The sequence below is a fragment of the Mycetocola sp. 2940 genome (assembly GCF_040548835.1).
In the GTDB taxonomy this organism is placed as follows: Bacteria; Actinomycetota; Actinomycetes; order Actinomycetales; family Microbacteriaceae; genus Mycetocola_A.
Genome location: NZ_JBEPSK010000007.1, coordinates 114531 through 172201, shown reverse-complemented (window position 1 = coordinate 172201; position 57671 = coordinate 114531). Strand labels below are relative to the sequence as shown.

Here is a 57671-nt window from a genome sequence, read left to right as displayed (position 1 = left end):
GCCCGATGACGAACCAGAGGACGCGCTTGTGCTCGAACAGGTAGGGGACGAGCTGGCTGAACCTCGCTCGCGGGCCGTCTTCCGGCCGGGCCTTCGCGAAGGGCGATCGGCGCGGGCGGGTGGGGGTGGAGGAAGACATCCGGGTCCTAGCGGTGGGTGGGGTTACTTTCGGCCGTACTTCTTGTGCACGGCCTGGCGGCTGACACCGAGGGCGAGGGCGATCAGCTGCCACGACGCGTTCTGATTGCGCGCCCGGCGCACGGCGACCGCTTCGATGCGATCGAGCTCTGAGTGAAGTTTAGCGATCGCCCGCAACGCCGTGTACGGATCGTCGGATCCGGCCTCCGCGGCGAGGGTTCCGAGAGTTCCGGTGCTCATGCCGTCAACCTTAGTTGACGGCGCGAAGTGCGTCAACCTGTGTTGACACCGGCGCGCGCGTGCCGCCCCGGTCGGGCCCGCACGATTAGGCTGGGTGTCTGACCGTCTCGAAGGAGCGCAAGTATGGGTTCGATCATCGGCGACATCCTCACCAGTGCCCTCGGTATCGCCCTCAGCCCGATTGCGCTCTTCGCGGCCATCACCCTGGTGGTTTCACCCCGCGGGAACGCCGCCAGCCTGGGCTTCCTCGGCGGCTGGCTGCTCGGTGTCATCGTCCCGGTTGTCGTGATCAGCACACTGACGGGTCTCCTGCCCGAAAGCAGTCCGGATTCCTCCCGCCCCGTCGCCGGCACGATCCTCCTCCTGCTCGGCGTGTTGTTCCTCTACCTCGCGGTGGGTGAGTGGCGCATCCGCCCGCTCCCGGGCAGGGCGCCGGTGCTGCCGAGATGGGTCGCCGCCCTCGACTCCATGACCGTGACGCACGGCCTCGCGCTCGGCTTCGGCCTCGGTGCCGCCTCACCCAAGAACCTCACCCTCGGCGTCGCGGCCGGGCTGACGATCGGGGGAGCGAACTTTCTGCTGCGGGAGGTCATTGTCGTGATCCTCGTCTTCGTGGTCATCGCCGTCTCGAGCATGCTCGTCGTCGTGGTGGGCGGGATGCTCGGGGTCGACGTGTGGCGACGGCCGCTGGTCGAACTCCGCGACTGGCTCGGCAGGAACAGCGCCACCATCCAGGTCGTGCTCTTCCTCGTCCTCGGCACGGCGCTCATCGGCGCGGGTATCAGCGCGTATTAGCCCAGGGGCAAGACTCTGTCGGAGGCCTGGTCTAGGGTGAGAAACTGTGTCGGCACCCGTGATCATCGCAGAGAACCTGGTCAAGAAGTACCAGGACTTTTCTGCGGTCGACGACATCTCCTTCGAAGTGGAACCGGGGGAGGCGTTCGGGCTGCTCGGGCCCAATGGGGCAGGCAAGTCCACGACGATGCGGATGGTCGGCGCCGTGTCGACGCGCACGAGCGGCAACCTCAGCGTGCTCGGCCTCGACCCGGACCGCTACGGCCCGGAGGTTCGGGCGCAACTCGGCGTCGTTCCGCAGTCGGACAACCTCGACATGGAACTGCGTGCCCGCGAGAACCTCATCGTCTATGGCCGGTACTTCGGCCTGCCTGCCCGGCAGGTGGCCGCCCGCGCCGACGAGCTGATGGCGTTCGCGCAACTCGAGGACAAAGCGAAAGCCAAGGTCGACGACCTGTCCGGCGGCATGAAACGCCGGTTGACGATCGCCCGCGCGCTGATCAACGACCCGCGGCTGCTGCTCCTCGACGAGCCGACCACCGGCCTCGACCCGCAGGCGCGTCACATCCTTTGGGACCGGCTGTTCCGGCTCAAGGAGCAGGGCACGACGCTGCTCCTCACGACCCACTACATGGACGAGGCCGAACAGCTCTGTGACCGGCTCGTCGTCGTCGACAAGGGCGCGATCATGGCCGAAGGCTCCCCGGCGTCGCTGATCCGGCAGTACTCGTCGCGGGAGGTGCTCGAGGTGCGGTTCGGATCGGAACGCAACGCGGAAGCATCCGCCCGCCTCTCCGGGATCGGCGACCGCGTGGAGGTGCTGCCCGACCGCATCCTGCTCTACACCGACAACGGTGAAGCGGCGCTTGTGCGGATCACCGAGCTTGGCCTGCACCCGCTCACCAGCCTCGTGCGCCGGTCGAGCCTCGAAGACGTCTTTCTGCGGCTGACGGGACGGAGCCTCATCGAATGAGCGAGGTGACCAGGCAGACCGACCTCGAACGCGGGACGGCACTCGCGGCGAAGGCCCGCCGGTGGGGAGCCTGGTACGTGGCCGAGCACCGGTTCCGGGTGATGCGCTCGTACCTGCAGACCGTGCTGCTCACCGGCATCGGCAACCCCCTCGTCTACCTCTTCGCAATGGGCGTCGGCCTCGCCGGCCTCGTCGACGCGAACCTGGGCCCGGATGCCGTCGGCGGGGTCGGCTACCTCGTCTTCGTCGCCCCCGCGCTGCTGTGCACGGCGGCGGTCACGGTGGCCACCGAGGAGTTCACCTACCCGATCATGCTCGGGTTCAAGTGGAACCCGGTGTTCTTCGGGATGAACGCGAGCCCGCTGCGGCCCGGGCAGATCATCGACGGCGTCGTGATCAGCGTTCTCGCGCGGATGCTCCTCACCTGCGCCCTGTATTACGTCTTCATCGCGCTGTTCGGCGCGGTCCCGGACCCGGCCGGCTGGGTGTCGGTGTTCGTGGCGGTGCTCACCGGGGCGGCGTTCGGGGCGATCGTCATGGGCTACACGTCGACGCTCACCGAGGACACCGGCCAGCTCGCCATGGTCATGCGGTTCGTGGTCCTGCCGATGACGTTGTTCTCCGGCACGTTCTTCCCGCTGTCGCAACTGCCGTTGTATCTGCAGTGGATCGGCTGGCTCTCACCGCTCTGGCATGGCACCGAACTCGCCCGGGTGTTCAGCTACGGCTATGTCGAGCCGATCTGGCTCACCGTCCTCCACGTGATCTACCTCATCGTGCTGTTCGCGGCGGGCTGGACCTGGGCTCGACGGGTCGCTGTGCGGAGGCTGACGAAGTGACCGAGACGCGAGTGACGGCATCCGCCCGCCGGGACCGCCCGCTCGGGGCGCTGTACGCGGGGAACGCGCGCTCCGTGATGCTGCGCGGCTGGCGGGCGACGCGCTCGACGAACTGGCTGGTCGTGGTGTCGGGCCTGTTCGAGCCGGTGTTCTACCTGCTGTCGATGGGGCTCGGGCTCGGCGCGCTGGTCGGAAGCGTCGAGGGGCCGGACGGCACCGAGATCTCGTATGCGGCGTACATCGCCCCGGCGCTGCTGGCGGTCGCCGCCATGAACGGGGCCATCTACGACTCCACCTGGAACGTGTTCTTCAAGATGCGGTTCTCGAAGCTCTACGACGGGATGCTCGCCACCTCGCTCGGCCCGCTCGACGTCGCCCTCGGCGAGATCTCGCTCGCGCTGCTCCGCGGGGCGCTGTACGCGACAGGGTTCATGCTCGTCATGCAGGTGCTCGGCCTCAACCTGTCGTGGTGGGCGTTGCTCGCGTTCCCTGCCGTGGTGCTCATCGCGTTCGGGTTCGCGAGTTTCGGCATGGCCGTGACGAGTTACATGAAGACGTTCCAGCAGATGGACTGGATCAACTTCCTGCTGCTGCCGATGTTCCTGTTCTCGGCGACGTTCTACCCGCTCAGCGTCTACCCTCCCGCGATCCAGACGGTGATCCAGTGCCTGCCGCTCTGGCACGGGGTCGAACTCGTCCGCTCGCTCACGACCGGCACCGTCGACGTGGGGCTGCTCTGGCACGTGCTCTACTACCTGGTCATGATCGCCGTCGGGCTCGTGTTCACGACGAGGCGGCTCCGGGCGCTGTTCCTCGACTGAGCGCGGTCGTGTGGCTCGCTTCGATCGCCGCGCGGGTGGGTTCGCTCCGCGCGGGTGACGTTCCAGCCGCGAGCGTCCGAAACGCCCGCGTGCGAAGCCGGATGAGTGCAAAACACCGGATGCCGTCGCTCCCGGCGGCATACTGGTCACCTGACGGTCGCAGCGCGATCGGCGTCGATGAGGAGGCCGCTCCATGCACAGGAAAGACACCCTGGTCCGAGCCCGCATCGAACGGTTCGTCGTCGAACGACTGCGGCCGGCGATCTACCGCGGGTCGGCGCCACTCGAGGTGAGTGCGTGGGAGCTCCCCGACGAGCCGGTTCCGTTCGCGGATGCCGTCACGCAGGCGTTCGAACCGTTCGAGGTCGGCCGTGCGTGGGGCAAGCCGTGGGGAACGACGTGGTTCCACCTCACCGGGGTGGTTCCTGCCGAGTGGGCGGAACTTCTCGACGGCTTCGACGGCCGGGTGGAACTCATCGTCGACCTCGGCTTCCTCTCGGGCCAGACCGGGTTCCAGGCCGAGGGCCTGGTCTTCGCTCCCGACGGCAGCATCCTCAAAGCACTGGAGCCGCTCAACACGTCCGTCCCGCTCGACGTGGGGCCGGGCGGGACCATCGACGTCTACGTCGAGGCGGCATCCAACCCCGACGTCGGGAGCGACTGGGCGTTCCGGCCGACGGTGGTCGGCGACAAGGCGACGGCTGGTGCCGATCCGATCTACCACCTCCGGCAGGCCGACGTCGCCCTGCTCGACTCCGCGGTCTGGGAACTCGACCGCGACCTGTGGACGCTGACCGGCCTCGCCGACGAGCTGAGCACGGACCTGCCGCGCCAGGCCGAGATCCTCCGCGCGCTGGAAACCGTCGTCGATCGCATGGACCCCGACGACATCAGTGGGACGGCGGTCCACGGTCGCGCGCTTCTTGCGCCGGTGCTCGCGTCACCGGCCTACGCCAGCGCACACCGGATCCTCGCCGTCGGCCACGCACACATCGACTCGGCGTGGCTGTGGCCCGTGCGCGAGACGATCCGCAAGTGCGCCCGCACCTTCTCCAATGCGCTGGACCTGATGGATCGGAACCCGGACTTCGTCTTCGCCTGCTCGTCGGCGCAGCAGTACTCCTGGATGAAGACGCATTACCCCGACCTGTTCGAGCGGATCCGGGTGCGGGTCTCCGAAGGACGATTCGTTCCAGTCGGCGGCATGTGGGTCGAGTCCGACACGAACATGCCTAGCGGCGAAGCGCTGGTCCGACAGCTTCTGGCGGGCAAGGCGTTCTTTCTGGCCGAGTTCGGCGTCGAACCGCTCGAGGTGTGGCTGCCGGACTCGTTCGGGTACTCCGGTGCGCTCCCGCAGATCGTGGCGGCATCCGGGTCCCGTTACTTTCTCACCCAGAAGACCAGCTGGAACGAGACCAACGTCATGCCGCACCACACCTTCTCGTGGGAGGGCATCGACGGCACGCGGGTGTTCACGCACTTTCCGCCGGTGGACACCTACAGTTCCAGTCTCTCCGGCGAAGAACTCGCCAAAGCTCAGCGACAGTACTCGGAGAAGGGGGCGTCGAACGTCTCGCTGGTGCCGTTCGGCTACGGCAACGGCGGAGGGGGACCGACCCGCGAGATGCTTGCGGCCGCGAGCCGGCTCAGGTCGCTTGAAGGATCCCCGACGGTGGAACTCGCCACCCCGCGCGCGTTCTTCGAGGAGGCGGAGCGGACCTACCCGAACCCGCCGGTGTGGTCGGGGGAGCTGTACCTCGAGTTCCACCGCGGCACCTACACCTCGCAGGCGAAGACCAAGGCCGGAAACCGGCGGAGCGAGCACCTGCTCCGCGAGGCGGAACTCTGGGCCGCCACCGCAGCCGTCCGGGCTGGAGCGGAGTACCCGTACGAGCGACTCACCGACCTCTGGCACACCGTGCTCCTGCTGCAGTTCCACGACATCCTGCCGGGAAGTTCGATCGCCTGGGTGCACCAGCAGGCCGAAGCCGATTACGCGGCGGTGGCTGAGCAGCTCGAGGACATCATCGCCCGGGCGATCACCGCTCTCGCCGCCGGCGACGCCGCGTCTGTGGCCTTCAACGCGTCACCCTTTCCGGTTTCCGGGGTGCCTGCCCTCTCAGCCGGAGTCCCGGAGCACCCGGGGGTCGCGACCGCGGAACGGTCTGACGGGGCATTCGTCCTCAGCAACGAGAAGCTCCGCGTCACCATCGATTCTCGCGGGCTCATCGCGTCGATCATCGAGGTGTCGACAGGCCGTGAGGCGGTGCCCGCCGGGCAGCCGGGAAACCTGCTCCAGCTGTTCCGGGACACACCGACCCAGTGGGACGCCTGGGACCTCGACGATCACTACCAGCGGTCGGGCACCGACCTCCTGGAGGCCGAATCGGTCGAACTGCTCGACGGCGACGACTCCAGCGCCTCGGTGCGGGTTCTCCGCCGATTCGGGGCGTCGACGGTCGAGCAGGTGCTGTCGGTGACCGGGAACTCTTCCGCGCTCGACATCGTCACGACGGTCGACTGGCACGAACGGCAGAAACTCCTCAAGCTCGCCTTCCCGCTCGACGTCCACGCCGACCGCGCAGCATCCGAGATCCAATTCGGTCACATCTACCGCCCGACCCACGCGAACACGTCGTGGGATGCCGCCCGCTTCGAAACCTGCGCGCACCGCTGGGTTCACGTCGGAGAGCCGGGATTCGGCGTGACCGTCGCCAACGATTCGACCTACGGTCACGACATCACCCGCAAGCCGAACCCGGCCGGCGGAACGTTCACCCTGGTGCGACAGTCCCTGCTGCGGGCGCCCGTCTTCCCTGACCCGACGGCAGACCAGGGCCGGCACGTGCTCCGCACGTCGGTGTCGATCGGCGACGACGTGCTCGACGCGGTGAGGGAGGGCTACCGGCTGAACCTTCCGCTGCGCGTCATCGAGGGCGGGGTCGCGCCGCCGCTGGTGGCCAGCGACTCTCCCGCACTCGTGATCGAGTCGGTGAAACTGGCCGAAGACCGCTCGGGTGATCTCATCATCCGCCTCTATGAAGCCCGCGGGGCGCAGGCCGGCGGCCGGATCACGGTGGACGCCGACGTCGTCTCCCTCACCGAGACGGACCTTCTGGAGCGGGACCTCGCGGACGGGTCAGCGATCCGGCGAGTGGACGGCGGGGCCGCCGACCTGCACCTGCGGCCGTTCCAGATCGTGACGCTCCGGGTGGGGCTGCGGCCGGGCGTCGGCTAGCGCCTCCGCGCGGGTGCGTTTGCGGTGCGCGGGTGCAGTTGCGGCAGCGTGTGGCAAGAACACCCGCGCGGGCTCGGGTGATCGGGCCAGCACAGAGCGGATGCCGTCCCGCGAGCGTGCGCGCGGGCATCCGGTGCCGCCGCGCGGGTGCGTTTGCGGTGCGCGGGTGCAGTTGCGGCAGCGTGGGGCAAACACACCCGCGCGGGCGCGAGGCCGGACAGGCGCATGGCAAGAACACCCGCGCGCGTGGCCGGCACAGAAAAGTGGATGCCGTCCCGCGAGGGTGCGCGCGGGCATCCGGGGCCGCCGCGCGGGTGCGTTTGCGGTGGGCGGGTGCAGTTGCGGCAGCGTGGGGCAAACACACCCGCGCGGGCGCGAGGCCGGACAGGCGCACGGCAAGAACACCCGCGCGCGTGGCCGGCACAGAAAAGTGGATGCCGTCCCGCGAGGGTGCGCGCGGGCATCCGGGGCCGCCGCGCGGGCGCGAGGCCGGACAGGCGCACCGCAAGAACACCCGCGCGGGCGCGAGGCCGGACAGGCGCACCGGAAGAACACCCGCGCAGGCGCGAGGCCGGACAGGCGCACGGCAAGAACACCCGCGCGCGTGGCCGACACAGAAAAACGGATGCCGTCCCGCGAGCGTGCGGGACGGCATCCGTTGGAGAACGAAACGACTAGCGGTCGATATCGATGTCCTTCGTTTCCTTGCTGATGATCAGCGCGGTCAGCGTGATGAGACCCATGACGGCGAGGTACACGCCGACGAGGACCGGGCTGCCGTCAGCCATCGCCCACAGCCAGACGGCGATGAACGGGGCAACCGCTGCGCCGAGGATGCTCGACACGTTGTAGGAGATTCCCGAGCCGGTGTACCGCACGTTCGTCGGAAACAGTTCCGGCAGGAGGGCGCCCATCGGGCCGAATGTCATGCCCATGAGGCTGAAGCCGATGATGAGCCACAGCATGACGCCGACGGTGCCGGCGCCGAGCAGCGGCACCCAGAGCAGGCCGAAGGCGATGATGCCGAGCGTGACGAAGATGAGCGTCTTGCGACGGCCGTACTTGTCAGCCAGCGGGCCGGAGACGAGGGTGAAGATACCGAAGAACACCACGCCGGCGATGAGCATCAGCACGAAGGTGTTGTAGCTGAAGCCGAGGCCGGGCTGCTGGCCTTCCGCCGGGTCGACCGGCGCGCGGCCGTAGCTGAGCGAGAACGTCGTCATCAGGTAGAACAGCACGTAGGTGGCGAGCATGAAGAAGGTGCCGAGGATGAGCTCGCGCCAGTTGCTCTTGAAGACGAGCTTGAGCGGGAGCTTGACGACCTTGCCGGCCTTGACCGTGTTGGTGAAGGCGTCGCTCTCGACGAGCTTCAGGCGAACCCAGAGGCCGACGATGACCATGACGGCCGAGAACAGGAACGGGATGCGCCAGCCCCAGTCGAGGAACGCGTCAGACGGACGCGACGGGTCGTCGGACGGGAGCAGGAACGCGATGACGAGGAACAGGCCGTTCGCGATGATGAAGCCGATCGGCGCACCGAGCTGGGGGAAGGTGCCGTACCAGGCGCGTTTGCCGGCGGGCGCGTTCTCGGTCGCGACGAGCGCAGCTCCACTCCACTCGCCGCCGAGCGCGAAGCCCTGGGCGAGGCGCAGGATCACGAGCAGCAGCGGGGCGAACCACCCGATGACGAGGTACGTCGGCAGCAGTCCGATCAGGAAGGTCGCGATTCCCATCGTGAGCAGCGCGGCGACGAGCGTCGTCTTGCGGCCGACCTTGTCACCGAGGTGCCCGAAGAAGATCGCGCCGAGGGGGCGGGCGACCATGGCCGCGCCGAAGATCGCGAACGACGACAGCAACGCCGTGGTCTCGTTTCCGGCGGGGAAGAAGAGGTGCGGAAAGACGAGCACTGCAGCGGTGGCGTAGACGTAGAAGTCGTAGAACTCGATCGTCGTACCGATGAGCGACGCGAGGATGACCCGGGACTTCGGGTTGGCCGGAGCCTTGGTGGGAGTGAGAACGGGAGCTGACATGAGCTTTCTTTGGTGGCGGGGCATGAAAAAGCTGCCGGAGGCTCGGCCGGTCGCGTCTGTCGCCCCGTGGCAGAAGTGTGCTGGCCCGTTTGTGACGGACCAACACACCTTACGCCCCGATCGCGCCCGATCCTAAATCCCGGGACGGATGCCAGGAGCCACGGCCGGCGGCAGCCAGCGAACGCGTCGGATTCAGCCGCGCAGCTCCCGGAGCAGGACGGCGGTCGCGACGGCGGCTTCAGCGGCTTCGCGACCCTTGTCTTCCTTCGATCCGGGCAGGCCGGCGCGATCGATGCCCTGCTGTTCATCGTCGAGGGTGAGCACGCCGAACCCGACCGGCTTGCCGGTCTGGAGGGTGACGTGCGTGAGGCCGGAGGTCGCGGCATCCGACACGTATTCGAAGTGAGGTGTTCCGCCGCGGATGATCACCCCGAGCGCCACGACCGCATCGGCGCCCGCCTCGAGCGCCACCTTCGCGGCGACGGGCAGCTCGAAACTGCCCGGGACCCGGACGAGGCGGTGGGATGCTCCGCTCTCGTCGAGTGCCCGGGTCGCGCCCGCGATCAGCCCGTTGGTGATCTCTTCATGCCAGTGCCCGGCGATGACGACGATGTCGAGGCCGGTGCCGTCGACGTTGAGTTCGGGGGATCCTTCACCGCTCATGATGTTGTCCTGCTTTCCTGGCCAGCGGCCGTAATTGCTGTCGGAGTGAATTCGTGGCCCATCCGGTCACGTTTGGTTTCGAGGTAGGTCTCGTTGAACGCGCCGACGCCGACGACGAGCGGCACCCGTTCGGTGACCCTCACGCCGTACTCCTCGATCTGGCGGACCTTCTCGGGGTTGTTCGTGAGCAGCCGGATGCTGGTCACGCCCAGGTCGTGGAGGATCGAGGTGGCGGCCAGGTAGTCCCTGGCGTCGGCGGGCAGGCCGAGCGCGAGGTTCGCGTCGAGGGTGTCGAGTCCGTCTTCCTGCAGTTTGTACGCCCGCAGTTTGTTGATCAGACCGATGCCTCGGCCCTCGTGACCGCGCAGGTAGATCACGACGCCGCCGTGGCGCTGGATGGCGTCGAGGGCGGTGTCGAGCTGGGGGCCGCATTCGCACTTGAGTGATCCGAAAGCCTCCCCGGTCAGGCACTCGGAGTGCACGCGGACGACGGCGCCCGGTGCGGCGTAGTCGCCGGCCAGGATGGCGACGTGGTCAGCGCCGGTGTTGCGGTCGCGGTACGCGCGCACCCGGACGGTGCCGTGCGTGGTCGGCACGCTCGTCTCGACCTCGAACAGCACCGGCGACGCCGTCGACACGGGTTCGCGGTCGTCGACCTCGTAGTCCCCGGCGGCGATCAGGCCTGTGGATCCCGCGGGCGACGCTTCACGGGCGTTCATGTACTCGATGAGCGCGGCGATGGTGACCACCGGCAGGCCGTCGCGCTCGCCGAGGGCGATGAGCCCCGGCAGCCGCATCATGTCGCCGTTGTCGTCGACCACCTCGCAGATCGCGCCGACGGGGGTGAGCCCCGCGAGGATCATCAGGTCGACGGCAGCCTCGGTGTGGCCGGCGCGCTGACGCACTCCTCCGTCGACGGCGCGGAGCGGCACGATGTGCCCGGGGCGGATGAGATCGGTGGGCACGGCATCGGGGTTGCCGAGGGCGCGCAGGGTGTGTGCCCGGTCGGCGGCGCTGATGCCCGTGGTGATCCGGTCACTGGCGTCGACGGTGATCGTGTACGCCGTCTGCCGCAGATCCTGGCTCTTGTCGACCATGATCGGCAGTTCCAGCCGGTCGGCGATCTCGTTCGTCATCGGCGCGCAGATGTACCCGCTCGTGTTGCGCACGGTCCAGGCGACCCAGTCCCGGGTGGCGAGTTCGGCGGAGAGGATGACGTCGCCTTCGTTCTCGCGTCCTTCGTCATCGGCGACGAGCACCGGCTTGCCCTGGCGAAGCGCGGCAAGCGCTTCAGGGATTGTGGCGAGGCTCATGCGTCGCTCCTTTCGCCGGCGGGCTGCGCCGTCGGCATCCGATCCTGGACGGACTGGAGTGCGAGCATGCGCTCCACGTGCCTGGCCAGGATGTCCGTTTCAATGTTGACCCGGTCGCCGACGACGCGCCCGCCCAGGGTCGTCGCGGTGAGGGTCTCGGGGATGAGCGACACTTCGAACCACTGGTCGGGTTCGACGGCGGGGGAGACGGCGCTCACGGTGAGCGAGATGCCGTCGATCGCGATCGAACCTTTGTCGGTCACGAGGCGGGCCAGTTCGGGGGCGAGGCTGAACCGCACCACGCGCCAGGCGCTTCCTTCGGTGATCGCCAGGACCGTCGCCGTGCCGTCGATGTGGCCCTGCACGATGTGACCGCCGAGACGGTCGCCCACTTCGGCCGCGCGTTCGAGGTTGACCCGGCGACCGGGCGCCACGCCGTCGAGCGTCGACATGGCGAGGGTCTGGGCCATCACGTCGACGGTGAACGAGTCCGCCGTCTGCTCCACGACCGTGAGGCACACGCCCGACACCGAGATCGAGTCGCCGTGCTTCGCGCCGGTCACGGCGAGGGGACCCCGGACCGTGAGGCGGGCGGCATCCGCGGTTCGGTCGACCGACGTGACCTCGCCGATCTCTTCGATGATTCCGGTGAACATGTCAGGAGTGTCCTTTCGGGCGGGCGATGACGAGGAGGTCGTCGCCGAGGGTGTGCACGCTGTCGACGGCGAGCCGCCGGGCGTCTGAGATCGAGCCGACGCCGATGTCGGTGAGCGCCGTCCGGCTGCCGCCGAGCAGGACTGGGGCAAGGTAGATGAGGTACTCGTCGACGAGCCCTGCGGTGATGAACGCGCTGATCAGCGTCGGTCCGCCTTCGAGGAACAACGACCGGATGCCGCGCGCGTGCAGGTCGGCGAGGTCGGCGGGGAGGTCGTCGCCGGCGAAGCGCAGTGCTCGGCGCGGGTGCACGTGCAGGGCAGCCGATTCGGGCAGGTCCCGGTGGCCGAACACCACCGGTGTCGGTTGCGCCGGGTAGAGCGTTCCGGATGCCGTCCGTGCGGTCAGCGCCGGATCGTCGGCGACGACCGTGCCGGTTCCGACGCCGATGGCGTCGGCCGCCGCGCGGCGGGCGTGGACGTCGGCGCGGGCCTCAGGGCCGGTCACCCACTGGCTGGTGCCGTCGTCGGCGGCGGCGCGGCCATCGAGGCTCTGTGCCCACTTGGCGATGACGAAGGGGCGACCGAGGCGGGCGGCGACGAGCCAGCTGCCGAGGAGCGCTTCGCCTGCGGAGTGCAGCACTCCGGGAGTGACGCCGACGCCGGCCGCGCGGAGCCGGTCCGCGCCGCTCCTGGAGTGCTCTCCCGGGTCGTCGACGGAGTAGACGACGTAAGCGAGTCCCGCGTCGATCAGGGCCTGGGCGCAGGGCCCGGTGCGGCCGGTGTGGTTGCACGGCTCGAGCGTGACGACGGCGGTGGCGCCACGCGCCGCGTCCGGGGCAAGGTGCGACAGCGCGTCGGTTTCGGCATGGGCGGTGCCGGCGCCACGGTGCCAGCCTTCGGCGATCACCGTGCCGGCCTCGTCGAGGATCACGCAGCCGACCTGCGGGTTCACTCCCCGGGCGGGGCCGCGACGCGCGAGCTCGAACGCCCGGCGCATGGCCTCGGACAGCACAGCCATGCTCAGACCGGCGGGTGCAGGCCCGGAGCTTTCGGTGGTGTGGCGGGGCGCCATCGGATCTCTTCTCGTTGTCGAACGAGCCCCGGGGTGCCGCGATCGGCGGGTGAGTGCCGTCGACGACCGCGGAACAGGGGTCGTGAGACGATCCTGCGACGCGCGTGCTGCCTCCCATCCGGACTCGAGCCGAGCCGCTTGCGCAACCTGACCCATAACCGTCGGTACCGGAATTTCACCAGTTCAATTCCGCACACTGCTGGGCGGAACTCGCGGACTATCACCGCCGGTTCGGACTCTCACCGACCCCGGAGCACGTTATTCGTTGTGTCTATCGTAGGACCAACGCGGGAGGCATCGCGATATTCCCCGGTCATATGACGCCGTGCGCGCCGCCCCGGCTTCGTTCAGGCGGCGAGGATCTGCCGGGCGGTGCCCGAATCGACGATGAGGTCGGTGACGAGACCGGCGGCGAGGGCGCCGCGCAGCGTCTGCAGTTTGCTCTCGCCGGCCACCACGCACACGCGACGCGAGATGCCGCGCAGGACGTCGAGGCTGGGCCCGCTCGACCTGTCGTTCAGCGGGATGCCGTCGCTCGAGCCGTCTTCGCGGTAGAACACGGTGGCGATGTCGCCGACCACCCCGGTCGCCCGGAGCTGGGCGAAATCCTCGTCGTCGAGGTAGCCGCCGATGTAGACGTGGCTCGGCACGCCGGCGAACGGCGACCCGAGACCGAAGACGATGGCGTCGAGCGTCTTCTGCATTTCGACGACGCGGCTGATGCTGCGTTCGCGCCACAGCGCCTGCCTGGTGGCCGGGTCGTCGAACACGGCGGGCACCGGGAACTGCTGGACGGTCGCCCCGAACGCCGACCCGAACCGCGAGAGGATCTCGCTGGCGTAGAGGATGCCCGTTGTCCGCGGGTTCGCGGCACCGTTGAGCTGCACCACGGTGGAGTTGTGGGTCGGCTTGGCAAGCAGGTGCCGGGACAGCGCGCTCATCGTCGACCCCCAGGCGACTCCGAGCGACATGTTCGAGTCGACGAAGCCGCCGAGAATCCGTGCAGCGGAGAGCGCCACCCGGTCGAGCCGTTCGACGTCGCTGGTCTGGTCGGGCACCGGGACGACGTGCGCGGTGACGCCGAATTGCGCGCGGATGTCGCCCTCGAGCTGCCGGGGCATGTCGAGGGGGGAGCGCACCTGGATCTCGACCAGGCCGGTCTCGCGGGCATGGTCGAGAAGCCGGGAAACCGTCGAACGGGAGGTGTGGAGCTCGTGCGCGATGGCATCCATCGTCAGGTCCTGCAGATAGTACAACTGGGCCGCGGTGAGGGCGTCCCTCGTCTTCGGGCTCAGCTGCTCGGCTTTGGTCGGGCTCATTCCACGGCTCCTTGCACGTTTGTGCATCCGGTTTGCACGTTGGTGAATATACCCGAACAATCGAGAGACCACGAGCAAGCACGGACACGGCGGCCACGCCGGTTCCGTCGCCAGAGGAGAGCACAGCAATGAAGCAGCCAGCAACGCAGCCAGGCCACCAGCGGGCATCCGTCGAGAGCCTGCGGAACCGACCGAGCGCCCGGGTGCTCGTGATCGGCGGAGGAATCAACGGCCTCGCGACCTTCCGTGACCTCGCCCTGCAGGGCGTGGACGTCGCGCTCGTCGAACGCGGCGACTACTGCTCCGGTGCGTCGGCGGCGTCGAGCCACATGATCCACGGGGGCATCCGTTACCTCGAGAACGGGGAGTTCCGGCTGGTCAAGGAGTCCGTCGCCGAACGCAACGGACTGCTCAGGATCGCCCCGCACTACGTGAAGCCGCTGCAGACGACGGTGCCGATCTTCTCCACCTTCTCCGGGATCGTCTCAGCCCCCCTCCGCTTCCTCACCCACAAGTCCGGCAAGCCGCAGGAGCGCGGTGCGCTGCTGATCAAAGTCGGGCTCGCGCTCTACGACTCCTTCTCCCGCGACGGCGGAACGGTGCCTCGGCACCGGTTCCTCGGCCGGAAGAAGGCGCTCGCCGCGCTGCCGCAACTCAACCCCGACCTCAAGTACACGGCGACCTACTTCGATGCGTCGGTGCACGACCCTGAACGGCTCGCCCTCGATGTGCTGCGCGACGGGCTCGACGCCGGCCCCCATGCCCGTGCCGCGAACTACGTCGAAGCCGTCGGCTTCGACGGCGGCGCGGTCCTGCTGCGTGACGGCGTCAGCGGCGAGGAGTTCTCGTTCCAGGCCGAGGTCGTGATCAACGCGTCCGGGCCGTGGACCGACCTCACCAACACCGCGCTCGGGCAGAGGAGCGCCCTGATGGGCGGAACCAAGGGGTCGCACATCGTCCTCGACAACCCGGACCTGCTCGCCGCGACCGGCGGGCGTGAGATCTTCTTCGAGCACAACGACGGCCGCATCGTCCTGATCTACCCGCTCAAGGGCAAGGTCCTCGTCGGCACCACCGACATCGACGCCGATCCCGCCGAGCCGGCGGTCTGCACCGACGACGAGGTCGACTACTTCTTCGAGCTCGTGAAGCACGTGTTCCCGGCCGTTTCGGTTCGCCGGGACGACATCGTCTACCGGTTCAGCGGCATCCGCCCCCTGCCCGGGCACGGCGACCTGGAACCCGGCTTCGTCTCCCGGGACTACCGGATCGTGCCGACCGCCCTCGGCTCGGGCACCATGCTCAGCCTCGTCGGCGGCAAATGGACCACGTTCCGTGCGCTCGCCGAGCACCTGGCGACCGAGGCGCTCGACCTCCTCGGGGCGGCCCGGACCGTGTCGACGGCCGGAATGCCGATCGGCGGAGGATCCGGTTTTCCGGTGACGGATGCCTCGATGCAGGTCTGGGTCGCCGACAACTCCCGCGAGCTGGGCCGGGCCCGTGCTCTCCAGCTGCTGGAACGGTACGGTACGCGCGCCACGGGTCTCATCGAGGAACTCGCCGAGGCCGGGGACGATCGGCTGCACAACGCGCCGGACTACAGCGTGCAGGAGATCGCCCGGCTCGCCCGCACCGAGCACGTGGTCCACCTGCTCGATGTGCTGCAGCGACGAACGAGCATCGCGTTCACCGGTGGAGCCTCAACCGCGCTCCTGGAGGAGCTCGCCGCGCTTTTGGCCGGAGTGCTCGGCTGGACCGAGCAGCAGGCCGAGAACGAGGTCCAGGCCGCGTCCGAAATCCTGCGCACTGTGCACGGCGTGCAGCTGAATCCCCGCCAGGTGAACGCCGGCATGTAAAAGCGCCAGTGAACTGGGCAATAACTGCACGCATTCTCATCTGACCCACTTGTTTCGCGCTGTCAAAGGTCGATACGTTGCACGGGGGTCGAAAACCACCGCCCCTCGGGGTCACCGCCGTGGCGGAATTAGCAAGGAAGGTCAACGTGGACGTTACTTTAGGAAACATCTTTCTCTCGGAGGTCGTGGGGACCGCGCTCCTCATCCTGCTCGGTGCTGGCGTCGTCGCCAACGTCGTGCTGGCGAAGACGAAAGGCTTCAACGGCGGCTGGCTCCTGATTAACTTCGGGTGGGGTTTCGCCGTTTACGTCGGTGTGCTCGCCGCCTACCTGTCCGGTGCGCACCTGAACCCGGCGGTCACCGTCGGGCTGATCACCGCTGGTACCACGGAGTTTGTGGACGGCATCCCGGTGGACTTCGCGTCGACGTTCACTTACTTCGGCGGTGAGATGGTCGGAGCCTTCCTCGGTGCCGTCCTCGCCTGGGTGACGTACAAGAAGCACTTCGACGCCTCGGACGATGCCGGCGCGAAACTCGCGGTGTTCTCGACCGGCCCGGCGATCCGCAGCTACGCCTGGAACCTCATCACTGAGATCATCGGCACCTTCGTGCTGGTCTTCGCCGTGCTGTCATTCGGCCGCGGGGGTAGCGGCGACCTCGATGAGGTCGCCGCTCCGGGGCTTGCCGCACTCGGCGCGCTGCCCGTTGCGATCGTCGTTATCGCCATCGGTATCTCGCTCGGTGGCCCGACCGGATACGCGATCAACCCCGCACGTGACCTCGCCCCGCGCATCGCCCACGCCATCCTGCCGATCAAGGACAAAGGCTCGAGCGACTGGAGCTACGCCTGGGTGCCCGTCGTCGGGCCGCTGCTCGGTGGCGCGATCGCCGGCTGGGCATCCCTTGTGCTGCTGCCGGTCGTCGGCGCCTGATCCGGTCCTCTGCCGGCGGCGAGCCGGCCTCTTCGTGAAAACCATGCATTGCCAACAAAGGAGTTACCTATCATGGCGGACTACGTCCTCGCAATCGACCAGGGAACGACCAGTTCCCGGGCCATCATCTTCGACAAGTCAGGGTCGATCATCTCGACCGGGCAGTTGGAGCACGAACAGATCTTTCCCAAGGCCGGATGGGTCGAACACGACCCCGCGGAGATCTGGAACAACACGCGTGAGGTCATCGGCCAGGCGCTCTCCAAGGCCAGCCTGACGCGGCACGACATCGCCTCGATCGGCATCACCAACCAGCGCGAGACCGCTGTCGTCTGGGACAAGACCACCGGCAAGGCGGTCTACAACGCGATCGTCTGGCAGGACACCCGCACCCAGTCGATCGTCGACCGGTTCGCGGCCGACGGCGGCGTCGAGCGATTCAAGCAGAAGGTCGGCCTGCCGCTCGCCACCTACTTCTCGGGCACGAAGATCGTCTGGATCCTCGAGAACGTCGACGGCGCACGCGAAAAGGCGGATGCCGGCGACCTGCTGTTCGGAACCACCGACAGCTGGGTGCTCTGGAACCTCACCGGAGGAACCGACGGCGGCGTCCACGTCACCGACGTCACCAACGCCAGCCGGACACTGTTCATGGACCTTGAAACCCTGCAGTGGGACGACGAGATCCTCTCGGTGTTCAACGTGCCGAGGTCGATGCTGCCCGAGATCAAGTCCTCGAGCGAGGTGTACGGCACCGCCCACAGTTCGAGCCTTCTCCGCGAGACCCCGATCGCCGGCATCCTCGGCGACCAGCAGGCGGCGACCTTCGGCCAGGCGGCGTTCGACACCGGCGAGTCGAAGAACACCTACGGCACCGGCAACTTCCTCATCTTCAACACGGGCGAAGAGATCGTCCACTCGAAGAACGGCCTGCTCACCACGCTCGGCTACAAGCTCGGCGACGCGAAACCGCACTACGCGCTCGAGGGTTCGATCGCCGTGACCGGTTCGCTCATCCAGTGGCTCCGCGACAACCTCGGCATCATCAGCTCGTCACCCGAGGTCGAGACGCTCGCCACCACGGTCGACGACAACGGCGGGGTCTACATCGTCCCGGCGTTTTCGGGACTGTTCGCCCCGTACTGGCGCCCGGAGGCCCGCGGTGTGATCGTCGGCCTGACCCGGTTCGTCAACAAGGGACACATCGCCCGGGCAGCGCTCGAAGCGACGGCGTTCCAGACCCGGGAGGTGCTCGACGCCGTCAACGCCGACTCCGGTGTCGACCTGACGGAGCTCAAGGTCGACGGCGGCATGGTCGCGAACGACGCCCTCATGCAGTTCCAGGCGGACATCCTCAACGTGCCGGTCGTCCGCCCGGTCGTGGCGGAGACCACGGCGCTCGGTGCCGCCTACGCGGCGGGACTCGCGGTCGGTTTCTGGGCCAACCTCGACGAGCTGCGAGCCAACTGGCAGGAGGACAAGCGCTGGGAGCCGTCGATGGCCGACGAGGACCGCGACCGCCAGATGCGCCTGTGGAAGAAGGCCGTCAGCAAGTCGTTCGACTGGGTCGACGAAGACGTGTCGTAACACGAGTCCCACCGAACGGGCCCGTCCTCCACGCGGAGGGCGGGCCCGTTCGTCGTGAGGGGCGCCGAGGTGCCGAACTTTGTCCTCCGTCGGGCTCGCGAACGACGTTGTGTGGCAACTCGCCATCACGAACGACGTTGTGTGGCAACTCGAGTCGGCTGCGCGAGCGCCTGGGCGCGAGTGACCCTCTGGGACCCGATCGATGGAGTTACAGCTCGTCGAGCGACCCGATCACGCGCACGCCCGCGTCACGGGCGACCTCGAACGGGTTCTCGGACTCCTGCCCGTGACCGATCCCGCCGACGACGACATCGTCGCCGAAGCGGTTCAGCCACACACCCTCTAATCCAGCGGATGCCGCGCCGACGGCATCCGTCAACAGCCGGTCCCCGACGTACAGGGCGTCCTCCGGGGCGACGTCGAAGAGGCTGCAGGCGTGCAGGAAGATCGCTGGGTCGGGTTTGGCGACGCCGACGCTTCCCGACGCGATCACATGCTCGAACCGGGCGCCGAGGCCGGTGCGTTCGAGCTTGACCCGTTGGTAGTCCGCCTCACCGTTGGTGATCACGCCGAGGCGCACGCCGGCATCCGCCAGCCGGTCCAGGCACGGGACAGCGTCGTCGAAGAGTTCCCAGGCGCCCCGGTAGCTTTCGAAATAGGTGTCGAACCAGGCGTCAGCCTCGACCGCAGACAGGGTGACGCCGTGCGCGGCAGCGAAGTCGCGGGCGCGGGCGCGTCGCTGCCCGGCGAAGGTGAGTTCCTTCGAGAGGTAGCGGTGGTAGTGGCGGTCCTCGAGCTCATGCCAGAGAGCGACGGAGCGGTCACGGTCGTGGAGGGGGAACGCCCCGGTCGAATCGACGTGGCGGAGGATGCCGCGCGACACGGCACCGCGGTGATCCATCAGCGTGTCGTCAAGGTCGAAAAGTGCGAGCCTCGTCATCGAACGAGTGCCTCCGCGGGCCACCCGTCGGCCGGGCCGGGCAGATCCGCCCGGGTGAGTTCCGCACGGTGGCTCGGCGGGAACTCACCGAACCTGTCGATTCCGCTGCGCCCGGTGCCGATATAGCGAAAGCCGGTTCGCTGGGCGACGAGGGCTGAACTGGCGTTGCCCACCATGGCCTCCCACCGGATCGAGGTGTTCGAGGCGCGGCCGGGGATGTCCCACTGGCCGGTGAAGAACCACTCGGCGACGGCGCGGACCGCTTCGGGCATGTAACCGTGCCCGCGCCACGGCGCGCCCAGCCAGAACCCGATCATGGCCTGGGTGTCGTTCCAGTCACGCAGCGAGATGACCCCGAGGATGGTGGGTTCGCCACTGCGTCGGATGGCCCAGGTGAGTTCCTTGCCGCTCGACCAGCCCGGGTCCACCACGCGGGCGAGAAAGCTTTCCGCGTCGGACAGGGCGTACGGCTGCGGCACGGTGGTGAACTGCTGGATCAGCGGGTCCTGGCAGTAGGCGTAGACGAACGGGATGTCCCGTTCGGTCGGCGCGTCGAGGATCAACCGGTCTGTTTCGAGGCGCACGACATCCATGGCCCCAGCTTACCGAGGGGCGACGGCCCGGTCCGACGGCGACGCTCGGGGCGGCCCGGGGCACTCCTGATCCATGCGCACAACTCCGCCAACCCGCTGAAGCCCGGTACCACCGTCCGCGAGATCCAGGCCGTGCCGGCGGGTGCCAGCGAGGATCCGGCGGAGTTCTGCCCCGTGGGCCAGGGTCACCCGACGGGGCCGTTGCGGTAACGGGACGCGCACGTCGTCCCTCCACAGCCGGATCGAAGCACGGTGGACTCCACCGATCTCCCGCACGCCGTTCCTGACGCCTCCGGGCGGCCACTCTCGCCGGATGAGTTACTTGCGCATTTTCGAACAGACCGGAATTCTCATCGCGAGCCGTGACGAACTGCTCGGGGCAGGCGCCAACGGCAGGGTCCTCACCCGGGATGTCCGCGACGGCCGACTTCTCCGGATCTACCGCGACCATTACGCGCTCCCCGGCACGTCGGAGCAGGTCATCCGCGCGGTTCGGGTCGGCGGCAGGCTCGCCTGCGTGTCTGACTTGGCCGACCGAGGAGTCTTCGTCTTCAGAGACCATCCCGGTCACATCCACCTCGAACGTGGTGCGTCGAGGCTCCGAAGCCCCGGGGACCGGTATGTGTCGCTGGCGAAGGGAAATCGTGACGGCGTGGAACTGCACTGGCACCCTCTTCTCTGCCCGGACGATGCGACAGCCCATGCCGTCGCCGCGATCGATTCCGTGGCACAGGCCATGCGCTGCCAGCCGCCGCGAATGGCCGTCGCGACCCTGGACAGTGCGCTCAACAAGCGCATCATCACCCCCGAAGACGTGCGGCTGATCTTTGCGTCACTTCCCCCGCGGTTCCAGCCCATCCAGGCCCTCAGCGACGGGCGGGCAGAAGCCGGCTCTGAAACGATCGTGCGCCTGCTCGTGCGGGCGCTCGGTCTCCAGTTCGATATCCAGGTGTTCATCGACGGGGTGGGGAGAGTCGATTTGCTGATCGAGGGCTGCCTGGTGGTCGAGGCCGACAGCCGTGCCCATCATTCGGCGTTGGATCGGTATGTCGTCGACCGCGAGCGCGACACGACCCTCGCCATCCTGGGGTACATGTCACTGCGGCTGCGCAACGAGACGATCATGTATCGGCCGGAGAGGGCCGTCGCCGCGATCAACGGACTGCTGCGGGCGCGGAACCACTTCCGCACCGTGCTGGTGTGACCCGGACCGCGGTGCGGGGTGCCGGTGAGAATGTGCGCGCAAGTCCGGCTGTCGGCTCTTTGAGTGGGGTCCGAAACCCGAACTCCTGCCAGTTCTGCCGGTTGGCACCCGCGGAGTGGCGGAGTTGTGCGCGCTTGGACGTGGAGCCCGGACCCCGGTACGCGTTCGGGCCAGCCGGGCCAGCCGCCGCGCTCGATCGCTGACTCTGCTGGTCGGCCGCTGCGGTCGGTCCTGATGCCGCTGGTCGGCCGCATCGGTTGGTTCGTAACTCCGCCAATCGGCGTGGCATCCGGGGTCGACCGCCGGAACGTTTGGTGCTCCGCCCGCTGGTTGCCACGGATCGGCGGAGTTATGCGCAAGCCACTCCGGGGTCAGCGGCGCAGGAGCCCCACGCGCTCGTACGCCAGCGCGAGCGTCTTCTCGGCGACCTCGTTCGCCTTCGCCGCGTTGACGGCAAGCAGCCGGTCGAGTTCGGCCGGGTCGTCGAGCAGTTCGAGGGTGCGGGCGCGCACCGGCTCGAAGACAGCGTTCACCGCGTCGACGACACCCTTCTTCAGGTCGCCGTAGCCGCGGCCGGCGTATTCGTCCACGATCGCGTCGATCGTCCACCCCGACATGGCCGAGAAAATGGTGAGCAGGTTGGAGACCCCGGGCTTCGTCTCCCGGTCGAACCGGATGCTGGCGTCGTCATCGGTCACCGCGCGCATGATCTTCTTCGCATTGACCTTGGGGTCGTCGAGCACCTTGATCAGCCCGGCCTCGCTCTCGGACGACTTCGACATCTTCGCCCCAGGGTGCTGCAGGTCGTAGATCTTGGCCGTTTCCTTGAGGATGATCGGCTCAGGCACGAGGAAGGTGTCGCCGAACCGGCTGTTGAACCGCCCGGCGAGGTCGCGGGAGAGTTCCAGGTGCTGGCGCTGGTCCTCGCCGACCGGCACGACGTTGGTCTGGTACAACAGGATGTCCGCGGCCATGAGCACCGGGTAGGTGAAGAGCCCGACCGTGGTCGAGTCGGCCCCGAACCGCGCCGACTTGTCTTTGAACTGGGTCATCCGGCCGGCCTCGCCGAACCCGGTGATGTTGTTGAGCACCCACGACAGCTGGGCGTGGGCGGGAACGTGTGACTGCACATACAGCGTGCTCTTCGCCGCGTCGATCCCCGCGGCGATGTACTGCGCCGCCGTCGAGCGGGTACGCGCACGAAGCTCGTCCGGGTTCGGTGAACTGGTCAGCGCATGCAGGTCGACGACGCAGTAGTACGCGTCGAACTCCGCCTGGAGGGCAACCCACTGCTGCAGCGCGCCGACGAAGTTGCCGAGGTGGAGCGAATCGTTCGATGGCTGCATTCCTGAGAACAGGACGGGCTTGGTCATGGGGGTCCTTCGGTTGGTGTGCCCTGGCGGGCGAAAGGTCAGTGTCAGGCGGATGCCACGCGGGTGGCGTCAGCGTCAGATCGCGTAGTCGACGAGAACGGGGGCGTGGTCGGACCATCGCTCGGCGTGGCTGGCCGCCCGGTCGACGCGGTAGTCGACGACGGTGGCGGCCAGAGCCGGGGTGGCGACGTGGTAGTCGAGCCGCCAGCCGGTGTCGGTGTCGAAGGCGCGGCCGCGCTGGGACCACCAGGTGTACGGGCCATCGACCTCGCCCGCCCACGTGCGGCCGACGTCGACCCAGCCCAGGCCGCGACCGGCCGTGCCGTCCACACAGGCGACGTCTTCGCCGAGAGGACCGAAGAACCGATCGAAGTACGCGCGTTCCTGCGGCAGGAAGCCGGCCTTCTTCACGTTCCCTTTCCAGTTGCGAATGTCGAGTTCACGGTGGCCGACGTTCAGATCGCCGAGCACCACCGCGTACTCCGAGTGGGCGGCGAGCTCAGGAAGCCGGGAGGTCATGGCATCCAGGAATTTGTACTTCTCGAGCTGCTTGGGAGTGTTGTCCTCGCCTGAGTGCACGTAGGTCGAGACGACCGTGATGATCGAGCCGTTGACGTCGTAGTCGGCCTCGAGCCAGCGGCCGGCGCTGTCGAACTCCACGGCGCCGAGTTCGACCCGGTGGATCGATGCCTTGTTGCGGCTGAGCAGGGCGACGCCGGCCCGGCCCTTTGCCGTGGCCGGGTCGTGCAGGATGTCCCAGTCCGGGCCGAAAAGCGCCTCGAGGTCGCTGGTCGCCGCGCGGACCTCCTGCAGGGCGAGGATGTCGACTTTCGCGGCGTCGAGCCAGTCGCCCATTCCCTTGCGAAAAGCCGCGCGGACCCCGTTGGTGTTGACGGAGGCGATGCGAACGGTGGCGGGAGACGACATGAATCCAGCTTAGATCAGGGCACCGAGCCCGCCAGCAAGGCGCTATGCGTCAAGTGGGTCGCCCAAAATCGGGGTCAGGGGGCAGAATAGGAGCACAGGTGCGGGGCCCGTGCGCGGGGGAGTCGCCTGCACCGTTTTCTCGAGGGGCACCGTGAATACTGCAGAACGCGAACAGCCGTCCGCTTATCGCTACGCGATGACGAACACAGGGACACCCTGGATCTACATCGTCGGCGAGAAGCTCCTGGTGGCGCTGAGGACGCCGTCGGAACCGGCGATCGTCGAACGGCTCTGGTCGCTGGTCTGCTCGCCGTCGACGACCTTCGAGGACGCCCTCCGCGTCATCCCCAACACCTCGGGCGGCGAACCCGCCTCGTTCGTCGCCCTCGAACGGTCCAGCGGAAACGGCAGCGTGAAGCTCCTCGTCCACGGCGATGCGGTCGTCGACGCGCACACCGGCGGACGGTGGACCCGCATCACCTCGGGCGACCAGCCCTGGCGGCGCGACGAACTGAGCGGTGTCGAGGCGGTCGCAGCCGGAGGGCTGACCGGCGAGCCCGGGTCCCCGGTCTCCGGTGTGTCGTTTCCCCTCGGCTCCGGCGTGATCGTGGCCAACCGCATCGACTGGGTCGCCGATCCAGGGTCGATCGCTGCTCCTGCCCGAGCGGATGCCGCCGCATCCGCGTCACCGGTGCCTCCAGCGCAGTCCCACTTCCGTCCTGCGCCCGCCGACACCCACACGATCATCCGGCCGCCCGCGCAGCGGGTCCGGCCCGAGGACGACCCGGCGATGCGTCACGACGGCGAGACGGTGCTGCGCCGCGACATCGCCCCGCCGATCCAGGACGAGACGGTCCTGCGCGAGGCGCCGCTCGTTCCCGACGACCCGAAGACCCTGCTCTACGGGTTCCGCATCAACGGCGGCCAGGCCTACCCGCTGGATGCCGTGCACTATTTCGGCAGGAACCCGCGTCAGCCGCGCATCCCCCTGCCGGATCCCTCCCGGCTCGTGCCGGTGGTCTCCGGGTCGAAATCGGTCTCCGCCACCCACCTCGAGATCAAGCAGATCGGCGACTCGATCGTCGCCACCGACCTGAAATCCACGAACGGAACCTCCGTCATCCCGCCGCACGGCCACTGGCGTCGCCTGCGCCAGGGCGAGTCCGTCGTCGTGGCCCCCGGCACCTTCATCGACATCGGCGACGGCAACGTCATCGAGATCTTGCCCCCCTGGCCGGGGGTATAGCCCCGACGGGGCTTTACTTACACTGGGAAGGTAGGGGATCCCTTGGATCGACCTGCAATCGAGCCTTCCCCTCCACACCATCGAAGGAAGGGAGAGGCCTGTGTCCCGCCGCCTGCCATCCCAGCCGCCGCAGCTGCCCGGCTTCTCCTTCGTGCGCATCCTGGGCTCCGGCGGGTTCGCCGACGTGTTCCTCTATGAGCAGGACAACCCGAGGCGCCAGGTCGCCGTCAAGGTGATGCTGAGCGAATACGTCAACGCCGACGTGCGCCGGATGTTCCAGGCGGAGGCCGACCTGATGGCCCAGCTGAGCGCCCACCCCGCGATCCTGACCGTGTACCAGTCGGGCGTCGCGGCTGACGGCCGGCCGTACCTCGTCATGGAACTCTGTTCGTCGTCGATTGGGCAGCGTTACCGCGACGAACCGCTGTCGGTGTCCGAAACCCTTCGCATCGGCATCAAGATCGCGAGTGCGACCGAGACCGCGCACCGGGCCGGGGTGCTGCACCGCGACATCAAACCGTCCAACATCCTCATGACCGCGTACGGCAACCCGGTGCTCAGCGACTTCGGCATCGCCGGAACGGTCGGCGAATCGAACCCCGACGAGACGGTGGGGATGTCCATTCCCTGGTCGGCGCCCGAGGTGCTGCAGAACGAGACCAACGGAACGGTGGCGAGCGAGGTCTGGTCGCTCGCGGCCACCATCTACTCGCTGCTCGCCGGGCGCGCGCCGTTCGAGCTGCCCGGGCAGGACAACACCTCGGCGGACCTGATCACCCGGGCGAGCAGGGGCAAACCCCAGCCCATCGCCCGCGACGACGTGCCCGACCGGCTGGAACACGTCCTCGCCCGCGCCATGTCGCGCCGTCCTGAGGCACGGCAGCAGTCGGCCATGGAGCTCATCCACGAACTGCAGGCGGTCGAGGCCGAGCTGGGGCTCCCGCCGACCCAGCCGGACGTCGCCGTCGACGACTGGATCTTCAGCCCCGTCCACGACGCCGACGACCGGACACGCGTCAACCCGATCCGCACGGTCGAACCCGGGCGCCGACGGCGACGGAACCCGGATGCCACACGGCAGCCAGGAGCGACCCGCCTGGCGACTGCCGAGGCGACCCCGCTCAGCGACCGCCGCCCGCTTCGCCGGGCGGCACCGCTCAGCCGGTCCTTCACGCTGGCGATCGTCGCCTGCTCCGCGCTGGTGATGCTGCTCGCCGTGACGACGGTGTTCGTCGTCGTCCGCCTCTCGCCGGGGAGCGGCATCCCGACCGTCGCGAACATCTCCGCCGAGGTGCGGGACTCGAGTGTGGAGTTCACCTGGGCGGACCCCGGGATCAACGCCTCGGACTCCTACGAGATCCGCCCGAACGGCGGGATCCCGAGCATCCAGCGCGCCGCCGAATTCACCGTCGACGCCGAACCCGGCGAACGGGTCTGCGTCACCGTGCTCGTGAACCGTGAGGGCAAACTCGGCCCGCCGAGCGCCGAGAAATGCGTCGACATTCCTGAGGGCAGCGGATGATGTTCCGGCAGTGGTTCCGGTCACGGCGCTCCGTCATCGCCACGCTGACGAGCAGCACAGCGCTCTTCGCGCTCATCGCCACCATCGCGGTCATCTCGACCGGGTACCGGGCGGAGCAGCTCGACCTCGGTGACGGGGCGGTCTGGGTCGTCAACGAGGAGCGGCAGGCCGTCGGCCGGGCGAACACGCAGGTCTTCGAACTCAACGCCGGCATCAAGGCGGAGTCCGAACAGCTCGACGTCCTGCAGGAAGGCGAAACCGTCCTGCTCCTCAACGCCGGCCGGAGTTCCCTCGACATCATCGACCCGGCCACGGCGAGCATCGTCGAAAGCGTTCCCCTCCCGCCGGGGACGACCGACGTGCACCTCGCGGACGGCCGGGTGACCGTCCTCGCCGACGGCGACGTCTGGCTGGTCCCTGTCGACGACCTGCCGACCTTCGACGCGGAAGCCGACCCCACCCTCTCGTTCGGGCCCGGAGCGATCGGCTCTGTCGCTCCCACCGGCGCCCTCTTCGTCTTCTCTCCCGACGCCGCGGAGCTGTACCGGGTCGCCGCCGGCGAGGACACCGTTGGCGCGACCACCCGGGTCGACGTCGGGGACGACGCCGACGAGTTCCAGCTGACGTCGATCGGCTCCGACCCCGTGCTGCTCGACGTCGACGGCAACCGGCTGATCGTGCGCGGGGACACGGTCGACCTGGGCGCCGCCGCCGGAGCGGTGCTCCCACGGCCGTCGGCGACCGGCTCCGCGGTGCTCCTCGGCATCGACGGCGGGCTGCTGTCTGTCCCGATGTCAGGCGGAGAGCCCACAGAAGTCGTCACCGGCACCTCCGGGGCACCGGTGCGCCCGGTCACTGTCGCCGACTGCGACTACGCGGCCTGGTCCGGCGGTGACGTGTTCGAACGATGCGGCCGGTCCACGGGGGAGACGAGGATCGGCACCGCCGGCAGCTCGAGCCTGCAGTTCCGCTCCAACGGCGACCACGTCGTGCTCAACGACGCCGCCTCCGGTGCGTCCTGGGCCGTGCAGGCCGAGAACCAGCTGATCGACAACTGGGACGAACTGATCCGGGTCGACGAGAACGAGCAGGAGATCGACGACAACCAGGAGGACACCCCGCCCGAGTACGAGCAGACCCAGCTCCCGCCGACCGCCGTGCCGGACGCGCTGGGCGCCCGGGCCGGAAAGACCTCTCCCCTTCCGGTCCTGCTGAACGACATCGACCCGAACGGTGACGTGCTGATGATCAGCAGGTTCACGCCGCTCGCCGAGTCGTCGGGCAGGCTCGACCTGGTGAACAACGCCCAGCAACTGCAGGTGACGCTGGCCCCGGATGCCGTCGGCGAGCTGCAGTTCGACTACACCATCACCGATGGCCGGGGCGGTTCGTCCACGGCGACGGTCACCCTCTCGGTGAAAGCGTCCGACGACAACGGTCCGCCCGCCCAGGTGCGCACGTCGAAGGCGTCGGTCGCCGCCGGCGGCCGGTTCACCGCGTCGACGCTCGGAGACTGGGTCGACCCGGACGGTGACCCGTTCTACCTGACGCAGGCGAGCGTCCCCGCCCCGGATCAGGTCCAGTTCACACCGGACGGCACGGTGATCTACACCGACGCGGGCGCCGGCGGCACGCTGAAGGAGATCGCGCTCGTGGTCTCGGACGGGACGGCTGACGGTTCCGGGCGGTTCACGGTGACCGTGTCTCCTCCCGGCGAGGTGCCGATCATCGCTGAGCCGTTCCCCGTTCTCGCGTATGCCGGGCAGGAAGTCGTGGTGTCCCCGCTCCCGCACGTGCGCGGTGGATCCGGTCCGCTGCGCCTGGTCAACGTGCCCGCGAAAGCCGGGGCGACGATCACGCCCGACTACGACGGAGGCACATTCCGCTTCGTGAGTTCCGAGGCGCGCACCCACACCCTCGAATACGCCGTCACCGACGGCAACCGCACCCAGACCGGAATCGTCAGGATCGACGTCATCGCTCCGCCGGACGCCGCCGCCGCGCCGGTCACTGTGCTGCACACCGCATACATCCGCGAACAGAGCACCGAACGCGTCGACGTCCTCGCCGGTGACTTCGACCCCGCCGGCGGCGTTCTCGTCGTCACGGGCGTGCTCAACGTGCCTGAAGAGTCGGGTCTCCGGGTGGAGATCCTCGAACAACGGATCCTCCGGGTCACGCTGACCATGCCGCTCGACGCGCCGGTCTCGTTCAATTACCGCGTCTCGAACGGCACCACCGAGGCGACGGGCACCGTCACCGTGATCCAGATCCCCACCCCGGCCGTGCGCCAGCCGCCGGTCGCCTACCCGGACACAGTGTCCGTGCGCGTGGGTGACGCCATCGACATCCCGGTCCTCGAGAATGACACCCATCCGGACGGGGAAACGCTCGACCTCGACCCGACGCTGAGCACCAGCCTCCCGGACGACGCGGGCCTCCTGTTCGCCTCCGAGCGGGTGCTCCGGTACCTCGCACCGGACAAGCCGGGAAACTTCACCGCCACCTACCGCGCGCTCGCTCCCGACGGCCAGTGGGCAGACGCCGTGGTGACGCTGAACGTGCGCGAGGTCGATGCGGCGAACAACGCAGCCCCCGTTCCCCGGACCGTGATCGCCCGCGTGCTGAGCGGAGAGCGGGTGCGGATCTCGATCCCGCTCTCCGGCATCGACCCTGACGGCGACTCTGTGCAACTCGTCGGGCAGGCGTCCAACCCCGACAAGGGATCGGTCGTCGGTGCGGGGGAGGACTGGTTCGACTACGAAGCCGGCGCATACTCGACGGGCACCGACAGCTTCACCTACACGGTGATCGACGCGCTGGGCAGCCAGGCGACCGGTACCGTCCGCATCGGGGTGAGCGGCAAACTCGACGGATCGCGGGTCCCGATCGCGGTGGCGGACGAGCTGGTCACCCGACCTGACAGCACCGTGGCCGTCCAGGTCCTCGCCAACGACTCCGATCCAGACGGCGGAACCCTCACCGTGACATCCGTCGTTCCCACCGGGGACGGAGCCACCGCCAGGATCGACGGGGAACTCGTGCGGGTGACGGTGCCGGATGCCGAGGGCCGGTTCGGTTTCGTCTACGAGATCGAAAACCGCTGGGGCAACACGTCGACGAACTTCCTCACCGTGGTGACGCGGGATGACGCGCCCCTCGCCCGCCCGGTTCCCGCCGACGTCGTCCTCACCCTCGACGACATCCTCGAGACGTCGACGATCGACGTCAGCGTTCTGTCGCGGGTGTTCTTCGCCGACGGCCCGGTGTCGCGTCTTTCCGTCTCGCTCCCGATGGCCGACGGAAGCGCCGAGGTCCTGGCGAACAAGCGCGTGCGCGTCACCGTGACCGAGACGTCCCAGATCATCCCCTTCACCGTCAGCCGCCCCGATGATGAGGACATCAGCGCCACCGCGTTCATCTGGGTGCCCGGACTCGACGACGCCCTGCCGCAGCTGCGCGCGGGCGTCGAACCGATCACGGTGATGAGCGGCGAACCGGTGACCATCGACATCAACGACTACGTTCTCGCGGCGGGCCGGAAGGACGTGCGGTTGACGGATGCCGCCAACGTGCGGGCCACGAACGCGAACGGGAGCGAACTGGTCACCGACGCCGACACGATCACCTACACGAGCGCCGAACGGTACTTCGGCCCGGCATCGGTGTCGTTCGAGGTGACGGACGGGTCGAGCGCGACCGACCCGGACGGGCGCGTCGCCACCATCGTGCTGCCGATCACCGTCACTCCCAGGGACAACCAGCCGCCGGTCTTCGCCGGAGGGCAGCTCGACTTCGAGCCGGGGCAGGAGAAGGTCATCGAACTGCCCAAGCTCACCACCTACCCCTACGCCGACGACGTCGACGAACTCGTCTATACGATCCTCGACCCTCGACCCGCCGGATTCACCGCCACCATCTCCGGGCAGGTCCTGACCCTCACGGCCGCGGAGGATCTGCCGGTCGGGGCCGAACGAGGGATCCTGATCGGCGTCCGCGATGCCGTGAACGAGGGCTCGGCCGGGCGGATCGTCCTGAACGTGACACCCTCGACGCGGCCGATCGCCGTTCCCGCGGCCGACACGGTGACGGTGCAGCGCGGCACGACCGCGGAGGTGGACGTGCTGCAAAACGATGCGGCAGCCAACCCGTTCCCCTCGACCCCGCTTCGCGTCGTCGCCGTCAGCGGGCTCGGTGGGGCGCTCCCTGCCGGCGTCACCGTCTCCCCGAGCGGCGACAACCGCCGGTTGAGCGTCACGGTGGGCCGGGAGGCGGCGGCGGCAGACACGACGCTGCAGTACCAGGTCGCGGATGCCACGGGCGACCCGTCGCGGTTCGCCTGGGGCACCGTGCAGATCTCGGTGCAGGACCGACCGGACCCGGTGGCGAACGTGCGGGTGACCGGGTTCAGCGACGCATCCGTCTCGCTCGCGTGGGAGCCCGGTGCGGCCAACAATTCGCCGATCACGGGTTTCAGCGTCGAACTGTTCAATGCCGGATCAGGAGCCTCGCTGGGGGTGACCAGCTGCGCATCGACGACGTGTGACATCCCCACCCCCGGGAACGGGCGCGACAACGCGGTCCGGGCCGGGATCTCCGCCATCAACGGCATCGGAGCGTCAGACGCCCAGGGGCTGCCCGAGCCCGTCTGGTCCGATGTCATTCCCCCCGCGCCGACCGGCCTCACCGCGGCGCCGCTCGACGGCGGGCTGCGGATCAGCTGGACTCCGGTGTCCGCCGGGCGCGGAAGCTCGGTCAAGAACTACGTCGTCACCGTCGGCGGGGCGGCGCCCGTGGATGTCAGCGCCAGCCGGTGCTCGTCCTCCCTGTGCTCGTACGAGGTCGGCGGGTTGGCGAACGGCTCATCGGTGCCGTTCTCGGTTTCCGCCCGCAACGACGCGTACCCCGCCCTGTCGACCTGGAACTCGGCGTCAGCGGCCGGAACACCGTACGGCGCACCCCGTGCCGGGGGCATAGCTGTCAACGGGAACGCAGCGAACGGCACCGTGACCGTCAGCTGGGACGCGTTCGCCGGCAACGGCGACGCCATCGCCGGCTATTACGTTCAGCTGCTGAGTTCAGGTGAGGCGCCCTCCGGTGCTGCTGCCTGCACGGTCTCGTCGCCGGCGCCAGGTTCGCCGACCGCTCCTGGCGGCGCGAATGCGCTGGAGACACGGTCAACCGCCCCGGGCACCACCAGTACGACGTTCGCCGGGTTGGACGCCGCCGACACGGCGTACTCGTTCGTCGTGTGGGGACACAACCGGGCCGGATGCGTCGCCACCGAGGTCCGCAGTGCCACGCTGCGACCGTCGCCCCCTGCGGTGACGGCGATTCAGGGCGACATGGTCTGGACCGACGAGCAGGAGGACACGCGGGACTATTACATTTCGTCGGTCGCCCCGGCCGGTTACGGCTACGAGATCCGCAGCCCGGGCGGAGCATGGCAGCCGTTCGACGGGTCCGGCTTTCCGCGCCAGCTGCTCGGCGGGGGGTTCGGTGAAACGGTCTCCTTCGAGGTCAGGACGGTCAGTCAGTACGGCGACCTCCGGCTGTTCGGCGGAGCCCTCGCCGGGAGCGCACCGACCCCGTCGATCACGCTCGTTCCCGACGGCCTGAGCTACGCAGCCGAGGTCGCCACCTGGACCTGGACCGGAGACCCGCCGAACGGTGGGATCGCCGCGGCCTACTCCTGTGGCGCCGCCAACGACCCCGCCATCACGGGAACAGCGGGCCCGAACTCCTGCACCTTGAGCGCGCTGCCCGCCGACGGGCAGGCGTGGCTCGACGTCAGCGTCCCGGTCGACGGGGCGACACTGGTCAAACGATATTTCACGCCATGATGGTTCCTGCACCCGCTCGCCACCGACGATCCCCGGAAGAGGCCCAGATGACGATGACGCCCGAACAAGCGACCTGGTTCGCCGGGGTCTGCGACCAGCTCGTCGAGAACGTCGAGCGGGTCCTCCTCGGCAAGAACCACGTCATTCGGCTGTCGTTCACCGCCCTTCTGAGCCGCGGGCACCTGCTGCTGGAGGACGTGCCGGGCACCGGCAAGACGTCGCTGGCCCGTGCCATGGCCGAGAGCATCGCCGGCACCTCGAACCGCGTGCAGTTCACCCCGGACCTCCTCCCCGGCGACATCACCGGGGTGAGCATCTACGACCAGCGCAGCGGGGAGTTCGCCTTCCACCGCGGACCGATCTTCTCGAACATCGTGCTCGCCGACGAGATCAACCGGGCCAGCCCGAAAACCCAGTCCGCGCTGCTCGAAGTGATGGAGGAGCAACACGTCACCGTCGACGGCGTCACCCACGCGGTCGCCTCGCCGTTCATGGTCATCGCCACGCAGAACCCGATCGAACAGGCAGGCACCTACCGGCTCCCCGAAGCCCAGCTGGACCGCTTCATCATGAAAACGTCGATCGGCTACCCGGACCACCAGTCGACGATCCGCATCCTCGAAGGATCGGATGCCGGGAACGGAGTGCTCAGCCCCGTGGCATCCGCGACGACCATCACGGAGATGACCCGCCTCGCGACGACCGTGCACGTCGACGCGTCGATCAACGACTACGTCGCCCGCATCATCGAAGGCACCCGGACCGCCACCGAGATCCGGCTCGGGGCGAGCGTTCGGGGGGCCCTCGCGCTGATCCGCACGTCCAAGACCCTCGCCGCGGTCTCCGGCCGGTCCTTCGTGATCCCCGACGACGTGAAGGCACTCGCCGACACGGTCCTCGCCCACCGCCTGATCCTCGACCCCGAAGCGGAGTTCGACGGAGTGAACCCCTCGAACGTCATCGCCCAGGTACTCATCGACACCCCGCCGCCCAGCGACAGCCAGGTGGCATAGGCCGACATGGTCAAGGGAAAGCACGCGGGCGGGACGACCCAGAGGAACGGTCTCACCCGCGCCGACGCGCCGACAGTGCTGGGGGAGACCCGGCTCGTCAACGCCAGGACCCGCCTCGTCGGGGAGCGGGAGGGAGCGCTCGCCGACTTCATCGTCGCCGTCGTCCGATCCTGGCGACGGGTGCGACGCGTGGCGAGGAGATGGTGGAAGGCGCTGGCCGCCGTCGTCACGCCCCTCGGCTGGGGTATCGCCGTCACGGTGATCATCGCGTTCCTTCTCGGTTACGGGCTCGGCTGGCTCGAACTCGTGGCGGTCGGCTGGGCGGGGCTGCTCGTCATGGTCGCTGCGGTTCTTTTCCTCATCGGCCGCACCTCACACGACGCCACACTGTCCGTCCCGGTGAACCGGGTGGTCGCCGGTGAGAGCGCCGTCGGCCAGCTCACCGTCACCAACCCGACCCGGCGGCTGCTGCCGGGGACCCGGATCGAGGTTCCGGTCGGTGAGGGGCTCGCCGACTTCCAGGTGCCGACGCTGTCGCCGTCCGGACGGTACGAGGACCTCTTCACCGTGCCGGCCCTGCACCGCGGCGTGATTCCCGTCGGGCCGGTGCGCGCCATCCGTGCCGATCCGATCGGCCTGGTCAGGCGCGAACGGGTGTGGGACGAGCAGATCGAGCTCTTCGTCCACCCCCGCACCATCTCGGTGCCGAGCATGAGCACCGGGTTCGTCCGCGACCTCGAGGGCAACCCGACTCGTGACCTCACCTCCAGCGACGTGTCGTTCCACGCCCTGCGCGAGTACATGCCGGGGGACGAACTCCGCAGCATCCACTGGAAGAGCACCGCGAAGACCGGTCAGTACATGGTGCGGCAGTTCGAAGAGACCCGCCGCAGCCACCTGATGATTGCGCTGAGCCTCGCCGACGAGGATTACGCGGGCGACGAGGACTTCGAGATGGCGGTGAGCGTCGTCGGGTCGCTCGGTGTGCGGGCCATCCGTGACGCCAGGACCCTGTCGGTCGTCGCCAGCGAATCGACCCCCGATTTTGCGCGGAGACGCCTGCTCGCGGTCAAGAACATCGCCGCCGTGACCGGCACCCGGCTGCTCGACGACCTGAGCCGGATCGACAGGTCCGAGACCGCGCTCCCGCTCGCCGACCTTGCGCGCGTCGCCGCCGACTCGATCGCCGGGATCTCGCTGGCGTTCGTCGTCTGTGGTGCGACGGTTCCGGTGACAGCGCTTCGCCATGCCGCACGACAGTTCCCGGTAGGCGTCGAGGTCATCGCGGTGATCTGCGACCCCGACATCGTTCCGAGCGTCAGACGGGCGGGCGAGCTGACCGTTCTGACGATCGGGTATCTCGAAGACCTGCAGCAGTCGATGGCCCGGGTGAGCGCATGACCAAACAGGCCTTCACTATTCCCACGACGGTGCTTTTCGCCGTCGTGGCGATCGCGGTGGCCTCCAGCGTCTGGTGGCCGGTCTACCAGACACAGCAGTTCGTTCTCGTCGGTGTCGGGGCGATCCTGCTCGGCACGGTCGTCGCGCTGGTGGGCTGGTTGTTCCGGCTGCACGGCGTCGTCGTGATCGCCCTCACGCTTCTCGTCTACTTCGTCGCCGGTGTGGCGCTGACCATGCCGGACCGGGTGATCGCCGGCATCCTTCCGCAACCGGAGGCGCTGCTGGAGCTGGTGACCGGGACGGCGACGGCCTGGAAAGAGCTCGTGACCATCCTCGTGCCGGTCGGGACCTACCAGGGCCTGCTGATTCCGGCGTACTGCGCCATCCTCGGCACGACGGTGATCACCGTGTCCCTTGCGCTCCGCGTGAAGCGGGGCGAAATCGCGGTGGTCTGGCCGATCGTGCTCCTGATTCTCGGGATCGCCTTCGGACGTGACGAGTCGTGGTTCCCCCTGGCGATCGGACTCGGCCTCGCCGCGATCACCCTGGGCTGGCTGATCTGGCTCCGCGGGTTGAGGCACCGCGCCCAGCTGCAGCGGCACGCCGCCGTCGTGGCGAGCGTTTCGCCGTCCCGACGCGAACGCCGCCGCGCGGGGATCGTCGGGGCGATGAGCGCCGCCCTCATCCTGGCCGTCGCGACGAGCGGCGGCGCGGTGCTGGCATCCGTCCTGGTCCCCGACGCACCCCGCAACGTGATCCGCAGCCACATCGAGCAGGCCTTCTCCCCGCGCGACTACCCGAGCCCGCTGTCGGCCTTCCGCCGCTACCTGCTCCCTGACGTCGTCGGCCAGCCCCTGCTCACGGTGTCCGGGATGCCGCAGGACGGGCGCCTCCGCCTGGCCACGCTCGACAGCTATGACGGGGTCGTGTACAGCGTGGGAGGACCGGAGAGCCCGAGCGCATCGGGAACCTTCGTGCGGGTGCCCTACCGCGTGGAGCAGGCGGCTCGTGGCGAACGCGTCTCGATGACCGTCGTGGTCGACGGGTACTCGGGAATCTGGCTGCCCGGCGCCGGGCACCTCGCCGAGATCGGATTCAGCGGCAACAATCGTGACGCGCTCACCGACTCGTTCTACTACAACGACGTCACCGGGTCGAGCGCCGTCGTCCGTGGACTGACGACGGGCGACGGCTACCGGATGACCTCGGTCGTGACTCCGACACCGTCGATGACCGAACTCGCGGACATCGCCCCGGGCACGGCGGAGCTCCCGCCGTTCGACGACGTGCCCGCCGCCCTCACCGACCGGCTCGACGCCTACACCGAGGGCATCGCAGCCCCGGGCGCGCGCCTCACGGCCATGCTCGACGGGCTGAAAACCGACGGCTACATCAGCCACGGCATCGGCCCCGACGAGCCGAACAGCAGGTCGGGCCACGGGATCGACCGCATCGAAGAACTCCTCACCGACTCGCCGATGGTCGGCGACGCTGAACAGTACGCCGTCACGGCAGCCCTCATGGCCCGGGAACTCGGGTTCCCCGCCCGTGTCGTGGTCGGATTCGTGCCCACGGAGACGGGCGCGACCGTCACCATCGCCGGGGGAGACATCAGCGCCTGGATCGAAGTGCAGGACTCCACCGGCCGGTGGCTGACCGCCGATCCCGTGCCCGTCGTCCGTGAGATTCCCGAGGAGGAACCCGAAGACCCGCGCAAGGTCTCCCGACCGCCGGCCATCGTCCAGCCGCCGCTCGACGAGGAGGACGAAGAGATCGACCGGGTTCCTCCGGCCGACAGCGAGCAGAACGAAGACATCGCCGTCGACCCGTTCCTCGCCGCGCTGCTCGCCGTCGCACGCGTGGCCGGCGGACTCCTGCTCGTCCTCGCGGTTCTTGCGGCACCCTTCCTCACCGTCATCGGGGCCAAGCGCCGTCGCAGGACGCTGAGGCGCAGGAGGACACACCCGGCCGACCGGATCCGCGGCGGCTGGCAGGAGTTCGCGGATTCGGCCGTCGACTACGGCCTCGAGGCCCCACCGTCCGCGACCCGCCGGGAGGTTGCGAAGGCCGTTGGCGGCAAGCGCGCGTACGCCCTCGCATCCGTCGCCGACCGGGCGACGTTCTCGCGGGAACGACCCAGCCACGAAGACGCCGACCGGGTCTGGGCTGCCGTCGACGACCTGCGAGGGTCACTCGCCACCGGTCGCACGCGGTGGCAGCGGTTCCGCGCGGCGAGTTCGCTGAGATCGCTGCGCGGCCGTCGACGCTGAGGGGCGAAAGCCGCTCTGAGCGGTAGGGTCGAACTCAATCCGGAAGGAGACCCATGCGGTTACAGGGAGTCGGCGTCGGACGTGGCATCGCCCACGGCACGGTCGTCCGCATGCCTGACCCGATCCCGGAGCCCGGCACCGGGCACCGCGACGCCGATGCCGACACCGAGTTCTCCCGGGCGGCCCAGGCGCTGCAAGCCGTCTCCGTCGACCTCGCCCAGCGGGCCGATCGCGCGGGGGGAGAGGCAAAGGGTGTGCTCGACGCACAGTCGATGATGGCGCAGGACCCGGCTCTCCTCGATGACGTCCGCTCGCGGATCTCCACCGGTCGCACCGCTGAACGTGCGGTGTTCGAAGCGTTCCACGGGTTCCAGCAGATGCTCATCTCCATGGGCGGTTACATGGCCGAGCGGGCGTCGGACCTCGGCGACGTCTCACAACGCGCCATCGCGCAACTGCACGGCGTCCCGGCGCCCGGGGTTCCCGACGTCGACCACCCGTTCGTTCTCGTGGCCCACGACCTCGCCCCGGCAGACACGGCAGCCCTCGACATCACCAAGGTCCTCGGGCTCGTCACGATCGGCGGGGGTCCGACGTCGCACACGGCCATCCTCGCCAGGTCGAAAGCGATCGTCGCCGTCGTCGGAGTTTCGGATGCCGCGTCGCTCGTCGACGGGACGACGGTCCTCGTCGACGCGTCAGACGGCAGTGTCATTCTCGACCCGACCCCGGACGACCTTGCCGCGGCCGAGCGTCGGCTGGCCGCGCGCCGGGTGGCGGCGCCGATCGGGCCGGGAAAGCTGGCGGACGGAACCGGCATCCCGCTGCTCGCGAACATCGGACGCCCGTCCGACATCGCGGACGCCCTGCTGCGCGGCGCTGAGGGCGTCGGCCTGTTCCGCACCGAGTTCCTGTTCCTCGGCACCGACTCCGCACCGACCGTCGCCGAGCAGCAGGAGCAATACCGCACGGTGTTCGCCGCCTTCGGAGGCAAGAAGGTGATTGTCCGCACCCTCGACGCGGGGTCTGACAAGCCGCTCTCGTTCCTGCCCACCGGCCACGAAGACAACCCCGCACTCGGCCTGCGGGGAATCCGCGCCACCCGCGTGCACGAAGCCATCCTGCGCGACCAGCTCGCCGCGATCGCCGCTGCAGCTGCCGAGACGGACGCCGATGTGGCCGTGATGGCGCCGATGGTGGCCGACGCGGCCGAGACCGGGTACTTCGTCACCCTGGCCCGCTCCATGGGGATCCCGGTGGCGGGCGTCATGGCCGAGGTGCCCTCGTGTGCGCTGGTGGCGGGGCAGGTGCTCGGGATCGCCGACTTCGTGTCGATCGGTACGAACGACCTGACCCAGTACACCCTCGCCGCCGACCGCCTGCTCGGGTCGGTCGCGTCGTACCAGGACCCGTGGCATCCGGCTGTCCTGCGCCTCGTGAAGCTGCTCGGAGACGCCGGCATCCAGTCGGGACGGCCCGTCGGCGTGTGCGGTGAGGCGGCCGCGGACCCGATGCTCGCCGTGGTGCTCGTCGGTCTCGGCGCCACGAGCCTGTCGATGGCGCCGTCGGCCCTTGCCGACGTGCGCACCGAGCTGCGCCAGCACACGTTGGAACACGCGCGGGCTCTCGCCGTGCGGGCGCTGGCCGCGTCGACGCCGGCCGAGGCGCGGGCGGCCGTGCGCACCTGAGGTGGCCCCGGCAGAGGGCCTCGAGATGCCGCAATTTGCTGCCTGAAGTACTCGCGAGCGACAAGGTCTGGCAGTTCACCCCCCGCATGACAGGTTGTGGCAAACCGAACGGGGGAGCCGAAGCCACGGTCGACCGGCCCGCGCGCGGGGAAGCCTCGCTCCATCGGGGAGCCGAGATGCCGCGAATTGCTGCCCGACGCGCTCGGGAGCGACAGAGTGTGGCATCTCGCGCCCGCGAATGACGGGTAGTGGCAACTCGAGCCTTGGCGCGCGCATCCTGGCCATCGATTGGCCACAGAAGGCTCCTCGCGGGCGATGTGAGGTGGATTCGAGGTCCCTTGAAACGCACGGTCACCCGTGGGCCTACTCGCGACCGCTGAGGTGCCGCAACGTGTCGCCCGACGGGCTCGGGAGGGACAAAAGGTGGCATCTCAAGCCCGCGAGCGACAGAGTGTGGCAACCCGACCGCCCCCAACGACGACACCCCCCGCTCCCGAAGGGGCGAGGGGTGTCGGGGACCGAACCCTACGGCTTGCCGCGCATGATGGCCTGCTTGACCTCAGCGATCGCCTGGGTGACCTGGATGCCGCGGGGGCAGGCATCCGTGCAGTTGAAGGTCGTGCGGCAACGCCAGACGCCCTCTTTGTCGTTGAGGATGTCGAGGCGCACCTTGGCTGCGTCATCCCGCGAGTCGAAGATGAACCGGTGCGCGTTGACGATCGCGGCCGGGCCGAAGTACTGGCCGTCGGTCCAGAAGATCGGGCACGACGAGGTGCACGCGGCGCAGAGGATGCACTTGGTGGTGTCGTCGAAGCGGGCGCGGTCGGCGACCGACTGCACGCGCTCCTTGCCAGCGCCCGGCTTGGACGACGCGATGAGGAACGGCTGCACCTCGCGGAAGGACTCGAAGAACGGGTCCATGTCGACGATGAGGTCCTTCTCGAGCGGCAGGCCCTTGATCGCCTCGACGTAGATCGGCTTCGAAATGTCGAGGTCCTTGATCAGCGTCTTGCAGGCGAGGCGGTTGCGGCCGTTGATACGCATCGCATCCGAGCCGCAGATGCCGTGCGCGCAGGAGCGGCGGAACGTCAGCGACCCATCCTGCTCCCACTTGATCTTGTGCAGGGCATCGAGGATGCGGTCGGTCGCGTACATTTCGACGTCGTAGTCGACCCACTTCGGCTGCTCGTCGACCTCGGGGTTGAAGCGGCGCACGATGAGGGTGACGGTGAACGACTCGATGACCTCGGGCGTCGGAGCCGGCGCGGCCTCGTCAAGAACGGCAGTCGACATGTCAGTACTTCCTCTCCATCGGCTGGTAACGCGTCATCACGACAGGTTTCCAGTCCAGGCGGATGTGATCGGCGGCATCCGAAGAATGCGGGTCGCCGGTCAGGTACGCCATCGTGTGCTTCATGTAGTTCTCGTCGTCGCGGTCCGGGTAATCGTCGCGCATGTGACCGCCGCGGCTCTCCTTGCGGTTACGCGCGGAAAAGACGACGACCTCGGCGAGGTCGAGCAGGAAGCCGAGCTCGACGGCCTCGAGCAGGTCGGTGTTGTACCGGCGGCCCTTGTCCTGCACGCCGATGTTCAGGTACCGGTCGCGGAGCTGGCCGATGATCTCGGTGACTTCGGCGAGCGACTCGTCGGTGCGGAAGACCTGAGCCTTCTTGTCCATCTCTTCCTGCAGCTCCCGACGGAGAACGGCGATCCGCTCCGTTCCCGGGTTGTTGCGGATGCCCTCGATCGCGTCGCGCACGGCCTTCGCCGGGTCTTTCGGAAGCGGCAGGAACTCAGCGGTCTGAACATAGGCGACGGCGTTGTTCCCAGCGCGCTTTCCGAACACGTTGATGTCGAGCAGCGAGTTGGTGCCGAGGCGGTTCGATCCGTGCACGGAGACGCAGGCGCATTCCCCGGCGGCGTACAGGCCCGGCACGACCGTGGTGTTGTCGCGGAGCACTTCGGCGTTGTTGTTGGTGGGGATGCCGCCCATCGCGTAGTGCGCGGTCGGCATGACCGGAACCGGCTCGGTCACCGGATCGACACCGAGGTAGGTGCGGGCGAACTCGGTGATGTCCGGCAGTTTCGTTTCGAGGACTTCGGCCCCGAGGTGGGTGCAGTCGAGGTAGACGTAGTCCTTGTTCGGACCGGCGCCACGGCCCTCGGCGACCTCCTTGACCATGCAGCGGGCGACGATGTCACGCGGTGCGAGGTCCTTGATGGTCGGGGCGTAGCGCTCCATGAACCGTTCACCGCTCGCGTTGCGGAGGATCGCTCCCTCGCCGCGGGCGCCCTCGGTGAGGAGGATGCCGAGGCCGGCGAGGCCGGTCGGGTGGAACTGGAAGAACTCCATGTCCTCGAGCGGAAGCTTCTTGCGCCAGATGATGCCCACGCCGTCACCGGTGAGGGTGTGCGCGTTCGACGTCGTCTTGTAGATCTTGCCGAAGCCGCCGGTGGCGAAGATGATCGCCTTTGAGTGGAAGACGTGCAGGTCTCCTGTGGACAGCTCGTAGGCCACGACACCGGCCGGCTGCTCCACTCCGTCGACGTCGCTCATGATCACGTCGAGCACGTAGAACTCGTTGAAGAAGTTGATGCCGAGGCGCACGCAGTTCTGGAACAGCGTCTGGAGGATCATGTGACCGGTGCGGTCGGCTGCGTAACAGGCCCGGCGCACGGGGGCCTTGCCGTGGTCGGAGGTGTGCCCGCCGAACCGGCGCTGGTCGATCTTGCCCTCGGGGGTGCGGTTGAACGGCAGGCCCATGTTCTCGAGGTCGATGACCGCGTCGATGGCCTCCTTCGCGAGGATTTCCGCGGCATCCTGGTCGACGAGGTAGTCGCCACCCTTGACGGTGTCGAACGTGTGCCACTCCCAGCTGTCCTCTTCGACGTTCGCGAGGGCAGCGGCCATGCCGCCCTGTGCCGCACCGGTGTGCGAGCGCGTCGGGTAGAGCTTCGAAATGACTGCGGTCCGCGCGCCTGGGCCGGCCTCGATGGCCGCCCGCATTCCGGCGCCGCCGGCTCCTACGATCACGATGTCGAACTGGTGGTAGTGCACTCCGTCGATGATCGTGGAGTCGTTTTCTACAGTCACAGATGCGTCCAAAATATTCAGTTAGTCGTTACGCTGCAGCGCAGAACGAGGGAAGGAGGTCGGCGGGCTGGCCGGCCGGGCACGGGTCGAAGGTGAAGACGACGAGGGTGCCGAGCAGGATGAGGATCCCGACGGAGGCGAGGATCGCGAGCTTGAACGCGGCGCGGAGCTTCGGACCGCGGGCGTAGTCGTTGACAAGCGTGCGCATGCCGTTGCCACCGTGGATCAGGGCGAGCCAGAGCATGGCGACATCCCACCACTGCCAGAACGGGTCGGCCCACTTGCCGCCGACGAAAGCGAAGTCGATGGCGCTGACGCCGTCGCCGACGATGAGGTTCATGAACAGGTGGCCGAAGATCAGCACGACCAGCACGACACCGGAGACGCGCATGTAGATCCAGCCCCACTTCTCCCAGTTCACGCCCTTGGAGCGGGCGGGACGGAGCGGCGTGCGGGGAGCGTCGAGAGTTGCAGACATTGTGCTTCCCCTCCTAGTGGCTGAAGACGTTGATGAGATGGCGCGGCGTGAAGGCCAGCATCGTGAGAACCCAGAGGGCGATCACGACGTAGAACATGACCTTCTGGTAGCGGGTGCCCTTCGACCAGAAGTCGATGAGGATGATCCGCAGGCCGTTGAAGGCGTGGAACACGATGGCGCCGACGAGGGCGACCTCACCGAGGCCCATGATGGGTGTCTGGTAGGTGCCGATGACCGCGTTATACGCCTCAGGTGAGACACGGACGAGCGCGGTGTCGAGGATGTGCACCAGAAGGAAGAAGAAAATGGCCACACCGGTGATGCGGTGCAGGACCCAGGACCACATTCCCTCGCGACCGCGGTACAGCGTTCCCGAGGGGCGTGGAGACGTGGTGGAATCCAATGGTGGTGTTCTAGCAGTCTGCACTGACAACGAACGGCCCTCCTGAGCTTGAAGCGTTCCGGCCGCCTGAAGCGGCCCTGCGTCACAACGGCGCGTAGCCCTAGTCTACGGTCCGGGGGCACCAGTCCGCCGGTAAGGCCAGCCTAAGTATCTTGACGTCGAGAGATTCCGGCGGGCGGGCATCGTGCGGGCCTGCCGGTACTCTGGGGACCATGACCAGTCCTCTTGAACGCTTCTACAGTGTGATCCCCGCCGGCGGCATCGGATCCAGGCTCTGGCCGTTGTCACGGGCGGATGCCCCGAAATTCCTGCACGATCTCACCGGCTCCGGCAGCACCCTCCTGCGCGCCACGTGGGATCGGCTCGTGCCCCTGTCGGGTGAGCAGCGCATCATGGTGGTCACGGGCCGGTCGCACCGCGCCGCGGTCGAATCCCAGCTGCCCGACCTGGCCGACCACAACGTCGTGCTGGAAAGCGACCCCCGCGACTCCTCCGCGGCCATCGGCCTGGCCGCCGCCATCCTCGCGCACCGGGAACCCGACGTCATCATCGGCTCCTTCGCTGCCGACCACGTGATCCGCGGCGACCGCCTGTTCCGCGCCGCCGTGACCCAGGCGGTCGCGACCGCCGACGCCGGCTACATCACCGCCATCGGCATCCAGCCCACCGAGCCGGCGATCGGCTTCGGCTACATCCACTGCGGCGCACCGCTCGACGTTCCCGGCGCCGACTCGGCGCTCCTCGTCGACTCGTTCGTCGAAAAGCCGAACCTCGCGACCGCGAAGAAGTACGTGTCCGGCGGGGCCCACCTCTGGAACGCCGGCATGTTCATCAGCCGTGCGGACGTGCTGCTCGAGGAACTCAAACGCAACCAGCCGGAGCTCCATGCGGGACTGGTGGAACTGGCATCCGTCTGGGACGACCCGGCAACCCGCGGACCCGCCGTCGACCGGATCTGGCCCACCCTGACCAAGATCGCCATCGACTACTCCGTCGCCGAGCCGGCCGCCGCGGCCGGCCGGCTCGCCGTCGTGCCCGGCCACTTCGACTGGGACGACGTCGGGGACTTCGCCTCCCTCGCCAAACTGAACTCCAGCGGCCGCAAGACCGACCTCGCCATCCTCGGCGAGAACGCACGAGTGCTGTCGGATGCGTCGAGCGGCATCGTGGTCAGCCAGACCAGCCGCGTGATCAGCCTCATCGGCGTGAAGGACATCGTCGTCGTCGACACCCCCGACGCCCTCCTGGTGACCACGAGCGCGAACGCGCAGCGGGTCAAGAGCGTCGTCGACGCGCTGAAACTGTCCGGACGCGACGACGTCCTCTAGGCGGCACGGTCGCCGCGGGCCGGGTTGACCGGTGCCCTTTCTCCGGTTGAGAATTGCGGCACCACGGCTCCGCACAAACGGAGCCGGCTACCTGCCCTCGTCCCCGGGGACGCGGGCGTTTGGCGGTGTGCAATGGACCAGCCTGACCTCTCGGCCCTCCGCGAACGGATCGGGGGCACGCTCGTGCTGGACGGTGATCCGGGCTTCGACGACGCCCGGCGGATCTGGAACGGGATGATCGACCGCCGTCCGGTCGCGGTGCTCCGCGTCGCATCCGTCGACGATGTCGTCGCCGCGCTTGCGTTCGCCCGTGAGGCATCGCTGAGCGTCGCCGTCCGCGGTGGGGGACACAATGTCGCAGGGAACGGCAGTGTCGACGCCGGCCTGGTCATCGACCTCGGGGGACTGGCCAGTGTGGAGGTCGACGCCGGCGAGAGGACCGTTCGCGTCGGTGGCGGAGCGAGGCTCGGCGACGTCGACAGGGCGACGGCGGAATACGGGCTCGCCGTGCCGCTCGGGGTCGTCTCGCGCACCGGCGTCGCCGGGCTGACGCTGGGAGGAGGCGTCGGCTGGCTGCTGCGCGCCCACGGGCTGTCGATCGACAGCCTGCTCTCCGCGGACGTCGTGACGGCATCCGGAACCCTGGTCCGGGCGAGCGCACGTGAAAACCCCGACCTGTTCTGGGGTCTCCGTGGAGGCGGGGGCAATTTCGGAGTCGTGACGTCGCTGACGTTTCGGGCGCACCCGATACCCGCACCGGTGTTCGCCGGCAATCTCATCTACCGGCCCGACCACTGGCGGCAGGCGCTGCTCGCCTTCGACGAATGGGGGCGAACACTCCCCGACGAGCTCACCGCGATCGCCACCTTCATCGTTCCGCCGCCGGACTGGGAACTCGGTGCGGATCCGCTGCTCCTCGTCGGCTTCGCCTGGAGTGGGGCGGATGCCGCGGCGGGCGAAGCCGCCATCGAACCGCTCCGGCGGGAAGCTCCCCCCGACCTCGAAGCCATCGAGCCGATGACCTGGCCCCAGTGGCAGAGCGCCGTCGACGACACCTTTCCGTTCGGCGTTCGCGCCTATTGGAAGAACACGTCGTTCGACCGGCTGGACGAGGAGGTCGCCGACGTTCTGGTCAGGCGGGCCCTGGAACAGACCTGGCAGGGCACAGGGTTCGACATTCACCTCATGGGCGGCGCGTTCGCGCGCGTGCCAGAGGGCGACACGGCCTTCCCGGCGCGATCCGCCCGGTACTGGCTCAACATCTACGGCTTCTGGGCGAACGAATCGGATGACGCCGACCGGATCCGGTTCGTCCGGGGGTTCGCCGATGACATGGCCGGCTTCTCCTCCGGCGGGCAGTACGTCAACTTCATGGCCGCGGAGGACCCGGCACCCGCCGGGGTGGCGCCCGCGCCGGTGTACGGGGAGGAGACGCTCCGGCGCCTCGGCGCGGTGAAGGCGTCGTGGGATCCGGACAACGTGTTCCGGCTCAACCACAACATCCTGCCGGGTTGACCGCCCCGGTTTCGCCGGTGCGTTCAGATGTCGTTGCCGAGCGCCCGGAGCGCGCGGTCGGCGGCGCCGCCGAGACCGAGGTCGGCGGACAGTCGGCGGGCGGCCGCCAGCGACTCCTCCGGCAACGGGCGGATCCGGGCATCCGGTGTGGCGAGGTCCAGTGTGCGCACCACGCCGACCACCGTCGGTGCGACACGGAGGTAGTCGGACGCCGCGAGGATCTTCGCCCGCACCGATTCGGAGAGGCCCGCACCCCGTTCGGCCGCGGCCGCGACGATCGCGTCGAGGTCGCCGAACGTGCCGAGCAGTCCTGCCGCGGTCTTCTCGCCGACGCCGGCGACCCCCGGAAGACCGTCTGACGTGTCACCCCGGAGCGCGGCGAAGTCGGCGTACTGGTGCGCCGACACCCCGTACTTCGTCAGGATGACCTCTTCGGTGAGGACCTCGAGTTTGCTCATGCCGCGGGCGGTGTAGATGACGCGGACGTCGGAGGCGTCGTCGACGAGCTGGAACAGGTCACGGTCGCCGGTGACGACGTCGACCGGGCCGCTGGCCTGCGTGGCGAGGCTTCCGATGACGTCGTCGGCTTCGTGGTCGTGAGCCCCGACGATCGCGATCCCGAACGCGTCGAGCACCTGCCGGATGAGCGGGATCTGTGCGACGAGCAGGTCGGGAACCTCTTCGACGTCTGGTGCGCCCTGAAGGAGGGCCGCCACCCGGTGCTGCTTATAGCTCGGGATGAGATCGACCCGCCACTGCGGGCGCCAGTCGTCGTCCCAGCAGGCGACGAGCTCGGTCGGCTCGAAGTCGGTGACGAGTCGGGCGATGAAGTCGAGCAGACCCCGGACGGCGTTCACCGGGGTCCCGTCGGGGGCGCGGAGCGTGTCCGGCAGCCCGTGGAAGGCCCGGAAGTACAGCGACGCGGTGTCAAGAAGCATCAATCGCCCGTTCATGCTCTGATTGTGGCATGCCCGGCGGAATCGGCGGAGCTTGCTCGCCCGTAGGATATTTCGCTCTTCTGAGCACGCGCGGACGGGGTCCGTGCTCATGAGAGCGACAGTGACACCCGTTAGAGGGTTGCCCCTAGGCTCGCGTCGAACAGCTATGTAACGCTTCTGTTTCGAGGGGTCTTCAGAGCGCAAAGGCCCTCGTAACATTCGGTAACGTACCCATACCCTTGCGAGTCCCGCGGGGCAGCATCCTGGAGGTCACATTGACTATCAAAACCCGTAAGGTCGCCTTCACGGGCCTTGCAACGGCAGGCGTCATCGCCCTGCTCGCCGGCTGTGGGCAGGCGCCTGCAGAGAACGGCAACGGTGCCGAGGAAGAGGCTCTCGACTTCACGCCGTGCATGGTGTCCGACGCCGGCGGGTTCGACGACAAGTCGTTCAACCAGCTTGGCTACGAGGGTCTCACGGAGGCAGCCGAGGAGCTCGGCGTCGAGCCGATCACCGTCGAGTCTGCCGCCGAAACGGACTACTCCGCCAACATGACCAACCTCGTCGACCAGGGCTGCAACCTGATCGTGTCCGCTGGCTTCCTGCTCGAAGCAGCAACTGCCGAGGCAGCGGAAGCAAACCCGGATGTGGACTTCACCATCATCGACTCGTTCATCGACCTCGATGACGACGGAGTGCAGGACGAGGGCTTCGACAACGTCAAGCCGATTCTCTACGACACCGTCCAGGCCGCCTTCATGGCCGGATATGCCGCAGCAAGCTACACCAAGACCGGTGTCGTCGGCACGTACGGCGGAATCCCGATCCCCTCGGTGACGATCTTCATGGACGGATTCGTCGAAGGTGTCAACTACCACAACGAGCAGAAGGGCACCGACGTCAAGGCCCTGGGCTGGGACGTCGACGCGCAGAACGGTTCGTTCACCGGTGGCTTCGCAGCGGGAACCGAGTCACTGAACCTCGCCAAGGGACTCATCGACCAGAACGCTGACGTGCTCCTCCCCGTCGGTGGCCCGATCTTCCAGAGCGCTGTTGAGGCAATCAACGACTCGGGCAAGGAGATCGCCATGATCGGTGTCGACGCCGACCTGGCTGCCAACCCCGACATCGCCGGGAACGAGCTGTTCCTCACCTCGATCCTCAAGGACATCAAGGTGGGTATCGGCGACGTCGTTCGCGAGTCCGCCGAGGACGAGTTCGACGCTACGCCCTTCGTCGGAACCCTCGAGAACGACGGTGTGGGCCTTGCGCCGTTCGCCGCCTTCGAAGACAAGGTGAACCCCGACCTGCAGGCAGAGCTGGACGAGATCCGGGCCGGAATCGTCGACGGTTCGATCGAGGTCTCCTCTCCCTCGTCGCCGTAGCGCTACGACCGCAGGAATCACTCTGTAGCGGGGAGGCCGGCACCGCCGGCCTCCCCGCTTCACTGGGGTCCCAGCACGTGCACGTCCAATCCGGCAAAACGCCGGGTGCCGCCGCGCGACGCCCTTCCATAGAATCAGGAACCATGAAGCTAGAACTTCGCGGCATCACGAAGCGATTCGGTGCCCTGGTCGCAAACGATCACATCGATCTCACCGTCGAGGCCGGAGAGATCCATGCCCTGCTCGGCGAGAACGGCGCGGGCAAGTCCACCCTGATGAACGTGCTCTACGGCCTGTACCAGGCCGACGAAGGCCAGATCCTGCTCGACGACGTCGTCCAGCACTTCGCCGGCCCCGGCGACGCCATGGCGGCCGGAATCGGCATGGTGCACCAGCACTTCATGCTCATTCCCGTTTTCACGGTGGCCGAGAACGTCATGCTCGGCCACGAGCAGACCACGTTCGCCGGCCGGCTCGATCTCGAGGCCGCGCGCGCGAAGGTTCGGGAGATCTCGGCGCGGTTCGGATTCCACGTCGACCCGGATGCCCTGATCGAGGATCTCCCCGTCGGAGTGCAGCAGCGGGTCGAGATCATCAAGGCGCTGTCGAGGGACGCCAGGGTCCTCGTCTTCGACGAGCCGACCGCCGTCCTCACTCCGCAGGAAACCGACGAGCTCATGGTGATCATGAAGCAACTGCGTGAATCCGGCACGTCGATCGTCTTCATCACCCACAAACTGCGCGAGGTCCGCGAAGTCGCCGACCGTATCACCGTCATCCGCCTCGGAAAAGTCGTCGGCGAAGCATCCCCGACCGCGACGAACACCGAACTGGCCTCGCTCATGGTCGGACGTGCCGTCGAACTGACCGTGCAGAAAAACGAACCGAAGCTGGGCGACGCCGCCCTGGTGGTCCGCGACCTCACTGTGGTCGACCCGCGTGGCCAGGCCGTCGTCAGGAACGTGAGTTTCGAGGTCCGCGGTGGAGAAGTCCTCGTGCTCGCCGGCGTGCAGGGCAACGGCCAGACGGAGCTGACCGAAGCGCTCCTCGGGCTCCAACCGCATGTCACCGGAACGATCGAACTCGACGGAAAATCCCTGCGCCATCGAAACATACGGAAGATTCTGGATGCCGGCGTCGGCTTCGTGCCCGAGGACCGCACTGAGGACGGGCTCGTCGCCGAATTCTCGATTGCCGAGAATCTCATGCTGGACCGAAGCACCTCGAAGCCGTTCGTCAAGGCGGGAAACCTCCAACTCGGATTCCTCGCTGAATTCGCTCAGGACAAGAAGGACGAGTTCGACATCCGTTGCGAATCGATCAACTCGCGGGCGGGTCAGCTCTCGGGCGGCAACCAGCAGAAGGTCGTCCTCGCCCGCGAACTGAGCCGTGAATTACGGCTGTTCGTCGCGGCGCAGCCGACTCGCGGCCTCGACGTCGGTTCGATCGAGTTCGTGCACAAGCGCATCATCGCCACGAGGGACCTGGGACTTCCTGTGATCGTCGTCTCGACGGAACTCGATGAGGTCGTGGCGCTCGCAGACCGGATCGCCGTCATGTACCGCGGAAGCATTGTAGGAATCGTCCCCGCGGACACACCCCGCGACGTACTGGGACTGATGATGGCCGGAGAGACCCCGGCACGGACGGGTGAAGCAGCATGACCGAAACCACCGCCGAGAAGGAACCGGTCCCCACGGCCGTGCCGGCCGAACCGAAGCGCGATGACCGCTGGTCGCAAGCCATGCGCGACATCGTCGGCGGCAGTGTGATGATCTCGATCCTGGCCGTCTTCCTCGCACTCGTCGTCGGCGCCATTCTCATCGCCCTCACCGACCCGCGCGTTCAGGAAACAGCCGGGTACTTCTTCTCCCGCCCCGGCGACATGCTCAGCGCCATCTGGCAGGCCGTCTCAGGCGCATACGGCGCGCTCTTCCAGGGCTCGATCTACAACTTCCGGCGAGACGGGTTCCTCGCGGGGATCAAACCGCTGACCGACACCCTGACCTACGCGACACCGCTGATCGTTGCGGGACTCGGCGTCGGCCTTGCGTTCCGCGTCGGCATGTTCAACATCGGTGGGCGCGGCCAGATGCTCATCGCCGCGGCGGCCGCTGGCTGGGCCGGCTTCGCGCTCGACCTTCCGCCGGTACTGCACCTCATCGTCGCGGTGCTGTTCGGCATGGTCGGTGGTGCCCTCTGGGGAGGAATCGTCGGCCTCCTGAAGGCCAGGACGGGTGCGCACGAGGTCATCGTGACGATCATGCTCAACTACGTCGCGCTGTACCTGATCTCCTTCCTCCTCCGAACCCCCGGCGCCCTGCAGGCCCCCGGCAGCAATAACCCGAAAACTCCTGCGATGAAGGAGACGGCGGTCTTCCCCGACCTGCTCGGCCCACAGTACAACCTGCATGCAGGCTTCCTCACGGCGATCGCGGCCACGGTCTTCATCTGGTGGCTGCTCAACCGGTCAAGCCTCGGGTTCCAGTTCCGCGCCGTCGGTGAGAACCCGAATGCCGCCCTCGTTGCCGGCATCAACGTGAAAAACGTCTACGTCTACACCATGCTCATCTCCGGAGGGCTCGTAGGCCTCGCCGGTGTGAACCAGGTGCTCGGAACAGTCACCAGCGGCTTCAGCTCAGGCATCGACGCCGGAATCGGGTTCGATGCGATCACCGTGGCCCTGCTCGGCCGGTCACGGCCCGTCGGGATCTTCGTCGCCGGCGTCCTGTTCGGTGCGTTCAAAGCCGGAGGATTCTCGATGCAGGCGGCAGAGGGCATCCCGATCGACATCGTCCTCGTCGTGCAGTCGTTCATCGTGCTGTTCATCGCTGCACCGCCGCTGGTGCGCGCAATCTTCCGCCTCCCGACTCCTGGGACCGCGCCGCGCCAGCAACAACCGAACGTCACCAAGGAGGTGAAGGTGAAGTGAGCACCCTCACCGAACCCGAACGGTCCCACGCAGTACCGGCAACACCGACCGTCGTGCTGCGCAGCTGGAAGGCGCCCATCGCCCTCGCCCTCTTCGCCCTGATCGGCCTCCTGCTGTTCGTTGTCGGTTCTCCTGAGGGAACGACGCGGTTCCAACTGTCCCAGGGCTCCGACTTCATCCAGTTGCCCGCGCCGGAGCTTCCGACCTTCGCCACAGGCGTGGTCATCACCGTCGTGCTCCTGGCGATGGCGGCGTGGGCGTTCTACCGAGTCTCCACATATCGGAAAGTGCCCATCTGGTTCATCGCCGTTTTCGCGGTGCTCTTCATGACCGGATTCCTGACCTGGGCGGCGGCCGGGGCGAGCGTGCCGGTACCCGGGCTGCTCATCGGAACCGTCAGTCTCAGCGTCCCCCTCATCTTCGGCGCGATGGGCGGAGTCATCTCCGAGCGGGTCGGGGTGGTCAACGTTGCCATCGAGGGACAGCTCCTCGCCGGCGCGTTCGTCTCGGCGCTGATCGCCTCGGTCACAGGCAATCTCTACCTCGGCCTCCTCGGCGCGGCCGTCGCCGGAGTGCTCGTGTCATTCGTGCTCGCGGCGTTCTCGATCAAGTACTTCGTCGACCAGGTCATCGTCGGTGTCGTCCTCAACGTTCTCGTGGTCGGGCTGACGAGCTTCCTCTACTCCCAGGTACTGACCGAAAACCCGCAGCTTCTGAACTCGCCCCCGCGGTTCAGCCGGATCGAGATCCCCGTGCTCGGAGAGATTCCGATTCTCGGGCCGGTCCTCTTCAAGCAGACGATCATCGTTTACATCATGTACGTCGTCGTCGCCCTGGTGTACGTCGGGCTGTTCCACACCAAATGGGGTCTCCGTGTGCGAGCCGTGGGAGAACATCCCACAGCCGCCGACACCGTCGGCATCAACGTGACAGGCACCCGGTTCTGGAACGTCTCGCTCGCCGGCGCCATCGCCGGGCTCGGCGGCGCGTACTTCACTCTCGGCGCCGTCGGTGCGTTCGGCAAGGAGATGACCGCGGGCGCCGGCTTCATCGCGCTTGCCGCGGTGATCTTCGGACGGTGGGATCCCATCCGCGCCACCCTCGCGGCTCTGCTCTTCGGTTTCGCGACGAACCTGCAGAACGTGCTGGGAATCATCGGCTCACCGGTGCCCAGCGAATTCATGCTCATGCTGCCGTACGTCGTGACCATCTTCGCCGTCGCGGGCCTCGTCGGACGATCACGCGGCCCCGCGGCATCCGGTAAACCATACATAAAGGCGTGAACGAACGATGAGCGATTCAATCGACTGGGGTGCGCTGCGCGAAGCGGCGACGGATGCGATGGCGAAGGCCTACGTTCCGTATTCGAAGTTTCCGGTCGGGGCGGCCGCGATCGTCACCGACGGGAGGATCATCAGCGGCTGCAACGTCGAGAACGCGAGCTACGGCCTGACCCTGTGCGCCGAGTGCGCCCTCGTGTCCATGCTGCACCTGACCGGCGGCGGGCAGCTGGTCGCGTTCACCTGTGTCGACGGGGAGGGCAACACGCTCATGCCGTGCGGCCGGTGCCGGCAACTGCTCTTCGAGCACGCCGTGCCGGGGATGCTGCTGGAAACCGTTTCCGGCATCCGCACCATCGACGAGGTCCTGCCGGACGCCTTCGGCCCACGCACGCTCAACGAATACGCCGGGGTACCCACCGATGACCGCATCTGAGGCCGCGCTCGAGGCGTTCGACGCCGTCGACCTCATCCGCACCAAGCGCGACCGCGGAGAGCTCTCCACCGACGAGATCAACTGGCTCATCGACGCGTACACGCGTGAGTACGTCGGCAACGAGCAGATGGCGGCGCTGGCCATGGCGATCCTGCTCAACGGGATGACGCGGCGCGAGATCCGCGACATGACGCTCGCCATGATCTCGTCGGGCGAGACCATGGACTTCTCCGGACTCGGCAAGACCACCGTCGACAAGCACTCAACCGGAGGCGTCGGCGACAAGATCACCCTCCCGCTCATGCCGCTCGTGGCATCCTTCGGGGTCGCTGTGCCGCAGCTCTCAGGCCGTGGGCTCGGGCATACGGGAGGGACCCTCGACAAGCTCGAGTCGATCCCGGGCTGGCGTGCCGACCTGTCCAACGAGGAGATGTTCTCGATCCTCAGGGATGTCGGCGGTGTCATCTGTGCTGCCGGCGCCGGGCTGGCTCCCGCAGACAAGCGGCTCTACGCCCTGCGCGACATCACGGGGACGGTCGAGGCGATTCCGCTCATCGCCTCGTCGATCATGTCGAAGAAGATCGCCGAGGGCACGAGTGCGCTCGTGCTCGATGTGAAGTTCGGGTCGGGCGCGTTCATGCAGGACTACGCCAAGGCCGAGGAGCTCGCCCGCACGATGGTGTCGCTCGGGCAGGATGCCGGCGTTCGCACGTCGGCGCTGCTGACGAACATGAGTGTGCCGCTCGGGCTCGCGATCGGTAATGCCAATGAGGTGCGGGAGTCGGTGGAAGTGCTCGCCGGCGGCGGGCCCGCGGACATCGTGGAACTCACCGTGGCGCTCGCTCGTGAGATGCTCACCCTGGCCGGGCAGCCGCACGCCGACGTCGAGGAGGCTCTGCGTGACGGCCGCGCCATGGACACCTGGCGTCGCTCGATCTCGGCCCAGGGCGGCGACCCGGATGCCGCGCTGCCGGTCGCGCGGGAAACCCACACCGTGACCGCTCCCGCCGATGGGGTGCTTGTGCGACAGGAGGCGCTGCCGTTCGGTATCGCCGCGTGGCGCCTCGGTGCCGGACGCGCGCGTGCGCAGGACCCGGTGCTCCACGCATCCGGAGTCGACCTGCACGTCAAACCCGGTGATGTGGTGCGGGCCGGGCAACCGCTGTTCACCCTGTCGGCCGACGATGCGGGTCGTTTCCCGCGGGCGCTTGAGGCGATCGAGGGCGCGTGGGAACTCGCGGCCCCCGGTACCGCGTACGAGCCTGAGCCCCTGGTGCGCGCCCGCATCCAATAGTCGCGCCGGCGCGGCGGCGTCGCGTCGTGTGTGCCGTCGAGTTGACGGGTTTCGTCGCTCGTCGTGCGGGGGAGCGACAGGTTGTGGTGTTTCGACCGGGCCAGCAGCATTTTGTGCGAACTCGACGGGTGCACGTGCTGGGTGCGTTGCGCCGGGTGCGAGCTCGCGGATAGGGCCACGCGCAACCCGCGGGTGGCGTCCGTGGTCGAGTTGACGGGTTTGGTCGCTCGTCGCGTCTGGGAGCGACAGGTTGTGGTCTTTCGGCCGGGCCGGCAGCGTTTTGTGCGAACTCGACGGGTGCACGTGCTGGGTGCGTTGCGCCAGGTGCGAGCTCGCGGATGGGGCCACGCGCAACCCGCGGGTGGCCGCGTGGTCGAGTTGACGGGTTTGGTCGCTCGTCGCGTCTGGGAGCGACAGGTTGTGGTGTTTCGACCGGGCCGGCAGCGTTTTGTGCGAACTCGACGGGTGCACGTGCTGGGTGCGTTGCGCCGGGTGCGAGCTCGCGGATAGGGCCACGCGCGACCCGCGGGTGGCGGCGTGGTCGAGTTGACGGGTTTGGTCGCTCGTCGTGCGGGGGAGCGACAGGTTGTGGTGTTTCGACCGGCCCAGCAGCGTTTTGTGCGAACTCGAGGGTTCGCCCACGCGTCAACAGCCGTCACGCCAGCCGCGTTGGCGCAGTCGCCTTTCCACCCGCGTCAGAAGCTCAGCAAGGTCTTTCGTGTCATCGCCCGTGAAATAGAGCATGCTCCATCCTTCGTCGACGGCATCGTTGCCCCGCTTAACGTCGCGTCGCCACTGTCCGACTTCCTCTCTGTGATGGTCGCCCTGGTACTCCAACCCGACCTTGTACTTTGGATACGCCAGGTCGATCTCGATGTTCCGGCGGCTGAGGACCAGGTGCACTCCGAAGTTCGGGATGGGATCCGGTAGCGGACTCGCCACCAATGCCACACGCAGAAGCGACTCGGGGCGTGAGCGTGACCTGGGGCAGAGCGCGGCAAGAGCCACCGGAAGTACGGCACGCCCGCGTTGCGACGTGTATTGATCGACGGCATCCTTCAGGCGTTCAACCGTCGTCTTCGGGTCCTCCCAACAGAGCAGGTAATCGCCGGCCGCGACGAGGTCGGCGAAACTCAGTTTCGCGGCGAGATCACACCACGTTCGTTCCACTGTCGTCACCGGGATGCCAGAAATAAGCGTGACCTGCTCTGGAGCAAGTCGCGACTGATGTCCGACGGTGCCTTGATACCGCAGCGCTCGGGAGGGGGCGGGCGACATGACGTGGAGCGACTTCCAATCGTGCTCGAAGTGGAGGGGAAGCGGGTTGCCATCGAGCGGCACCTCGTGAGTAGGCCGTCGTGGATTCCCGGTGCGGTTCTCGTACCGAAGAACGGTCGACCGAACGAAGGGTTGCGCAACTGACCCGGCGTCATGCCGTTGCGGCGGGCGTCGGCCACGGAGAACGCCGCCGGGATCATCCGGGGTAGTGGTTTTCGAAAAGTCACCACCCCAGCATCGACACCGCTGCATGCGGGGTGCTGCGGGAGTCAAAAGGGTGGAAAGGTGCCGCTACGGCCACGCCCTGTGGAGGGACGTCGTCTGCGGTCGAATCGCCGAGGCAACTCAGGCTGCCGTGGGGCGTGCGAAGCCTGACCGGCGACGAGTTGACGAACTGTGCTGCATCTTTGGGCTGCGGACGACATTTTGCGGCGACTCGCCCCGGGCAACGACAGAGTGTGGCAACTCGAGTGCGTGGATGCCGGTCCGCACGGACGCGAGCGCAGCACGATGCGAACGGGAGGGCGACCCCGTCGGGCGGCATCCGTCGAATGGACGAACTGTGCTGCTCCGGGATCACGGGAAGTGCGTTTCGTGGCATCTCGTGTGCGTCAACGACCGAGTGTGGCAACTCGAGCATACGAACGGATGCCACGACGCGGCATCCACGGACGCGAAGCGCTACGCGGGCTCCCCGATGCGCTCGACGGCGTCGACGACGAGGTCCCAGAACCGGGCGCTGTCGATGCCGACAGCGACCTGGGTGGTGCAGTCGTCGGGGGCGGGCGAGCGGAAATCCGCCACCGTCATCCCCGCCGTCAGCGTTCCGACGAGTTCGACGCTGATCGGCGCGCGCCGCACGGTGAAGATGCTCGGGTCGATGACATACGCCACGGCGCACGGGTCGTGCACGGGAGGCGCGTCGAACCCCTGCGCCGAACGGTAGGTCGACCCGAAGAAGTCGAGCAACTCGACGACGAATTCCGCGGGCGCGGTTCCGATCGCTGCGAACCGCGAGACGACATCCGGGGTGGCGAGCGCCTGGTGGGTCACGTCGAGGGGGATCTGCGTCAGCGGCCACGCCTCGTCGAACACGATCTGCGCCGCCTCCGGGTCGATGACGATGTTGAACTCCGCCGTCGCCGACCAGTTGCCGACGTGGGTTCCGCCACCCATGAGCACCACCTCACGCACCCGCTCCACGATCCGCGGCTCCAGCCGGGCAGCCAGGGCGATGTTGGTGAGCGCTCCGGTCGGCACGAGGGTGATCGTCCCCGGCTCGTTCGTCATGATCGTCTCGATGATCAGGTTCACGGCATGGCGCGGGTCGAGGGTCAGGCGCGGCTCCGGGAGCACCGGCCCGTCGAGCCCGGACTCGCCATGGATCGACGGCGCCGTCTCAAGCGCACGAACGAGCGGTCGCGCCGATCCCGCTGCGAACGGGATGCCGCTGATCCCGGCCACACGAGCGACCGACAGCGCGTTGCGGGTCACCTTCTCCAGCGTCTGGTTGCCCATCACCGTCGTCACCGCGACGAGGTCGATGTCGGGGTTCCCGTGCGCCAGCAGCAGGGCGATTGCGTCGTCGTGACCGGGATCACAGTCGAGGAGAATCCGTCGGGGCATTGCCCGATTCTACGAGCACGGACCGCGAAAGCGGGGGAGGAAACCCGCCCCGGCCCGGGTGCCGGGACCGGTGCGGCGAACCGGTGCGGGCGGTAGTCTGGGCGGGTGACCTCCGAGAACCAGTTCCTGCTGCCCAACGGCGTCGACATCGCCGCCCTGCCGAAGATTTCGCTCCACGATCACCTCGACGGCGGCCTGCGCCCGCAGACCATTCTCGAACTGGCGGATGCCGTCGGCGTCGACGTTCCCGAGACGGACGCGGACGCTCTCGCGCAGTGGTTCCTGGCCCAGTGCGACGCCGGCAACCTCGTCGACTACCTCAAGACCTTCGACCTCACGACCGCCGTCATGCAGACCGAGGAGGGGCTGGAGCGGATCGCCCGCGAGTTCGTCCAGGACCTCTCCGCCGACGGCGTGATCTACGGCGAAGTGCGGTGGGCTCCCGAGCAGCACCTCACCCGCGGCCTCAGCCTCGACGAGGTCGTCGAAGCCGTGCAGTCCGGCCTCGACCAGGGCATCGACGACGTCGAACGCGCCGGCCGGAGCATCCAGGTGGGTCAGCTGATCACCGCCATGCGGCACGCCGACCGGGCGCTGGAGATCGCCGAGCTCGCCGTTCGGCACCGCGGCAACGGCGTCGTCGGATTCGACATCGCCGGCGCAGAAGCGGGATTCCCGGCGAGCCGCCACCGCGTCGCCTTCGACTTCCTCGCTCAGGAACACGTCCCCGTCACCGTCCACGCCGGCGAGGCCGACGGCCTCGACTCGATCAAGAGCGCCCTCTTCGACGGCCGCGCGCTCCGCCTCGGCCACGGCGTGCGGATCGCCGAAGACATCACGGTCGAACGCAGCGACGACGAGGGCACCTACGTGTCGCTCGGCCCGGTCGCCCAGTGGATCAAGGACCGCGAGATCGCGCTCGAGCTGAGCCCGTCATCGAACCTGCAGACCGGCGCCATCGCCGCCTGGGGCACCGACCTCGTCGACCACCCGTTCGACCTGCTCTACCAGCTGGGGTTCAAAACGACGGTGAACGTCGACAACCGCACCATGAGCGGCACCTCGCTGACCCGCGAACTGAGCCTGCTGGCGGATGCCTTCGCGTACGACCTCGACGACCTCGAGGTGTTCCAGCAGAATGCGGCCAGCGCGGCCTTCCTCCCGCTGGAAGACCGGGAGGAACTCGCCGAGG

44 protein-coding genes and 1 riboswitch (2 of these 45 cut by a window edge) are annotated in these 57671 nt (G+C 68.0%); of the genes, 25 read left to right on the top strand and 19 right to left on the bottom strand.

Features of this window, described 5'->3' with window-relative positions:
• Window positions 1-139: the 5' end (the start) of an ABC transporter ATP-binding protein gene (locus tag ABIE24_RS11940; protein WP_354499919.1), read on the bottom strand. Its footprint begins 1838 nt before the window's first position; 139 of the gene's 1977 nt are visible here — the first part of the coding sequence; the start codon lies at window positions 137-139; the stop codon falls past the left edge of the window.
• A gap of 23 nt (window positions 140-162) precedes the next feature.
• Entirely contained in the window at window positions 163-378 is a 216-nt protein-coding gene (locus ABIE24_RS11935) for a hypothetical protein (protein WP_354499917.1), read from the bottom strand.
• A gap of 123 nt (window positions 379-501) precedes the next feature.
• Between ABIE24_RS11935 and ABIE24_RS11930 the strand changes: the two genes are divergently transcribed.
• The 5 genes from ABIE24_RS11930 to ABIE24_RS11910 all read left to right on the top strand — a co-directional run bounded on the left by ABIE24_RS11930 (window position 502) and on the right by ABIE24_RS11910 (window position 7044).
• Window positions 502-1173 carry a GAP family protein gene (locus ABIE24_RS11930; protein WP_354499915.1) on the top strand — a complete coding sequence of 224 codons (672 nt, stop codon included), beginning with the start codon at window positions 502-504 and terminating at the stop codon, window positions 1171-1173.
• Window positions 1174-1219: 46 nt separating this feature from the next.
• Window positions 1220-2146 carry an ABC transporter ATP-binding protein gene (locus ABIE24_RS11925; protein WP_354499913.1) on the top strand — a complete coding sequence of 309 codons (927 nt, stop codon included), beginning with the start codon at window positions 1220-1222 and terminating at the stop codon, window positions 2144-2146.
• Window positions 2143-2985 (top strand): ABC transporter permease, encoded by an 843-nt coding sequence (locus ABIE24_RS11920; protein WP_502916276.1) that lies wholly within the window; start codon window positions 2143-2145, stop codon window positions 2983-2985. Before ABIE24_RS11925 ends, ABIE24_RS11920 begins: the two co-directional genes overlap by 4 nt.
• On the top strand, window positions 2982-3806 hold the full coding sequence (locus tag ABIE24_RS11915; RefSeq protein ID WP_354499909.1) for an ABC transporter permease: 825 nt from the start codon (window positions 2982-2984) through the stop codon (window positions 3804-3806). Before ABIE24_RS11920 ends, ABIE24_RS11915 begins: the two co-directional genes overlap by 4 nt.
• A gap of 193 nt (window positions 3807-3999) precedes the next feature.
• Entirely contained in the window at window positions 4000-7044 is a 3045-nt protein-coding gene (locus ABIE24_RS11910; RefSeq protein WP_354499906.1) for an alpha-mannosidase, read from the top strand.
• Window positions 7045-7718: 674 nt separating this feature from the next.
• Here the strand turns inward: ABIE24_RS11910 and ABIE24_RS11905 are convergent.
• The 6 genes from ABIE24_RS11905 to ABIE24_RS11880 form a co-directional block, all read right to left on the bottom strand.
• Window positions 7719-9074 carry an MFS transporter gene (locus tag ABIE24_RS11905; RefSeq protein ID WP_354499904.1) on the bottom strand — a complete coding sequence of 452 codons (1356 nt, stop codon included), beginning with the start codon at window positions 9072-9074 and terminating at the stop codon, window positions 7719-7721.
• A gap of 192 nt (window positions 9075-9266) precedes the next feature.
• Complete coding sequence (gene ribH, locus ABIE24_RS11900) at window positions 9267-9737, bottom strand: 6,7-dimethyl-8-ribityllumazine synthase (RefSeq protein ID WP_354499902.1); 471 nt, start codon at window positions 9735-9737, stop codon at window positions 9267-9269.
• On the bottom strand, window positions 9734-11050 hold the full coding sequence (ribA, locus tag ABIE24_RS11895) for a GTP cyclohydrolase II (protein WP_354499900.1): 1317 nt from the start codon (window positions 11048-11050) through the stop codon (window positions 9734-9736). Before ribA ends, ribH begins: the two co-directional genes overlap by 4 nt.
• Window positions 11047-11706 (bottom strand): riboflavin synthase, encoded by a 660-nt coding sequence (locus tag ABIE24_RS11890; RefSeq protein WP_354499898.1) that lies wholly within the window; start codon window positions 11704-11706, stop codon window positions 11047-11049. Before ABIE24_RS11890 ends, ribA begins: the two co-directional genes overlap by 4 nt.
• A 1-nt stretch (window position 11707) precedes the next feature.
• Window positions 11708-12724 (bottom strand): bifunctional diaminohydroxyphosphoribosylaminopyrimidine deaminase/5-amino-6-(5-phosphoribosylamino)uracil reductase RibD, encoded by a 1017-nt coding sequence (ribD, locus tag ABIE24_RS11885; RefSeq protein ID WP_354499897.1) that lies wholly within the window; start codon window positions 12722-12724, stop codon window positions 11708-11710.
• 155 nt (window positions 12725-12879) lie between these two features.
• Window positions 12880-13038, bottom strand: a riboswitch (FMN riboswitch).
• Window positions 13039-13125: 87 nt separating this feature from the next.
• Window positions 13126-14097: a sugar-binding transcriptional regulator gene (locus ABIE24_RS11880; RefSeq protein WP_354499895.1), complete on the bottom strand. Its 972-nt coding sequence runs from the start codon at window positions 14095-14097 to the stop codon at window positions 13126-13128.
• Window positions 14098-14225: 128 nt separating this feature from the next.
• On the opposite strand from ABIE24_RS11880, the gene ABIE24_RS11875 reads away from it, so the two are divergent.
• The 3 genes from ABIE24_RS11875 to glpK all read left to right on the top strand — a co-directional run bounded on the left by ABIE24_RS11875 (window position 14226) and on the right by glpK (window position 18472).
• Window positions 14226-15953 carry a glycerol-3-phosphate dehydrogenase/oxidase gene (locus ABIE24_RS11875; RefSeq protein WP_354499893.1) on the top strand — a complete coding sequence of 576 codons (1728 nt, stop codon included), beginning with the start codon at window positions 14226-14228 and terminating at the stop codon, window positions 15951-15953.
• 146 nt (window positions 15954-16099) lie between these two features.
• Window positions 16100-16885 carry an MIP/aquaporin family protein gene (locus ABIE24_RS11870; protein ID WP_354499891.1) on the top strand — a complete coding sequence of 262 codons (786 nt, stop codon included), beginning with the start codon at window positions 16100-16102 and terminating at the stop codon, window positions 16883-16885.
• A 72-nt stretch (window positions 16886-16957) separates the two neighbouring features.
• Window positions 16958-18472 (top strand): glycerol kinase GlpK, encoded by a 1515-nt coding sequence (gene glpK, locus ABIE24_RS11865; protein ID WP_354499889.1) that lies wholly within the window; start codon window positions 16958-16960, stop codon window positions 18470-18472.
• Between the two features lie 208 nt (window positions 18473-18680).
• Here the strand turns inward: glpK and ABIE24_RS11860 are convergent, their stop codons facing one another.
• Both ABIE24_RS11860 and ABIE24_RS11855 read right to left on the bottom strand, forming a co-directional pair.
• Window positions 18681-19412, bottom strand: coding sequence for an HAD family hydrolase (locus tag ABIE24_RS11860; protein WP_354499887.1), 732 nt, complete (start codon window positions 19410-19412; stop codon window positions 18681-18683).
• Window positions 19409-20005 carry a GNAT family N-acetyltransferase gene (locus tag ABIE24_RS11855; RefSeq protein ID WP_354499885.1) on the bottom strand — a complete coding sequence of 199 codons (597 nt, stop codon included), beginning with the start codon at window positions 20003-20005 and terminating at the stop codon, window positions 19409-19411. The genes ABIE24_RS11860 and ABIE24_RS11855 overlap by 4 nt, the downstream gene beginning before the upstream one ends.
• A 313-nt stretch (window positions 20006-20318) precedes the next feature.
• Here ABIE24_RS11855 and ABIE24_RS11850 point away from each other — a divergent pair, with 313 nt between their 5' ends.
• A complete protein-coding gene (locus tag ABIE24_RS11850) occupies window positions 20319-21209 on the top strand; it encodes an endonuclease domain-containing protein (RefSeq protein ID WP_354499884.1) in 891 nt (296 codons plus the stop codon).
• 371 nt (window positions 21210-21580) lie between these two features.
• On the opposite strand, the gene trpS is transcribed toward ABIE24_RS11850, so the two are convergent.
• On the bottom strand, window positions 21581-22582 hold the full coding sequence (trpS, locus tag ABIE24_RS11845; protein ID WP_354499882.1) for a tryptophan--tRNA ligase: 1002 nt from the start codon (window positions 22580-22582) through the stop codon (window positions 21581-21583).
• A 75-nt stretch (window positions 22583-22657) separates the two neighbouring features.
• Window positions 22658-23509: an exodeoxyribonuclease III gene (locus tag ABIE24_RS11840; RefSeq protein WP_354499880.1), complete on the bottom strand. Its 852-nt coding sequence runs from the start codon at window positions 23507-23509 to the stop codon at window positions 22658-22660.
• A 196-nt stretch (window positions 23510-23705) separates the two neighbouring features.
• Here ABIE24_RS11840 and ABIE24_RS11835 point away from each other — a divergent pair, with 196 nt between their 5' ends.
• From ABIE24_RS11835 to ptsP, 7 genes are all read left to right on the top strand, one after another.
• Window positions 23706-24755 (top strand): FHA domain-containing protein, encoded by a 1050-nt coding sequence (locus tag ABIE24_RS11835; RefSeq protein WP_354499878.1) that lies wholly within the window; start codon window positions 23706-23708, stop codon window positions 24753-24755.
• Window positions 24756-24855: 100 nt separating this feature from the next.
• Entirely contained in the window at window positions 24856-26277 is a 1422-nt protein-coding gene (locus ABIE24_RS11830) for a serine/threonine-protein kinase (protein WP_354499876.1), read from the top strand.
• A complete protein-coding gene (locus tag ABIE24_RS11825; protein WP_354499874.1) occupies window positions 26274-32120 on the top strand; it encodes an Ig-like domain-containing protein in 5847 nt (1948 codons plus the stop codon). The genes ABIE24_RS11830 and ABIE24_RS11825 overlap by 4 nt, the downstream gene beginning before the upstream one ends.
• 47 nt (window positions 32121-32167) lie before the next feature.
• Window positions 32168-33133, top strand: coding sequence for an AAA family ATPase (locus ABIE24_RS11820; protein ID WP_354499872.1), 966 nt, complete (start codon window positions 32168-32170; stop codon window positions 33131-33133).
• A 6-nt stretch (window positions 33134-33139) separates the two neighbouring features.
• Window positions 33140-34534 carry a DUF58 domain-containing protein gene (locus ABIE24_RS11815; RefSeq protein WP_354499870.1) on the top strand — a complete coding sequence of 465 codons (1395 nt, stop codon included), beginning with the start codon at window positions 33140-33142 and terminating at the stop codon, window positions 34532-34534.
• On the top strand, window positions 34531-36804 hold the full coding sequence (locus tag ABIE24_RS11810; protein WP_354499868.1) for a transglutaminaseTgpA domain-containing protein: 2274 nt from the start codon (window positions 34531-34533) through the stop codon (window positions 36802-36804). The genes ABIE24_RS11815 and ABIE24_RS11810 overlap by 4 nt, the downstream gene beginning before the upstream one ends.
• Window positions 36805-36857: 53 nt before the next feature.
• Complete coding sequence (gene ptsP / locus ABIE24_RS11805) at window positions 36858-38492, top strand: phosphoenolpyruvate--protein phosphotransferase (RefSeq protein WP_354499866.1); 1635 nt, start codon at window positions 36858-36860, stop codon at window positions 38490-38492.
• 525 nt (window positions 38493-39017) lie between these two features.
• On the opposite strand, the gene ABIE24_RS11800 is transcribed toward ptsP, so the two are convergent.
• Genes ABIE24_RS11800 through sdhC form a run of 4 tightly spaced genes read right to left on the bottom strand, consistent with a single transcriptional unit; the run spans window position 39018 to window position 42497 of the window.
• The gene (locus ABIE24_RS11800) at window positions 39018-39785 is read right to left on the bottom strand and encodes a succinate dehydrogenase iron-sulfur subunit (protein ID WP_354499864.1); all 768 of its coding nucleotides are present in this window, start codon (window positions 39783-39785) and stop codon (window positions 39018-39020) included.
• Between the two features lies 1 nt (window position 39786).
• On the bottom strand, window positions 39787-41586 hold the full coding sequence (sdhA, locus tag ABIE24_RS11795; protein WP_354499862.1) for a succinate dehydrogenase flavoprotein subunit: 1800 nt from the start codon (window positions 41584-41586) through the stop codon (window positions 39787-39789).
• 28 nt (window positions 41587-41614) lie between these two features.
• Complete coding sequence (locus ABIE24_RS11790; protein ID WP_354499860.1) at window positions 41615-42064, bottom strand: succinate dehydrogenase hydrophobic membrane anchor subunit; 450 nt, start codon at window positions 42062-42064, stop codon at window positions 41615-41617.
• Between the two features lie 13 nt (window positions 42065-42077).
• Window positions 42078-42497: a succinate dehydrogenase, cytochrome b556 subunit gene (sdhC, locus tag ABIE24_RS11785; protein WP_502916275.1), complete on the bottom strand. Its 420-nt coding sequence runs from the start codon at window positions 42495-42497 to the stop codon at window positions 42078-42080.
• Between the two features lie 182 nt (window positions 42498-42679).
• On the opposite strand from sdhC, the gene ABIE24_RS11780 reads away from it, so the two are divergent.
• Both ABIE24_RS11780 and ABIE24_RS11775 read left to right on the top strand, forming a co-directional pair.
• Window positions 42680-43795 carry a mannose-1-phosphate guanylyltransferase gene (locus ABIE24_RS11780; RefSeq protein ID WP_354499857.1) on the top strand — a complete coding sequence of 372 codons (1116 nt, stop codon included), beginning with the start codon at window positions 42680-42682 and terminating at the stop codon, window positions 43793-43795.
• Between the two features lie 132 nt (window positions 43796-43927).
• The gene (locus tag ABIE24_RS11775; protein WP_354499855.1) at window positions 43928-45310 is read left to right on the top strand and encodes an FAD-binding oxidoreductase; all 1383 of its coding nucleotides are present in this window, start codon (window positions 43928-43930) and stop codon (window positions 45308-45310) included.
• 23 nt (window positions 45311-45333) lie between these two features.
• Here ABIE24_RS11775 and ABIE24_RS11770 read toward each other — a convergent pair whose 3' ends face one another.
• Window positions 45334-46263, bottom strand: a complete 930-nt coding sequence (locus ABIE24_RS11770; protein ID WP_354499853.1) for a 5'-3' exonuclease — start codon at window positions 46261-46263, stop codon at window positions 45334-45336.
• Window positions 46264-46523: 260 nt separating this feature from the next.
• On the opposite strand from ABIE24_RS11770, the gene ABIE24_RS11765 reads away from it, so the two are divergent.
• From ABIE24_RS11765 to ABIE24_RS11740, 6 genes are all read left to right on the top strand, one after another.
• Entirely contained in the window at window positions 46524-47633 is a 1110-nt protein-coding gene (locus ABIE24_RS11765) for a BMP family lipoprotein (RefSeq protein ID WP_354499851.1), read from the top strand.
• 143 nt (window positions 47634-47776) lie between these two features.
• On the top strand, window positions 47777-49297 hold the full coding sequence (locus tag ABIE24_RS11760; protein WP_354499850.1) for an ABC transporter ATP-binding protein: 1521 nt from the start codon (window positions 47777-47779) through the stop codon (window positions 49295-49297).
• Window positions 49294-50565 carry an ABC transporter permease gene (locus ABIE24_RS11755; RefSeq protein WP_354499848.1) on the top strand — a complete coding sequence of 424 codons (1272 nt, stop codon included), beginning with the start codon at window positions 49294-49296 and terminating at the stop codon, window positions 50563-50565. The genes ABIE24_RS11760 and ABIE24_RS11755 overlap by 4 nt, the downstream gene beginning before the upstream one ends.
• On the top strand, window positions 50562-51848 hold the full coding sequence (locus ABIE24_RS11750; RefSeq protein ID WP_502916274.1) for an ABC transporter permease: 1287 nt from the start codon (window positions 50562-50564) through the stop codon (window positions 51846-51848). The genes ABIE24_RS11755 and ABIE24_RS11750 overlap by 4 nt, the downstream gene beginning before the upstream one ends.
• A gap of 7 nt (window positions 51849-51855) precedes the next feature.
• The gene (locus ABIE24_RS11745; protein ID WP_354499846.1) at window positions 51856-52281 is read left to right on the top strand and encodes a cytidine deaminase; all 426 of its coding nucleotides are present in this window, start codon (window positions 51856-51858) and stop codon (window positions 52279-52281) included.
• Window positions 52268-53575: a thymidine phosphorylase gene (locus ABIE24_RS11740; protein ID WP_354499844.1), complete on the top strand. Its 1308-nt coding sequence runs from the start codon at window positions 52268-52270 to the stop codon at window positions 53573-53575. Before ABIE24_RS11745 ends, ABIE24_RS11740 begins: the two co-directional genes overlap by 14 nt.
• A 645-nt stretch (window positions 53576-54220) precedes the next feature.
• Here the strand turns inward: ABIE24_RS11740 and ABIE24_RS11735 are convergent.
• Both ABIE24_RS11735 and uriH read right to left on the bottom strand, forming a co-directional pair.
• Window positions 54221-54745: a putative endonuclease domain-containing protein gene (locus tag ABIE24_RS11735; protein ID WP_354499842.1), complete on the bottom strand. Its 525-nt coding sequence runs from the start codon at window positions 54743-54745 to the stop codon at window positions 54221-54223.
• A gap of 789 nt (window positions 54746-55534) precedes the next feature.
• Window positions 55535-56479 carry a uridine-preferring nucleoside hydrolase UriH gene (gene uriH / locus ABIE24_RS11730; protein ID WP_354499840.1) on the bottom strand — a complete coding sequence of 315 codons (945 nt, stop codon included), beginning with the start codon at window positions 56477-56479 and terminating at the stop codon, window positions 55535-55537.
• A 105-nt stretch (window positions 56480-56584) separates the two neighbouring features.
• Between uriH and ABIE24_RS11725 the strand changes: the two genes are divergently transcribed.
• Window positions 56585-57671 carry the 5' portion of an adenosine deaminase gene (locus ABIE24_RS11725; RefSeq protein WP_354499838.1) on the top strand. The gene runs 44 nt beyond the window's last position, so only the first 1087 of its 1131 coding nucleotides appear in the window; the start codon lies at window positions 56585-56587; its stop codon lies beyond the right edge, outside the window.

What these genes read in the sequence shown, in the direction of transcription:
- ABIE24_RS11820 (WP_354499872.1), top strand. Translation starts at nt 32,168, where the DNA reads ATGACGATGACGCCCGAACAAGCGACCTGGTTCGCCGGGGTCTGCGAC.
- ABIE24_RS11890 (WP_354499898.1), bottom strand. Translation starts at nt 11,706, where the DNA reads ATGTTCACCGGAATCATCGAAGAGATCGGCGAGGTCACGTCGGTCGAC.
- ABIE24_RS11840 (WP_354499880.1), bottom strand. Translation starts at nt 23,509, where the DNA reads ATGTCGTCTCCCGCCACCGTTCGCATCGCCTCCGTCAACACCAACGGG.
- ABIE24_RS11755 (WP_354499848.1), top strand. Translation starts at nt 49,294, where the DNA reads ATGACCGAAACCACCGCCGAGAAGGAACCGGTCCCCACGGCCGTGCCG.
- ABIE24_RS11855 (WP_354499885.1), bottom strand. Translation starts at nt 20,005, where the DNA reads ATGGATGTCGTGCGCCTCGAAACAGACCGGTTGATCCTCGACGCGCCG.
- ABIE24_RS11825 (WP_354499874.1), top strand. Translation starts at nt 26,274, where the DNA reads ATGATGTTCCGGCAGTGGTTCCGGTCACGGCGCTCCGTCATCGCCACG.
- ABIE24_RS11760 (WP_354499850.1), top strand. Translation starts at nt 47,777, where the DNA reads ATGAAGCTAGAACTTCGCGGCATCACGAAGCGATTCGGTGCCCTGGTC.
- ABIE24_RS11905 (WP_354499904.1), bottom strand. Translation starts at nt 9,074, where the DNA reads ATGTCAGCTCCCGTTCTCACTCCCACCAAGGCTCCGGCCAACCCGAAG.
- ptsP (WP_354499866.1), top strand. Translation starts at nt 36,858, where the DNA reads ATGCGGTTACAGGGAGTCGGCGTCGGACGTGGCATCGCCCACGGCACG.
- ABIE24_RS11930 (WP_354499915.1), top strand. Translation starts at nt 502, where the DNA reads ATGGGTTCGATCATCGGCGACATCCTCACCAGTGCCCTCGGTATCGCC.
- ABIE24_RS11790 (WP_354499860.1), bottom strand. Translation starts at nt 42,064, where the DNA reads ATGTCTGCAACTCTCGACGCTCCCCGCACGCCGCTCCGTCCCGCCCGC.
- ABIE24_RS11875 (WP_354499893.1), top strand. Translation starts at nt 14,226, where the DNA reads ATGAAGCAGCCAGCAACGCAGCCAGGCCACCAGCGGGCATCCGTCGAG.
- ABIE24_RS11745 (WP_354499846.1), top strand. Translation starts at nt 51,856, where the DNA reads ATGAGCGATTCAATCGACTGGGGTGCGCTGCGCGAAGCGGCGACGGAT.
- ABIE24_RS11920 (WP_502916276.1), top strand. Translation starts at nt 2,143, where the DNA reads ATGAGCGAGGTGACCAGGCAGACCGACCTCGAACGCGGGACGGCACTC.
- ribD (WP_354499897.1), bottom strand. Translation starts at nt 12,724, where the DNA reads ATGGCTGTGCTGTCCGAGGCCATGCGCCGGGCGTTCGAGCTCGCGCGT.
- ABIE24_RS11775 (WP_354499855.1), top strand. Translation starts at nt 43,928, where the DNA reads ATGGACCAGCCTGACCTCTCGGCCCTCCGCGAACGGATCGGGGGCACG.
- uriH (WP_354499840.1), bottom strand. Translation starts at nt 56,479, where the DNA reads ATGCCCCGACGGATTCTCCTCGACTGTGATCCCGGTCACGACGACGCA.
- trpS (WP_354499882.1), bottom strand. Translation starts at nt 22,582, where the DNA reads ATGACCAAGCCCGTCCTGTTCTCAGGAATGCAGCCATCGAACGATTCG.
- glpK (WP_354499889.1), top strand. Translation starts at nt 16,958, where the DNA reads ATGGCGGACTACGTCCTCGCAATCGACCAGGGAACGACCAGTTCCCGG.
- ribA (WP_354499900.1), bottom strand. Translation starts at nt 11,050, where the DNA reads ATGAGCCTCGCCACAATCCCTGAAGCGCTTGCCGCGCTTCGCCAGGGC.
- ABIE24_RS11815 (WP_354499870.1), top strand. Translation starts at nt 33,140, where the DNA reads ATGGTCAAGGGAAAGCACGCGGGCGGGACGACCCAGAGGAACGGTCTC.
- ABIE24_RS11780 (WP_354499857.1), top strand. Translation starts at nt 42,680, where the DNA reads ATGACCAGTCCTCTTGAACGCTTCTACAGTGTGATCCCCGCCGGCGGC.
- ABIE24_RS11740 (WP_354499844.1), top strand. Translation starts at nt 52,268, where the DNA reads ATGACCGCATCTGAGGCCGCGCTCGAGGCGTTCGACGCCGTCGACCTC.
- ABIE24_RS11860 (WP_354499887.1), bottom strand. Translation starts at nt 19,412, where the DNA reads ATGACGAGGCTCGCACTTTTCGACCTTGACGACACGCTGATGGATCAC.
- ribH (WP_354499902.1), bottom strand. Translation starts at nt 9,737, where the DNA reads ATGAGCGGTGAAGGATCCCCCGAACTCAACGTCGACGGCACCGGCCTC.
- ABIE24_RS11800 (WP_354499864.1), bottom strand. Translation starts at nt 39,785, where the DNA reads ATGTCGACTGCCGTTCTTGACGAGGCCGCGCCGGCTCCGACGCCCGAG.
- ABIE24_RS11810 (WP_354499868.1), top strand. Translation starts at nt 34,531, where the DNA reads ATGACCAAACAGGCCTTCACTATTCCCACGACGGTGCTTTTCGCCGTC.
- ABIE24_RS11770 (WP_354499853.1), bottom strand. Translation starts at nt 46,263, where the DNA reads ATGAACGGGCGATTGATGCTTCTTGACACCGCGTCGCTGTACTTCCGG.
- ABIE24_RS11935 (WP_354499917.1), bottom strand. Translation starts at nt 378, where the DNA reads ATGAGCACCGGAACTCTCGGAACCCTCGCCGCGGAGGCCGGATCCGAC.
- ABIE24_RS11880 (WP_354499895.1), bottom strand. Translation starts at nt 14,097, where the DNA reads ATGAGCCCGACCAAAGCCGAGCAGCTGAGCCCGAAGACGAGGGACGCC.
- ABIE24_RS11835 (WP_354499878.1), top strand. Translation starts at nt 23,706, where the DNA reads ATGACGAACACAGGGACACCCTGGATCTACATCGTCGGCGAGAAGCTC.
- ABIE24_RS11850 (WP_354499884.1), top strand. Translation starts at nt 20,319, where the DNA reads ATGAGTTACTTGCGCATTTTCGAACAGACCGGAATTCTCATCGCGAGC.
- ABIE24_RS11910 (WP_354499906.1), top strand. Translation starts at nt 4,000, where the DNA reads ATGCACAGGAAAGACACCCTGGTCCGAGCCCGCATCGAACGGTTCGTC.